The sequence below is a fragment of the Shewanella sp. 10N.286.52.B9 genome, from assembly GCF_002873635.1.
GTDB lineage: Bacteria > Pseudomonadota > Gammaproteobacteria > Enterobacterales > Shewanellaceae > Shewanella.
Genome location: NZ_MCTY01000173.1, coordinates 1 through 51,399, shown reverse-complemented (window position 1 = coordinate 51,399; position 51,399 = coordinate 1). Strand labels below are relative to the sequence as shown.

40 protein-coding genes and 2 tRNA genes are annotated in these 51,399 nt (G+C 40.7%); 22 read left to right on the top strand and 20 right to left on the bottom strand.

Annotated elements, in window-relative coordinates; genetic code table 11:
• Positions 1-602 precede the first annotated feature (602 nt).
• Entirely contained in the window at positions 603-1,289 is a 687-nt protein-coding gene (locus BCU91_RS11845) for a hypothetical protein (protein WP_102439753.1), read from the top strand.
• A 642-nt stretch (positions 1,290-1,931) separates the two neighbouring features.
• On the top strand, positions 1,932-3,152 hold the full coding sequence (locus BCU91_RS11840; RefSeq protein ID WP_241904075.1) for a DcaP family trimeric outer membrane transporter: 1,221 nt from the start codon (positions 1,932-1,934) through the stop codon (positions 3,150-3,152).
• 162 nt (positions 3,153-3,314) lie between these two features.
• Here BCU91_RS11840 and BCU91_RS11835 read toward each other — a convergent pair whose 3' ends face one another.
• From BCU91_RS11835 to rmuC, 5 genes are all read right to left on the bottom strand, one after another.
• Entirely contained in the window at positions 3,315-5,399 is a 2,085-nt protein-coding gene (locus tag BCU91_RS11835; protein WP_102531534.1) for a DUF3488 and transglutaminase-like domain-containing protein, read from the bottom strand.
• On the bottom strand, positions 5,396-6,496 hold the full coding sequence (locus BCU91_RS11830; protein ID WP_102531533.1) for a DUF58 domain-containing protein: 1,101 nt from the start codon (positions 6,494-6,496) through the stop codon (positions 5,396-5,398). Before BCU91_RS11830 ends, BCU91_RS11835 begins: the two co-directional genes overlap by 4 nt.
• 17 nt (positions 6,497-6,513) lie before the next feature.
• Positions 6,514-7,425, bottom strand: coding sequence for a MoxR family ATPase (locus BCU91_RS11825; protein ID WP_102531532.1), 912 nt, complete (start codon positions 7,423-7,425; stop codon positions 6,514-6,516).
• A 299-nt stretch (positions 7,426-7,724) separates the two neighbouring features.
• Positions 7,725-9,659 (bottom strand): transglycosylase SLT domain-containing protein, encoded by a 1,935-nt coding sequence (locus tag BCU91_RS11820; protein WP_102439757.1) that lies wholly within the window; start codon positions 9,657-9,659, stop codon positions 7,725-7,727.
• 206 nt (positions 9,660-9,865) lie between these two features.
• Positions 9,866-11,347 carry a DNA recombination protein RmuC gene (rmuC, locus tag BCU91_RS11815; RefSeq protein ID WP_102439758.1) on the bottom strand — a complete coding sequence of 494 codons (1,482 nt, stop codon included), beginning with the start codon at positions 11,345-11,347 and terminating at the stop codon, positions 9,866-9,868.
• Positions 11,348-11,542: 195 nt separating this feature from the next.
• On the opposite strand from rmuC, the gene msrP reads away from it, so the two are divergent.
• Together msrP and msrQ are read left to right on the top strand one after the other, a co-directional pair.
• Positions 11,543-12,577, top strand: coding sequence for a protein-methionine-sulfoxide reductase catalytic subunit MsrP (gene msrP, locus BCU91_RS11810; RefSeq protein WP_102531531.1), 1,035 nt, complete (start codon positions 11,543-11,545; stop codon positions 12,575-12,577).
• The gene (gene msrQ, locus BCU91_RS11805) at positions 12,577-13,224 is read left to right on the top strand and encodes a protein-methionine-sulfoxide reductase heme-binding subunit MsrQ (protein WP_102519949.1); all 648 of its coding nucleotides are present in this window, start codon (positions 12,577-12,579) and stop codon (positions 13,222-13,224) included. The genes msrP and msrQ overlap by 1 nt, the downstream gene beginning before the upstream one ends.
• A gap of 133 nt (positions 13,225-13,357) precedes the next feature.
• Here msrQ and BCU91_RS11800 read toward each other — a convergent pair whose 3' ends face one another.
• The 4 genes from BCU91_RS11800 to BCU91_RS11785 all read right to left on the bottom strand — a co-directional run bounded on the left by BCU91_RS11800 (position 13,358) and on the right by BCU91_RS11785 (position 16,410).
• Positions 13,358-13,705 (bottom strand): hypothetical protein, encoded by a 348-nt coding sequence (locus BCU91_RS11800; protein WP_102519950.1) that lies wholly within the window; start codon positions 13,703-13,705, stop codon positions 13,358-13,360.
• A gap of 343 nt (positions 13,706-14,048) precedes the next feature.
• A tRNA-Pro gene (locus BCU91_RS11795) sits at positions 14,049-14,125 on the bottom strand.
• A 199-nt stretch (positions 14,126-14,324) separates the two neighbouring features.
• Entirely contained in the window at positions 14,325-16,115 is a 1,791-nt protein-coding gene (locus BCU91_RS11790; RefSeq protein ID WP_102531530.1) for a DUF3413 domain-containing protein, read from the bottom strand.
• A gap of 76 nt (positions 16,116-16,191) precedes the next feature.
• Positions 16,192-16,410, bottom strand: a complete 219-nt coding sequence (locus BCU91_RS11785) for a YejL family protein (protein WP_076536859.1) — start codon at positions 16,408-16,410, stop codon at positions 16,192-16,194.
• Positions 16,411-16,675: 265 nt separating this feature from the next.
• On the opposite strand from BCU91_RS11785, the gene yejK reads away from it, so the two are divergent.
• Positions 16,676-17,704, top strand: a complete 1,029-nt coding sequence (gene yejK, locus BCU91_RS11780; RefSeq protein WP_102439763.1) for a nucleoid-associated protein YejK — start codon at positions 16,676-16,678, stop codon at positions 17,702-17,704.
• 200 nt (positions 17,705-17,904) lie between these two features.
• Positions 17,905-18,852 carry a magnesium/cobalt transporter CorA gene (gene corA / locus BCU91_RS11775; protein WP_102439764.1) on the top strand — a complete coding sequence of 316 codons (948 nt, stop codon included), beginning with the start codon at positions 17,905-17,907 and terminating at the stop codon, positions 18,850-18,852.
• 101 nt (positions 18,853-18,953) lie between these two features.
• Here corA and BCU91_RS11770 read toward each other — a convergent pair whose 3' ends face one another.
• Positions 18,954-20,216, bottom strand: a complete 1,263-nt coding sequence (locus BCU91_RS11770) for a DUF3391 domain-containing protein (protein WP_102439765.1) — start codon at positions 20,214-20,216, stop codon at positions 18,954-18,956.
• 123 nt (positions 20,217-20,339) lie between these two features.
• Here BCU91_RS11770 and BCU91_RS11765 point away from each other — a divergent pair, with 123 nt between their 5' ends.
• Positions 20,340-21,038, top strand: coding sequence for a 2OG-Fe(II) oxygenase (locus BCU91_RS11765; protein ID WP_102531529.1), 699 nt, complete (start codon positions 20,340-20,342; stop codon positions 21,036-21,038).
• A 3-nt stretch (positions 21,039-21,041) separates the two neighbouring features.
• On the opposite strand, the gene BCU91_RS11760 is transcribed toward BCU91_RS11765, so the two are convergent.
• From BCU91_RS11760 to BCU91_RS11745, 4 genes are all read right to left on the bottom strand, one after another.
• Positions 21,042-22,394: an ATP-binding protein gene (locus tag BCU91_RS11760; protein WP_102476124.1), complete on the bottom strand. Its 1,353-nt coding sequence runs from the start codon at positions 22,392-22,394 to the stop codon at positions 21,042-21,044.
• The gene (locus BCU91_RS11755; RefSeq protein WP_102531528.1) at positions 22,385-23,059 is read right to left on the bottom strand and encodes a response regulator; all 675 of its coding nucleotides are present in this window, start codon (positions 23,057-23,059) and stop codon (positions 22,385-22,387) included. The genes BCU91_RS11760 and BCU91_RS11755 overlap by 10 nt, the downstream gene beginning before the upstream one ends.
• A gap of 94 nt (positions 23,060-23,153) precedes the next feature.
• The gene (locus BCU91_RS11750; protein WP_102439769.1) at positions 23,154-23,828 is read right to left on the bottom strand and encodes a LysE family transporter; all 675 of its coding nucleotides are present in this window, start codon (positions 23,826-23,828) and stop codon (positions 23,154-23,156) included.
• A gap of 96 nt (positions 23,829-23,924) precedes the next feature.
• Complete coding sequence (locus tag BCU91_RS11745) at positions 23,925-25,235, bottom strand: dicarboxylate/amino acid:cation symporter (RefSeq protein WP_102439770.1); 1,311 nt, start codon at positions 25,233-25,235, stop codon at positions 23,925-23,927.
• A 222-nt stretch (positions 25,236-25,457) separates the two neighbouring features.
• Between BCU91_RS11745 and BCU91_RS11740 the strand changes: the two genes are divergently transcribed.
• Positions 25,458-29,120: an invasin gene (locus BCU91_RS11740; RefSeq protein ID WP_102531527.1), complete on the top strand. Its 3,663-nt coding sequence runs from the start codon at positions 25,458-25,460 to the stop codon at positions 29,118-29,120.
• Between the two features lie 123 nt (positions 29,121-29,243).
• On the opposite strand, the gene astB is transcribed toward BCU91_RS11740, so the two are convergent.
• Positions 29,244-30,578, bottom strand: a complete 1,335-nt coding sequence (gene astB, locus BCU91_RS11735; RefSeq protein ID WP_102531526.1) for an N-succinylarginine dihydrolase — start codon at positions 30,576-30,578, stop codon at positions 29,244-29,246.
• A 346-nt stretch (positions 30,579-30,924) separates the two neighbouring features.
• Here astB and topA point away from each other — a divergent pair, with 346 nt between their 5' ends.
• Complete coding sequence (topA, locus tag BCU91_RS11730) at positions 30,925-33,618, top strand: type I DNA topoisomerase (protein ID WP_102531525.1); 2,694 nt, start codon at positions 30,925-30,927, stop codon at positions 33,616-33,618.
• 209 nt (positions 33,619-33,827) lie between these two features.
• Here topA and BCU91_RS11725 read toward each other — a convergent pair whose 3' ends face one another.
• Positions 33,828-34,613, bottom strand: coding sequence for a hypothetical protein (locus tag BCU91_RS11725; RefSeq protein ID WP_102476128.1), 786 nt, complete (start codon positions 34,611-34,613; stop codon positions 33,828-33,830).
• Positions 34,614-34,899: 286 nt separating this feature from the next.
• Here BCU91_RS11725 and cysB point away from each other — a divergent pair, with 286 nt between their 5' ends.
• Positions 34,900-35,874, top strand: coding sequence for an HTH-type transcriptional regulator CysB (cysB, locus tag BCU91_RS11720; RefSeq protein WP_102440502.1), 975 nt, complete (start codon positions 34,900-34,902; stop codon positions 35,872-35,874).
• Positions 35,875-35,968: 94 nt separating this feature from the next.
• On the opposite strand, the gene purN is transcribed toward cysB, so the two are convergent.
• Positions 35,969-36,613, bottom strand: coding sequence for a phosphoribosylglycinamide formyltransferase (gene purN / locus BCU91_RS11715; protein WP_102440496.1), 645 nt, complete (start codon positions 36,611-36,613; stop codon positions 35,969-35,971).
• A complete protein-coding gene (gene purM, locus BCU91_RS11710) occupies positions 36,614-37,651 on the bottom strand; it encodes a phosphoribosylformylglycinamidine cyclo-ligase (RefSeq protein ID WP_102440497.1) in 1,038 nt (345 codons plus the stop codon).
• Between the two features lie 241 nt (positions 37,652-37,892).
• On the opposite strand from purM, the gene upp reads away from it, so the two are divergent.
• On the top strand, positions 37,893-38,519 hold the full coding sequence (gene upp / locus BCU91_RS11705) for a uracil phosphoribosyltransferase (protein ID WP_076536836.1): 627 nt from the start codon (positions 37,893-37,895) through the stop codon (positions 38,517-38,519).
• Between the two features lie 76 nt (positions 38,520-38,595).
• Here the strand turns inward: upp and BCU91_RS11700 are convergent, their stop codons facing one another.
• Positions 38,596-39,915 (bottom strand): Na+/H+ antiporter NhaC family protein, encoded by a 1,320-nt coding sequence (locus tag BCU91_RS11700; protein WP_102476130.1) that lies wholly within the window; start codon positions 39,913-39,915, stop codon positions 38,596-38,598.
• A gap of 409 nt (positions 39,916-40,324) precedes the next feature.
• Here BCU91_RS11700 and BCU91_RS11695 point away from each other — a divergent pair, with 409 nt between their 5' ends.
• The gene (locus BCU91_RS11695; protein ID WP_102440499.1) at positions 40,325-40,930 is read left to right on the top strand and encodes a peroxiredoxin C; all 606 of its coding nucleotides are present in this window, start codon (positions 40,325-40,327) and stop codon (positions 40,928-40,930) included.
• Positions 40,931-41,053: 123 nt separating this feature from the next.
• Here the strand turns inward: BCU91_RS11695 and rnt are convergent, their stop codons facing one another.
• A complete protein-coding gene (rnt, locus tag BCU91_RS11690; protein WP_102440500.1) occupies positions 41,054-41,761 on the bottom strand; it encodes a ribonuclease T in 708 nt (235 codons plus the stop codon).
• Between the two features lie 139 nt (positions 41,762-41,900).
• Between rnt and BCU91_RS11685 the strand changes: the two genes are divergently transcribed.
• From BCU91_RS11685 to BCU91_RS11640, 10 genes are all read left to right on the top strand, one after another.
• On the top strand, positions 41,901-42,770 hold the full coding sequence (locus BCU91_RS11685; RefSeq protein ID WP_102440501.1) for an OmpA family protein: 870 nt from the start codon (positions 41,901-41,903) through the stop codon (positions 42,768-42,770).
• Between the two features lie 637 nt (positions 42,771-43,407).
• Entirely contained in the window at positions 43,408-45,582 is a 2,175-nt protein-coding gene (locus BCU91_RS11680; protein ID WP_102531524.1) for a prolyl oligopeptidase family serine peptidase, read from the top strand.
• Positions 45,583-45,861: 279 nt separating this feature from the next.
• Complete coding sequence (gene ybgC, locus BCU91_RS11675; RefSeq protein ID WP_102440503.1) at positions 45,862-46,263, top strand: tol-pal system-associated acyl-CoA thioesterase; 402 nt, start codon at positions 45,862-45,864, stop codon at positions 46,261-46,263.
• Positions 46,253-46,942: a protein TolQ gene (gene tolQ / locus BCU91_RS11670; protein WP_076536823.1), complete on the top strand. Its 690-nt coding sequence runs from the start codon at positions 46,253-46,255 to the stop codon at positions 46,940-46,942. The genes ybgC and tolQ overlap by 11 nt, the downstream gene beginning before the upstream one ends.
• Positions 46,933-47,367, top strand: a complete 435-nt coding sequence (gene tolR / locus BCU91_RS11665) for a protein TolR (protein WP_102436497.1) — start codon at positions 46,933-46,935, stop codon at positions 47,365-47,367. Before tolQ ends, tolR begins: the two co-directional genes overlap by 10 nt.
• Positions 47,368-47,371: 4 nt before the next feature.
• Entirely contained in the window at positions 47,372-48,304 is a 933-nt protein-coding gene (tolA, locus tag BCU91_RS11660; protein ID WP_102436501.1) for a cell envelope integrity protein TolA, read from the top strand.
• A 9-nt stretch (positions 48,305-48,313) separates the two neighbouring features.
• Complete coding sequence (tolB, locus tag BCU91_RS11655) at positions 48,314-49,642, top strand: Tol-Pal system beta propeller repeat protein TolB (RefSeq protein ID WP_102476132.1); 1,329 nt, start codon at positions 48,314-48,316, stop codon at positions 49,640-49,642.
• Positions 49,643-49,660: 18 nt separating this feature from the next.
• Positions 49,661-50,209: a peptidoglycan-associated lipoprotein Pal gene (gene pal, locus BCU91_RS11650; protein ID WP_102436493.1), complete on the top strand. Its 549-nt coding sequence runs from the start codon at positions 49,661-49,663 to the stop codon at positions 50,207-50,209.
• Positions 50,210-50,273: 64 nt separating this feature from the next.
• A complete protein-coding gene (ybgF, locus tag BCU91_RS11645) occupies positions 50,274-50,999 on the top strand; it encodes a tol-pal system protein YbgF (protein WP_102436491.1) in 726 nt (241 codons plus the stop codon).
• 300 nt (positions 51,000-51,299) lie between these two features.
• Positions 51,300-51,375, top strand: a tRNA-Lys gene (locus BCU91_RS11640).
• Positions 51,376-51,399 lie beyond the last annotated feature (24 nt).

The window sequence follows — 51,399 nt, the reverse complement described above, 5'->3', positions numbered from 1 at the left end:
TTGCCTGCATTAACAGATTACTGTGAGCATTTAGACCTAAAACGACGACAGGGGGCAGCTAACTGTCAGCGCTGGTTGTGCGCTTAATACACCATTTCATAATTTCAAATAAAAGCATTTCCCACTTGATAGATATCAAGCTTTTTTGCTGTGTTGAATTTAGTTTATGAGTTATTATTGGTGATTAATGGTGAATATTCAGTCCTTTGGCCATCAGTAAATGAATTTTGGTGTTGGCAACTCACGAAGGCGTTATGTTATAAATTTAGAGTAATGGGTGGCTTTATATTTTTGTCATAAATTTAGAGTAATGGGTGGCTTTATATTTTTGTCAAACTCTGTATTGGCCCAAAATGAATTAGGTTTTTTAGTGTGGGTGATCAAAGTAAGAATAAGTAAAGAAAACCCAACAACTTTCAAAACAAATGTCAAAATCCGCACAAAAAGCTATTACGTCATCGACACATAAAACCATATAACTTAACGAATATCTAGTTGATAATTGGAGGTGACAGTAAGGTAAACCATAATTATTTCATTGATATAGAATTATCATATAATGCTTTGAGGATAAATTTTTCAAATTAAAAATAGAGATTAATATGCCTTTTAAGCAGTATCATATTCACAATATTAGTATGTTTTTTCGTGCATGTATTACAGCTCAAACTAACACTTCAATAACGCCTTCAATCGCACAAAGAAAATCAACTGAGACTCTAGCTGTTAATTCATTACTGGCTTTATACCTTGGACTATTTACGTTATTTATGTGGTTCGAGCAATTCAGAATGCCTTATATTCACATGGAAAACTTAGAATTTTATTGGGAATTATTAAAATTAGGTCCTTTTTCTGATGCAGAAATGAACTATAGAGCAGTTGCTAAGCGTGAAATTGCTGACCTTTATATCTTGCAGTGGGCCCTCTTTGTATTAATACCTTTGTTCGCTTTAATCATTTTTGTCATTGCTCGGTCTAAACTTAAACAAATGCCAATGCATGAAGCTTCTCAAGGCGGAAAACTGCCCACATTCGGCAGAGTATTGGCATTATTTATTGAAGGTAAAGCGCAGTTTATAATGTTATTTGTGATTGGTTATAGTTTTTTTGCCACGTCAGCGTTTTCCCAATGGATGATAGATGCTGCCAAGGGCCATGCGGACTTCAACATTTATAGCTTGTTTTTTCCGTTAGCATCGTTACTGCTTGTCTGGCAGTTCATTCGACCTTTTGCCACTTACTATGTAATTACAATTAACAAAAACCGTAATCATGGCCTATCGTGATTAAACAGTCCTTATCCCCAAATCGTTGTCCAGCTCGCAAATTTCAAAGCTCGTGCGGGGTTAGGCCTCGGTATTCAACCTTCTTTGAAAATAATTTTTCAAAGAAGGTTGTAGTTCATTAATTAGCTCACCCACTCTAGCTTTATGTTATAACTTCAAAATAATGGATGGCTATATATTATTCAGCTCTTAAGCTCTATAAGATGCAATTAAAAAACAAATCAACCCAACTAATTCATCTTAACCTTCCTAAAATACCGCTTAACCAATCGTTGGTGAAACATAAGGTGTTTCATCGGCAAAGGTTGGTATAACAGCGTAATAAAATGCTCTCTAAATGCCTGAAAGTTATCAGCCAATCCCCAGTAGATTTACTTCTTTATTTAATAAGCGTTAGTCCACATTCTGGCATTAATGTCAAAATGCTACCGTTGTCACTTTAAATACAATTATGGAACCAAGATTTAACTTATTGGTTACAGCTTGGTTGTTTTTTCCAAACCCTATTGCAATCCTCGTTTTGGAATTCATTCCAGTTCTATGATCACATCATTGATTACACATAGTTTCTCTGTGAGGCACCTTCTTTAAAGCTTAATTATTAGAGAAGGTTTTTTTAACAATAAAAATAATGGTGATGTGATGAAAAAACGTTTATTTCGAAACAATAAAAACTCGGCAAATAGTCAATTTAATCATACCAAAATAGGATTGAATTTAATTGGCGTATTGATTGGGAGTGCGCTTTCTGTGACTGGTGCAAACGCGGCAGTTATTGAAAATACCGATGTACAATTTGGTGGTTACATTAAAGTCGACACCATGTTCAGTGATTATAGCCATGGTGCACCAGATTCAGGGTCTATTTCTAGGCAGTTTTATGTGCCTGGGACAATATATGGCGTAGAGGGTAACGGAAATCAGGTGGTCGATTTTCAGGCGAGAGAAACACGATTTAACTTTAAAACGATTACTGATATTGATGACCATAAGTTAACCGGCTTTATCGAACTGGATTTTATGACTCATGCTGACGGTAACGAACGAGTGTCCAACAGTTATTCGCCACGTATTCGTCATGCATTTGTGAGTTTTGATAATTGGACTGTTGGTCAATCATGGACCACTTTTCAAAATCCAGCCGCTTTACCTGAGAACCTCGATTTTGTTGGCGCTGCAGAAGGCACCCCATTTGTACGCCAAACTCAAATACGCTATACCAATGGCGGCTTTCAATTATCTGTAGAAAACCCTGAAACCACCTTAAATGGTTACCAAAGCCCTAGCCGAATTCTGAGCGGTAGTGGCATGGTACCTGATGTTGTTGCACGCTATAACTTCAAAACAGAGGCTGGTGCTAAATTGTCTGTTGCTGGTATTGCAAGGCAACTCAATATTGAAACTCGCATTAGCGATACTCAATTTGATGCAACGGCTTTGGGTTACGGCGTTAGTTTTAGCGGTATTTTACCCGTAGGTGCAGATGATATTAAATTTACTGCGACTTATGGTGAAGGTCTTGGCCGATATATGGCGCTCAATTATGTCAATGCGGGAGTTATCGATGCCGATGGCGATATTGAGGCGATTACCTCTTATGGTGGTTTTATTGCTTATCGCCATTGGTGGAATGACCAATGGCGTACTAGTGTGACAGCGTCAGCGTTTAGCGCGGATAATGATGTCAGCTTGATGGGCGAAAATGTTAATAAAGACTCATATTCTGGCTATGTGAATTTACTTTATTCACCAGTGAAACCATTAACTGTGGGTGTTGAATATATGTACGCTAAAAACAGTAAAGAAAACGGTATTGAAGGCGAACTTAATCGGGTGATGTTTTCTGCTAAATACGTGCTTTAGTTTACTTATAATTAGTGAGAATAGATATATAGCGAGAACAGAGACATAGCATGAGCCTGACAGCAGTCAGGCTCGATTTTAAGTACGTTTACAGGCCGATAGTAAGTGCTAGCCTTGTTATATACTATGCTAAAAATAATCAAATGGCCTTTGATTACCACATTAATTCATTAAATTCCTTTTCAGCTTACTAAAATAGCGTTTAAACAACCTTTGGTGCAAAACAACTTGTTTAGCGCTCAAAGGTTGATATTGCAAGGCTATAAAGTGTTCAGTCATTTTGTCAAAATTAGCCACCAGTTGTGGTTGCTGCTCACTAAATGCTTGCTGAATAAACTGGGCATAAGCTTGTGGTGGCATCGCATCACGTTGAAATCCTTTATTCGCAAGCTTTGCGCAAATAAGGTTATAGCGTTTGATGCAAGGATCTTGTTTGGGCTGCAGTTTAAACACGCCAGCAAAATAGACAATGATAAGGGCAATGATGATAAAGCAGATGATCATCATAATAGCCACTTTACTGCTGCTGACATTGCCAAGGAGTTTGGCTAATACTTGTTGCTGGCGTTGCTCATCAAAACCCAGTACCCACACACTCCAGTAAAAATCGATGCTCGCCAGTTGCAGGCGAATATTGTTTAACCACGGAATATTTTTGACCTGTAAACTGGTAAATAGGCTGTCTTGTAAGTAACTGTCTTGGCCTGTAAACGTGGCATCAAAGCCGTCTAATACTCGCTCTGGGGCAATCATGGCGGTGGGGTCAAACCTTACCCAGCCTTGGCCTTCAAGCCAAACTTCAGTCCATGCATGGGCCATGTATTGATAGATGCTGTAATAACCGGCTTTGGGGTTATATTCGCCGCCTTGGTAACCGGTGACCATTCTGGCAGGTATGCCACTTGAACGGGCGAGAAATACTAGCGCTGAAGCGTAGTGGGAGCAAAAGCCTGCTTGGTTAGTAAATAAAAAGTCATCTACTTGCTGTTGGCCAAGCTTTGGCGGGCTTAAGGTGTAGTAAAAAGCCTGCTCAGCAAAGTAACCCATCATGGCATTGATGCGGGCTGCTGGCTGTGGGTAATCCTTAGCAAATTGGGCTGCCAACTGGCGAGTTTGTGGATTGCTATTATTAGGAATGGCCAAATTTATCTTGCTGATGTCTGGCGCGAGTTTGGCATAAAGAGCGCTACTTGGATAAGAGCTCACTTGGTAACTTAAGCGTTGATCAATGTTGCGCAGTGAGAATAGCCTAAAGTCGGATAACTCGACAATGTGCTCAGATTGACTAAAAGCCTGATCTAAACCAAACAACCATTTTTGATAGGTCGGCTCGGTGATCACTTGATAAATTAATGGCGCAGTAAGACCTGCTGAATTGGGCTTAGCGCGCTTAGGTTTATTGCCATAGGCGCTACGTTGTTCATTTTTACGATAAGGCGACTGACTCCAGCGTTGACCATCGTAGTTTTCCATGACCAGTGTGCGCCAGTACAGTTGCTCATTGCTAATGAGTTGCTGCTTATCGGTGTTATTGAGTTCATTTTCAAAACCGACTCTAAATGCCAAATTCGGCGAGCGGGTTAACTTACTAATATCCCCTAATGCAATTTCATCTGACAGGCCGGTAGTAGCATTTTTCATGCTGGGGGCTAACCACAATGGTGGCAGCCTTGGAAACACCACAAAAAGCAGTATGGCTAAGGGTAGGCTTTGGGCAAATAATTTCACCCCGAAGCGAAAGTTTACCTTGCGACTTGAATGCTGATAAATGCTGATCAGCACACAGGTATTAATGATGGCGACAAAGCTCAGTTGTAGAGTGTCGAGTATGGATTGGCGATCTAATAACGCAAAGCCTATTAAGAAAAAGCCCACCAAAACCACGACTTTAACATCGCGCACTTGGCGCATTTCGATGTATTTAAGGGCATAGCCTAGCAGGAGCAAATTGACTAATGCGTTAAGTAAACCAATTTCCTGTGACACTAAAGCCAAGGTGACAGCGGCGCCAATGGCTAGCCCTGTGACTAATACTTTAGGCGGCGCCGCTACCTTGCCAAGGTAAATTCCCACACGCCACACAAAGCAAATGGCGCAAATGCCGATGCTCCATAAGGTGGCATGCTGGTATAACGGTGATAGCACCAATACATTGGTAATTAATAACCAAAATAGGGTATTACGACCAATGTTCTCATTAAATGGATCATTTAACTGATGTTTTAACGCCTCTGAGCCTTGGGTCATTTTCTGTTCCCCACTGGGTGTTTATCAGTAAATGCTGACGTTGACTCAGGTGTAACTCTTGGTTCTGTTGTAATTGCTGGCTTAGCTACTGAACCATAAAGCGCAATCATTTGCTGACATTGTTTTCTGTGTGACTCGCCACTGTCTTGTTCGATAATTTGTTGGTTTAATGCCAAGCCAAAAACTTGCTGCGATTGAGATAAGGCGTTGACTTGCCACGCCAGCTTACTGAGTTTTTGTTCAAGACTATCACCGAGGGTGTCGTCTAAACTTAGCCACACCGGTTTGCCTTCAGGTTGGGCAAATTCTTTTGTTAGCATTCCGCGCCCTTGTGCCCATTGCTTCCACGCCACTTGTTTAAGTGACTCACCTTCAACAAAGGTTTTAAGGCCTTTATAGTCATCAACCCCAGGTTGTAATTTACCGTGTTCAAATTCGGTTTGATTGTCATTATCTAAACTGGTTAACGATACATGGGTGGCCAGCGGCGTGGCATAAATAATATGCTGGATATTTAAATCGACATAGGACCAAGTGTTAAATAACCCCAGTGGGAAACTGGATGAGACGCGAATTCTACCGGGGTTAACTAGACCTCTGGATTGCGCAGAGCTGCTGACGCTGGTGTCCACGCCTTCAGCGACATCGGTAATGCGGCTATGGCGCTCATTAGGTAGATTCAAGCAAATTTGCTGGTGGCTGGTTTGGCTGTTGTCTTTGTTGATTTTACTGGATAATACAATCGGAAAGGCCAAGTTTTGGTTGGCATAAGTCTCAGGCGGGGTTAATGCTGTTAAGGTTAAACCTGCAAGATTTTTATAGCTGTAAATAATGCAACTATGGAACACACTGGCCAGCAATAAACTTAAGCCGATCACCAAATTGTTTTGATAGTTGGTGCCAAATAAATACAGCACCACTATCAGCACAAACCAAGCGACGCCAAAGCCACTGGGTAAAATAAAAATACTTTTATGGCTTAAGGTAATTTGTTTGTTCGCCGGTATTCGCTTATCTAGCCACTTTGACCAGCGCTGCTTAATCGCGGCGGGGATCAAGCGTGAATACCATTTTTTTGCTGCCTTGGAATTATTCATCTGCAATTAATTTCTGCTTAGCTTATTGGGTTAACGCGTGCGAGAATTTGATCTGACAGCGCTTGCCCCTGCAGTTGGCTATTGGTTCTTATGCGGTGCTCTGCTATGCAATGAAATACGGCCTGAATATCTTCTGGTACCACATAATTACGATGATTTAATAGCGCCCAGGCTTTAGCTGCGTCTAGCAGTGCAATACTGGCCCGAGGCGATAGCCCATTGCCATCGATTTGCTGACGAGAGTATTGGGCAAGATTGATCAAATACTTAAGCACAGCATCAGAGGCACTGACTTTTTGTACTTGTTGTTGCAAGCTCATTAGCTCGGTTGGGCTTAAGCATTGTGTGAGCGGCGGGGCATCACTGCGCTGATGTAGTCCTTTTAGCATGGCTAACTCAGCATGTTCATCTGGGTAGCCAATAGAAATGCGCATCATAAAGCGGTCAAGTTGCGATTCAGGCAGCGGGAACGTCCCTGATTGCTCAATGGGGTTTTGGGTAGCGATAACAAAAAAAGGCTGTGGCAATGTGTGTGTTTCACCATCAATGGTGATTTGTCTTTCTGCCATGGCTTCAAGTAAGGCACTTTGGGTTTTAGGGCTGGCGCGGTTGATTTCATCGGCTAATAACATTTGATTAAAAATCGGTCCTGGGTGAAATTCAAACACTTGATTTTGTTGCTGGTAAATGGATACCCCTAGAATATCAGCGGGTAACATGTCACTGGTAAATTGAATACGTTGATAGCTCATGCCCAGTGAGGTGGCTAAGGCCTGAGAAAGACTGGTTTTACCCATGCCAGGTAAATCTTCAATCAGTAAATGACCTTTAGCGAGAATGCAGGCTAGCGCCAGTTTGATTTGCTCAGGCTTACCTAATAATACCGTTTCTAATTGGCTTAACAGCGATTGTAGTTTTGTTGCTGACACTAAACACTCCGTTAGTTAACAAAAAGGGCCTAATTAAGCTATTTTGCTAACAAGTACATCGAATGACTTACGTTAACCTGCCAAAGATAATAAAGGAAGATATTCAGTGATAAAAAATGATAGCTAAACTCTGTGATGAGTTTAACTATCGTGGCAGTGAGTTATCGGTTTCGAACACTACTCACGACAGCCTTAGTAAGTCTTAAGCGGCGTTAAAGTGGCTAAGCTATTAAGCTAAGGCTAATGGCTATTGGTTAATGACAAAGTGACCAATAAACACATTGCCGCCGTCAAATCTATCAGTAAGCAAACTTGCGTTCGGCTTCGCTGAACATAGGGGCATCGCGACCCTCTTGTTGCTGATAGATCATTCTATAGCTCAGTACGGCTTGCACATATTCCCGGGTTTCCTTAAAGGGAATGGTTTCGATAAAGCTCATGACATCCAGTTTTCCGTCAGACTCTTTTAACCAACGGGTGACCCTGTGGGGGCCGGCATTATAGGCTGCTGTGGCGAGCACGCGATTTTGATCAAACTGTTTGAGCAATTGGCCGTAATAAGCGCTACCAAGTTGAACATTATAATTTACCTTATATAGGTCATTTTTATTGTTAAATTTGAGCTTATTTTTTCGGGCGGTTTCTTTTGCTGTTGCGGGCATGAGTTGCATTAATCCGCGCGCACCCACACCCGAGGTGGCATAAGGGTAAAACGCACTTTCGCGGCGGGCGATTGCGCGTATTTCATCTATCTCAACCTGATATTTTTTACTGGCTTGTTCAAATTCGTTTTGGGCGGCGTTAGGAAAGCGCAATTGCAAACTATTCCATTGTCTGGCTTGTATGCTGGCTTCGACGCTATAATCAAACCAGCCATTTTTAAGGGCGAGTAGGCCATATTCAGCCTTCATCGCGGTATCATGGCGGCGCAGCAAATGAACCCATTCACTGCGAGCATCGCGGGTTTTATCGATGGCAATCAATTCGATAATTCTGGCAAGCCCTGGGTCATCATGAAGTTTTTTGGCAAGCAGTGGCGATGACTGTAACTTGTCATTATTTAACGCCAGCGGGGCCTTTATGGATTGGGCGGCGTAAAAACCATAAAAATTACGTGCTTGGCTAAGTTGCTTCGTTATCTTGTCTGCTTGGGTTTTATCTGTGGTTTTATTTATGCGTGCGCTCCAATACTGCCAGCGAGAGTCATCAATGACATCATCACTGAGTAAGGTTAGATAGTGTTTGATTGCTTTTGTATCTTGCGCTGCGATTGCCCAGCGCAAACGAATTTGAAATAAGTCATCAGAGTCTAAAATCGGTAAGCTTGCATCAATGTGTTCCAGTAAATCAGCTTCTTTTCTGATTAATGCTCGGCGGACAATATAACGATTAAGTTGTTGGCCTTTGATGGCATTAAAACGGTTAGCTTTATCATATTTCTTATATAATTTTACCGCTTGTTTTAAGTCTTTTCTGGCAAGTTTTCTGAGCCCAACATTAACAATATCCGCCACAATGGGCGTTTTAGAAGAAAACTTTTTGGTATTACGTAGGCTGTTGGGATCGCGATAAACTGAAATTAGTAAATCGGCCTCAGCTTTATTTTTGGTGATTTTTCTGGATAGGTATTGGGTTAAGCCATATTGGTTTTCATTAAAACTAAGTAACATTCTTGACCAAATTAATGCTTGGGTTCTTTTACCGGCCTTGGTCCATTGACTAAATAACACATCACAAGCCTTGGGGCGTGAGCGACCATAAAGCCACAGTTTTTCAGCGCCGTCATAAGCGATGTTGTTATTGCCTTGAGATAATTGAGCGCGGTAATAGTAACACTGCAAGGTGACATCATTAGGGGCGTTAGGTGAGATGGCTAAAAAGTTTTGCCACTGCTTTTTCTCGCCAGCATTTTTCAAATAGCGATAACGTAAGCCGTTATAAAGCGGAGTGGTATTAAACTGCTCGATGGCTTTATGGGCCTGAGTTCCACTCATTTTTATAATGTCGGCTACTTGCTCATGGTAATCAAGGTAGACAGTTAATGGGTAATCACCCAACTGCTTACGTAGCTTTTGGTATTGGTTGAGCTGTTGTTTATCTAGCGCTTTGCGGGCATCAAGATACAATTGTTGCTGGGGGCTTAAACTTGATTCTTCAGCATGGGCGAGATTAACGCTAGCTGACAGCCACAATAACCCTTGAAAAAATACAAAACTAACCAATATGTTGCGCATAATAATGAGAATCTCCGCCTCAGTATGACATCTTTTGCGAACCAAACTGTTTGAATCTAATTAATAAATAGTATCTATTAAGCTGCATTATCAATATTAGCCAAGTGTCTATTTTTGCTTAAGGTGTTGCCACCTCAAGCCAAAGAATAGTGCAATTAGCTATAATTGCTCATAAAAATTGCTCATAAAAACTGAATTAAAACCGCTTATGACTCTTTAGAGTCATCTAAGGCTTTATTTATTAATTGAGGATCAAGGTTTTTACTGGTTTCAACGCCCAACTTTTGCATAACATGGGCTTGCCTTATTAAATTACCTTTACCTTGGGACAGTTTATTCATTGCTTGCTGGTAGGCTTTATCGGCAGTGTCTAAAGCGCGGCCAAGTTTATCCATGTCGTCAACATAGCTGCATAATTTATCGTAAATTTTACCTGCTTGGGCTGCGATACTTTGGGCATTTTGGTTTTGGTACTCATAGCGCCAAATATTGTTAATGGTGCGCAGTGCTACTAATAAGTTGGTTGGACTGACTAACATAATATTATGATCGAGGGCGAAGTTCACTAAGCTAGGATCTGACTCCAGAGCCAGTAAAAATGCAGGTTCTATTGGAATAAACATTAATACATAGTCGAGACTTTTTAGGCCGTGTAGCTTGTGATAGTCCTTATGGCTTAGGCCTTTAATGTGTTGACGAATAGATAAAGCCAGCTCTTTTATCGCTTGTTGCTGTACTAGCTCGTCTTCACTATTAAAGAAGCGCTCGTAGGCAATTAATGACATTTTGGCATCAATCACCACATCTTTTTGTTCAGGAAGGTGAACGATGACATCAGGTTTAAAGCGCTTACCTTGATCGTCTTTTAAATCTTGCTGAGTATGGTATTCATGGCCTTCACGTAGACCACTTTCTTGTAGGACCCGCTCAAGGATGACTTCACCCCAATTACCTTGCTGCTTGTTATCGCCTTTGAGCGCCTTAGTAAGATTGACTGCATCTTGACTCATTCGCAAATTAAGTTCTTTGAGTGCATCAAGTTGATGTTTAAGGGCGCTGCGTTCAGTTTGCTCCTGGCTATAGGATTCTCTAACTTGTTGTCTAAAGCCTTCTAGCTGCTGTTTTAATGGCCCAAGCACGCCATCCATTTGGCTGACATTTTGCTTTTTAAAGTTTTCTGACTTCTCCTCGAAAATACGATTCGCCAGATTTTCAAATTGCAGTTTTAGTCTTTCTTCGGCTGATTCTAGTAAGGCGATTTTGTCATTTAAAGCGGTTTTTTCGATATTAGCCTGCGCTTGAATGCTTTGTTGAATCGCATTAGATTTAGACAGTGCTAGCTGGGTTTCCATGAATTTACGCTGGCCATCGTTTAACTGTTGTTCTAGTAATGGCACTCTTTCGGCAAAGGCTTCCATTTTAGCTAATTGACCAATCAATGACTCGAGCTTATTTTGAGTGAGCATTAGCGCATCTTGTTTGTCATCAATTTGCTCTGTAAGTGATTGCTGTTTAATTTCAAATTCAGCAGTTAATTGGCTCATTTCTTCAGCAATGCGTTGTCTGTGTTGCTCCCAGCGCTGACGGGTTAATCGCTGATTAAGTAGTGCGCCAATTAGAAGAGATAAAAAAGCGACGGCGGCTAAAACGATAATTTCGGGGATAGTTAAACTTGTAGGAAATGTCATGCAAAAAACCTGCAAAAAATGATGCTTAAGATTCTCATGCAGGGCAGTACACTGCAAGGCTCAAAAGGACTAATTAATACTTAAGCGCTTAATTATTAAACTCAAAACATCAAAATAGTAAACTTTTTGAAATTTTAACGCGTATTAGACTGTCTACTATTTATATCAAATGATAATAATTGAATGAGGTGACCTATGGTGTCAAAGAAAGGTTTTTTCAAAGGCATTGCCAACCCACCATCATGGGCATTAAAAGAAAATCAAGTCACTCCAGAAACGGTGTTTCGGGATCGACGCAATATCGTTAAAGCCTTGGGGCTAGGCTCGCTCGGGGCTAGCTTGCCGGGGCAAGTGCAGGCGGGTTTGTTCGATTTATTTGGTAGCGACGATAAACCTACGTTTGCGGTGCAAGGTATTGATTATACAAAGCCTAGCCGCTTTCAAATCAATGATAAATTAACCCCAGAAGATAAAATTACCCGTCACAATAATTTCTATGAATTTGGCACTAATAAACAAGACCCGTTTGAAAATGCGCAATCATTTCAAGTTAATCCTTGGGAGCTTAAAATTGAAGGCTTAGTGGATAAACCGTTAACCTTGAATTTGCATGATTTGACCACTAAGTTCGGACTTGAGGAAAGAACTTATCGTTTAAGATGTGTAGAAGCGTGGTCAATGGTGGTGCCTTGGGTCGGGTTTTCACTGGCTGAATTATTGAAAATGGCAGGGGTGTCTAACAAAGCGACTCATGTGGCCTTTGAGACCTTGTTTGATCCAGACCAAATGCCTGGACAACGAAACCGTTTAATGGGCGGAGGGATACATTACCCTTATGTAGAAGGGGTAACCATTGCTGAAGCCATGAATGAATTGCCATTTCTTGCCGTAGGCTTATATGGTAAAACCTTGCCGCCGCAAAATGGTGCGCCAGTGAGGTTAGTTTTACCTTGGAAGTATGGCTTTAAGAGTATTAAATCCATCGTTAAAATCCGCGTTACCGATAAACAGCCACCTACCAGTTGGAATCAATTAGCGCCAAGCGAATATGGTTTTTATGCCAATGTGAATCCGCAGGTTGATCATCCTCGTTGGTCGCAGGCCTCTGAGCGCAGTATTGGTGAAGGAGGCTTGTTTTCAGCCAAACGAATTCCAACACAAATGTTTAATGGTTATGGTGAGTCTGTGGCTGGTTTATATAACAATCTCGATTTGAGGAAGTATTATTAATGCGCTTAACCCCGGGTGGTTTATTGTGGTTAAAAGGGCTTTTACACCTGAGTTTTATCTTACCGGTTGTTTACTTAATTATGCTGGTATTGACCGATAATGCTGGTGGCGATCCGGTGCAATATATTATTCATTTTACCGGTATGGGCGCGATAAATGCTTTGGTGGTGACTTTAATGATCTCACCATTGGCTAAGCTGACTAAACAAGGCTTGTTATTGCAAACAAGGCGGCTGGTTGGCTTATATGTATTTGCCTATGCTTGTTTACATATTAGCGCCTTTATCAGTTTAGACTTGCTGTTTGCGTGGGGCTTTTTAGTTGAAGAAGTCATTAAACGGCCTTACATTTTAGTCGGGTTTAGCGGCTTTATTATTGCACTATTGCTAGCGGTGACGTCTTTTAAAGCATTAAGGCGCAATATGGGCAGGCGCTGGCAATCATTACATAATTGGATTTATGTGTTAGCGATATTGGCGCCGATTCATTTTTATTGGTCAGTTAAATCAGAGATTATTGAACCGAGTATTTATATTGCTGTGATAGCGTGTTTGTTATGGCTAAGAAGACGCCAAATTAGTCACTGGTTGATGCCGAAATCAAAATTGAGGGCGAAAGTTAATACGAATGCTAAAAGCCAAACCTGAATATTTAAGGTTTTTGAGTAGTTGAATTTTGAACGCTTAAGCTTAAAGGCTATAAGCTTGAAGATTTAACTGATGACAAAAAAATACCGACAAAGTGTCGGTATTTTTATGGCTAGCATTTATTGAAAAGCAATTATCTGAATAAACAGTCTTTATTTTTAGCTTGTTTACCTAAGCCATTCACCGAGTAACTGGCAAACAGACTAAATAGCATGACACCGCACATAATGGCAGCTAGTCGCAGCCAAGGTTGCTCCATGGCTATTCGTAGATCAATATATTGAACAGTGCTTACGCCCCATACCCCGATAGTGCCTAATACCAAGCCGATTTGGATTATTCGGTTTAAAAAGTTGTTTTTAAAAGCCAAAAGTAATGGCATAACCGCACAAGTGATTACTAATGGCATTTGGCCGTAACGCAAAAAATGTGCGCCAAGTAACATGTACGCTAAGGTAATTAATAGTACGCGCCACCACATAGGGATTCTCCGAAAAACTGACAATTGCTTAATGATCTTCTTAAGCAAGGGTGTTGAAAGATGACGCAATATAACCGATTTGCTAATGCAAATTTCTAATCTCTATCACATATTCAATAGAGAATAGTTCTTTAGGTGACAAAGCTTGCTGAAAGCGCTGAAAGTGAGATTTAAGGATTAAATCTAGGCTTGGGATTATGTGGTGATATTGTCATTGTATGGCAAGCACAGATGAAGTTATTAAGGTAATTTAAGCCTCTGAGCTTAATAATGAGTATTGATTTTATGTGTTATTTAGGCAAACGAGAAACTTAAAGAAGGGGTAACGCTAAAGCAGAAGAATTGGTCGGGATAACAGGATTTGAACCTGTGATCTCTTGTCCCCCAGACAAGCGCCTTACCGGACTAGGCCATATCCCGAACGTCATTCTTTAGCTAGATTACCTAGAAGGTATTTGCGCCGCAACAATAAAATGCAAAATTGAATTTAAATGATTAATAAACAGGCATTTGCTTTGTGGCTTTTACATCTTTAGTTATCTTTTGCTTGGAAAATAGGCAATATTTTCTGACGATTAAACCGAGATTGAGTTAAATAGCATCAACCACGGTTCAATGGTTATTTATTGTAAAGCCTTCGACCTTCGCGCATGACCTGAATTAGCTCAGGAGCACTGAGTTTTCGCTTAAGACGTTTTTTGTAGTCGATATCATAAATTCGATATTTTCCATGTCTGCCTAGAACCGTAATCTCATCTTGTTGGTATATTGCAAAGGTGCTGCTATCACCGATATAGACCCAGCTCTTCTCACTGGGTTGTAATAGGTTGTATCCAGAGCTGTAATCGGTGATCGGGTTATTACAATGCAGTGCTTGCCCCATGATTGTCGGTACTACGCCATAGTGGCTAGTACGATAATTTACGGTATCAGAGGTTGTTTTAGGCCAATGCATGACAAAGGGCACTTTGACATTAGCAGGTGAAAGATCCTGATTAACTTCACGAGGATTACTACTGAAAATTTGCCCATGGGTACCGGTGACAATGACTAAGGTTTGATCATCAAGGTTAGTAAGCAGTTGTTGTATTTGCTGATCGATAAAGAATAGCGACTGCCTGTATTGGTTATATAGCACTTTTTCAGCAGGTTTTAAGCTTAGATGGGGCTTAACAGTTTCAATGCCTAAAAAGCCAATTGGGGTGTCATAGTGCTTAGTGGCAGATAAGTTTACCAATGAAAACCACGGTGAGGCTTGCTGAGCTTGCCATTGAATAAATAGCTCAGTATTTTTGATGTCGGTTTGCGCGCTGCCAATATCGCTATGGCTTAGGTGCATATCCATACCGTCAAAAATGGCATGATTGGCTAATTCGTCGGCATTGTCTTGGGGCATAAATACCGCTTGATGATAGCCTTGTTCTGACAATACTTGGGTTAATACTGGCGCAGTATGCTCGAACGCTTTTTTATCACTATAGCTCCCTTGTAAGCCATAAAGTAAGGCAAACATACCGGTATTAAATTGGTTGCCACCACTAAAGTGTTCAGTGAATTGCTTATTTTGCAGCTGATACTGGCTGAAAAACGGCATTGTTGCCGAGTTCACCATATCAGCTCTTAAACCGTCAACCGAGACGATTAGGATATTTTGTTGTTTTTGCGCTTTGCATTGCAGCGCAGCTATTGGGTAATTCAGTTGTTTTGATTTTGTTTGATAGGTCTTATCTGGCGCAGTGGAGCCTTCAATACCATGACTTTCCATAAATGAACGTGCCGTTGCCGGATAAGACAATGGCATGGTGTCATCAAAACGGGTAATTTGAGTGACATCATTAGCATCTGCCCAAATATGGATAACATGACTACTGACAAAACAAATACCGATAAAGGCTATGACTTTATTACCTAACTGCTTTTTCTCTATTTTTTCAATTCGTTTCCACAGAAAATTCGCGGCTGTGAGCTCAATTAAAATAATGCCGATAGGAGTAGCAATATAAGAGGTGTTACCTAATAGGGCATTGAGATCTGACCAGGCTAAGTCAAAAGCGAATGGACTTAAGTGAATACCATAATCATCAAATATTACGGTGTCATAAAGTAAAATACATAAGCCGAGGGTTGCGATTAAGGCAGCATAACCCCGTAGGATTTTTGAATAAGGTAGTAATAATGTGGCAGGAAAAAGAAAAACGACGTAAACAATAAAAGCCAAAAAGCTAAAATGACCAATACTGCTAATGGCTAAGTAACCCCAACCTATGAGGGTTTCAGGGTAACCCACACTACTGAGGTATCGCGTTCCCACAATAATGGCTAACAAGCCATTAAAGAAGGCAAACCAGTGGCCCCAGTTAACAAGACGTGACACTTTGTCACGGGTCATTTGTTTTTTGCGCTCAACCATGCGGTATCGTTTTCCTAATTCGTATTAATCAAAAATAACAGGATAATTGATTAATTTAAATGCCTTTTAATGATACTTAACTGGTTTTTACAGATTGAGCCAAGGCTTTAGCGAATTGCTCTGCTACTGCTTGACGAGATTCACTGGGTACCTTGTTTTCCAATAAGTGAGAAACGCAGTTACCTAGCACCATCAAGCTTAAATCTGTAGGCGCTTGATGCTTATTCAGCACTGCTAATAGCTCAGAAATTAATGCTTCAACTTGGGTGTTGGTGTATTTAGATTGGATAGCCATATTCGAAATCGTTCAAAAAGTAATGAATTAGCACGTGATTATATCGGATTTAAAGCTGATACGCTGCAAGTTTCTGTTGCTGGGTGTTAGTGATTATGGGGTTTATAGCTGGTGTTTTCTAAAGCGGACAGAACATCAGTTTAACCCTTGGATCTCAGGAGATGCATTTGACGTAATTTGACGGTTTTATTTTTAGATTTTTGAACACGGTCTGTTATGATATCTACCGCTATTTCGCTTCCATCACAAAGATCAGTTAGGGCTTATGAGCATTAATATCGAACAAGCAATTATCCATGAAATTTCTCAAGATAGTCAGGGGCAACTAAGTTGTCGTTTAAGACCTCAGCCACTATTAAATAGCAGCGCCGTAGAAGCGATGTTAGAAGAATTACACCAAACCTATACCGGTAAAGCGGGTAAAGGTTTTGGCTTTTTTGGAACCCACGGCGAAGATGGCGAAGCAAACCCCGCTTTTTCTGATGCATTAAGTGAATACCGCAGTGGTGAATTAGGCTTTGTTGAGTTTAGCAGTGCTGCCAGTAAGCTTTTACAAGAAGAACTCGCTAAATATGATTTTAGCCAAGGCGGTTTTTTATTAATGTCTTGCTATACCAACATGACTAGCGATTATTTGTTTGTCGCCTTGCTTAATGCCAAGCCTTCAATGACGGTACTTGATGATATGGAGTTGTCGCAAAATAATCATCTTGATTTAACTAATGTCCAACTTGCCGCCAGAATTGATTTAACCGAATGGCAAGCAGACAAAGCTTCACGTAAATATATTTCATTTGTCAGAGGCCGCGCGGGCCGAAAAGTGGCAGACTTCTTCCTTGATTTTATGGGCTGTGTTGAAGGGGTAAATACGAAAGCGCAAAATAAAACCCTTATGCATGCAGTTGAAGATTTCGTAGCTAGCAGCGAATTAACCAAAGATGAACGTCAACAGTGCCGCGACAAGGTATTCGAGTATTGTTCAGAAAGAGCTGATGAAGGCGCTGATATTGAAGTCAAAGATTTAGCGGATGAACTTGCCGACTCTGGTATGGATTCGTTTTATGACTTTGCCTGCGGTGGATCTTATGAACTTGATGAAGAGTTTCCAGCAGATAAGGCCAGTTTACGTACCTTGAAGAAGTTTTCAGGTACCGGTGGCGGGGTAACATTAAGTTTTGATGGCGGCCATTTAGGTGAGCGAGTTATCTATGATCCTATTTCGGACACGATTTTGATTAAAGGCGTGCCTGCAAATTTAAAAGATCAATTAGACCGTCGCCTAAAAGGTGAATAAAGCAACGATTTACAATTAAAGTGTCCAAATGGGCACTTTTTTTTGCACTTAATTTAAAGATTTAACGATTTCAGCACATTATTTAGGGGATTTGGCTATTTTTACATTTTTATCATGGCAATGTGTGTTCTTTTTAGTACACTAGCCAGCAAACTTAACCTATTGTCAGTGGACGAGAAATCGACCACATTGGGGGATACATGATTACTGCCTATGTTTATGAAAATCGCAAGTTAACTGTTCACGAATTAAATGTTCGAGACAGTATTCCCGATCGAACATTGTGGTTAGATATGTTTAAACCCAATGATGATGAAAGGGAATGGCTAAGTCGGTTTTCGGTAGAAGAAGTACCCGAAGAAGAAGACATCAATGAGATTGAAGCATCAGCTCGTTTTTTCCAAAGTAAAGATGGCTTACACATCAATTCATTATTCCCCCAACGTGTAGGATCAGACGTTAGAGGCATTAACGTTTCTTTCAATTTACGTAAGGATTTTTTGCTGACGATACGTGAAGAGGATATCGGTTTAATTCGCTTGCTGCGTAACTACTTGCGCTTAGGCCGCTTAGATGTCAGCTCTCCTCAGGGGTTAATGCTGGAACTTTTCACCCTTAAAGTCGATTACCTGTCTGATTTAATTGAAGATGTATATTCAGTGCTTGAAAGTGTCGGCGAGCAAGTGTTCGAAGACCAAGAATTAGATGATGTGTTTAAACTCATTACCTTACAAGAAGATTCAAATGGTAAAATTCGCTTAAGTTTGCTCGATACTCAGCGGTCTTTACGTTATATCCAACGTTATTATCGCGAACATTTATCTGAAGAAAATATTAAAGATTTGCGTGAAATGCTATCTGATATTGAGTCATTGATGCCCCACAGCCAATTTATTTTTGATAAGTTAAACTTTTTGCTGGATGCGGCGATGGGCTTTAGTGGTATACAACAGACTAAAATTATTAAGATATTTTCGGTTGCAGCAGTAGTGTTTTTACCGCCAACGGTTATTGCCAGTAGTTATGGAATGAACTTTACCAATATGCCTGAACTAGATTGGCGTTTTGGTTATCCCATGGCCATAGGAATGATGCTCGCGAGCGCCGCAGGTACGTATTTCTTCTTTAAACGTAAAGGCTGGCTATAGCGCTTTTATAAAGCTGATGACTTTAAAGCCATTAACGCAACCGTTAATGGCTTTTTTTGTTGGGTCGATGCTGATGTTAAAACGCAAACTTAGCTATTCGATTATGCATTGCCAATGGCATAACTTATGTTTTCTCTTGGGCTTAGGTACTTGAAGATTTTTTCGGGTAATGCAGAAGCTGGCAAACAGCGCACAATGCTGATGTCTTCTTTTTCTAAATCAATAATTGGTGCTTGCTCTTTTGGTACGATAGGGTCGTAGAGCATAATTTGCGGAAATAATATCTTGTTTAAATTTACTGACATTACCATGCCAAATTGACCACTTGAAAGCTCGATGAGGCTGCCCGGTGGATAAACACCGATAGTTTTGATGAGCTTACCAACGTACTCAGGGTTAAGTTTACTTTTATAATTTTTGTAAAGTAGCCCCAAAGAAGCATAAGGGGTTTTAGGTTTTGATAACTTAGTACCGTTACACAAGTTATCGTACTCATTAATAACACTTATTAGTTGCGAGTATTTGTCTAACTGATCGCCTTTTAGGCCTTTGGGGTAGCCAGAGCCGTCAAGGTACTCATGATGATTAGTAATCATGGGTTTAGCCTGTTCAGGAAAGCTGTCAGCTAATTTTAAAAAGTTGAGGCTCATCAAAGAATGCTGTTTTAATAAGTTCTTTTCCGGCGTCGTTAGCGGCAATTGTTTGCTCAAAATATTACTGGGGATTTTTAGTTTCCCCAGATCATGAAATAACGCACCAAGGCCTATAAGTTCAATTTCATCACGAGGCCAGTTTAAGTTTTTAGCCAGCATCATACACATTGTCGACACATTGAGTGAATGATGGAAAATGACATCATTGGGCTTTGCATCAGTCATTAAATGCAGCACCAAATCATCAGAACTCAATAGCATATTGGTCATGTCTGTGATCATTTCTTTTGCATCACTGACCGAATTTAAAGGGCGACTGCCAAGCTTTGATACGCTTGAGCGCATCATGGCGATAGAACGCTCAAATTGCTGTTCGGTTTTTTTCAAATTGCGGCGTAACTTTTTTTGGGCATCGATTTGAATCTGTTTGTATGATTCCATTTTAGCTTTAATCTGTTTTAGCTCCTCAGGATCAACCACTGTACTAGCGTTTTTATTCGCTGAGGGTTTTAAGTCAATTAACCCTAAATCACTGCGCTCGGCGTCATAATAAATATCGTTAATATTGAGGCTTTTAAGTAATTCAATTTGTGACTGGGATTTTAGTTTGAAATTACTAAATAAAAATGGGTGATCTTTCCATGAAATAGGTAGCCGAATGAAATGACCTACCTGAAGCTGATTAATTGAAATTTTTATGTTTTTGTTCATAGATTAAAAGAGTATCACCTGATTTATTGTTTTATTTATAGCGGTTATGTGGATGCACTTTGCAGTGCAAAACATTCCGTGGCAGCATAATATCATTACAATATTAAAAAGTGCCTATAGATTATGGATTTTATTGACGTTATCCCCAATGCTATTAGTGATGATTTGTGCGACAGGTTACGAAATGCTTTTGATAATCACTCTGGAGTGACTGAAGGAAAGACAGGACAGGGTGTCGATAGGAATAAAAAACGCAGTTTAGATTTAACCTTAGACTTGCACAATAACTTAACCCAGCTTAAAAATGAGTTATTACAGTTAACATTAACCCATGCGGCAAACTATTTCAGCCAGTACCCTATGGCACTCATGGGTGCGGTATCTGTCACCATCGCCAATGATAAAGGTGAAGCTGTTACGCTAAATCCTGATAACTTTTCTGACCTAGGGGCGAATAAAGCCAAAGCGATAACGCAATATTTATACCGCAGTGGTACGGTTAATGTGCAAAAATATCAGCAAAGTTTAGGTGGTTACCCTCATTGGCATTCAGAACACTTTCCGCAGTCTGGTTCCCATGAAGCCTTGCATAGGGTATTACTTTATATGTATTACCTTAATGATGTTGAGCAAGGCGGTGAAACTGAGTTTTATTATCAAAATAAAGTCATTAAGCCTACAAAAGGTACTATGGTGATTGCCCCCGCAGGCTTTACCCACACCCATAGGGGCAATATCCCTATCAGTGATGATAAATATATTGCCACCTCATGGATAATGTTCAATCGCGCTGAGCAACTTTATACCGCGCAAGCGAAGTGATGCTCATTGATTGGGGATCTTAATAGTGAATTTTGCCCCTTGTAACTGACTTTCTGTAATTGATAAGGTGCCGTGATAACTGCTGACAATTTCATGACACACTGCAAGTCCAATGCCTTGACCGGGGGATTGGGTGTCAGCGCGCACACCACGCTGAATGATGCGCGTTTTGAGTGCATCTTCAACGCCAGGGCCATCATCCTCTACGATTAACACAGTGCTGCCATCGTCATCAATAAAGGCTGTAACCTTGACCTGACTGATACACAATCTAAAGGCATTTTCCATTAAATTACCGCACAGTTCCATCAAATCACCTTTATTGACTGGAAAGCTAATATCAGAATTAATATCACTACTAAACTGCACTGACTTTTCATGATAAATCTTGAATAACATTTGTGATAACTGCTCAACCATGGGTAACACGGGCGTTTGCTCCTGTATTAGTCCTTGTCGGCCCACTAAGGCTCTTTTGAGTTGATATTTTACGAGTTGATCCATTTGTCCTACTTGCTGCATGATTTTTTCGCTCGCATCAGCCTTACTTAACTGCTGGTCGTCAGTAATGGCGTGAACCGCAGCTAAGCGGGTTTTTAGACTGTGGGCTAAATCATTCATGGCATTTTGATAGCGAGTTTGCTGTTCGCTAGATTGGACTAATAATTGATTTAACGCTTGAGTAACGCCTTTTAATTCTTGTGGGTAATCACTTGATAGTGTTTGTTTTTTTCCCTTAGTGATTGCTTGTAGTTCTTGTTTAAGGGTTATCATTGGATGCATGCCCCAATAGGCTGCACTGATCAGTAGTATGAAGGCTAAACCTAGTACAACGGCCAGTCGCAGATAAGTTAACCGTTTAAAGCGTTTGAAGTCTCTTTCAACGGTTTTTGCATCTTTGAGCACTATCATGTTGTATTGCTGTTGATTCAATTCAACCGGTAATTGATAGGCAAAATAAGACTTATTATTTGCCGTGGTCAGATAATAGGGCGGGGATGTATCGGCAATGGTTTTAAATCGGCTACAAATGTCATTGATGCCGTTTTCTTTTGCCAGTGTAGAGGTCCAAATTTGGCGATAATTATCCCCACAACTGGCCATAATATAGCGTTTCTGCCTATTATTTTCTTGCAGCCAATTGTTATTTTTCGGAATTAAGTCGTGCTCTCTTAATTCGGCTGCAATTTGAGGCATTTCAGCGATTAGTTGCGAAGTTTCGACATTGTAGCTATTTTGGGCGTGTAAAATGGTCAATGACCAAGCTAGGGCAAAACCAACAAGTGCAATAATCGCTAAGGATGTGATTAACATCCTCGTGAGCAGACGCTTTTTGGGTTTAAATCTTAGCTGCATGGTAAGTTAAATTTATATCCTTGACCGCGTATTGTTGCGATGGGGTTTTCAATAGTGCCTTTAGTCAATTTTTTTCTGATACGGCTTACCATTACCTCGATAGTATTAGGGTCACCTTCTTTATCACCATAAATCACATCAAGTAAGCGTTGCTTGGCAACGACTTCATGGCAATGACGCATTAAATATTCCAAAATTAAATATTCAAAGGCGGTGACTTCCATTGGCTCATCATTTAATGAGACTTGTTTAGCGGCTAAATCAAGCTGCAGAGCACCTGAGCTGATGGTCGATTTAACAAAGCCTGCACTACGGCGCACAAGAGCGTCGAGGCGAGCGACTAACTCTTCTTTTTGAAATGGTTTTACCAGGTAGTCATCTGCACCGGCATTAAGGCCTTCTACTTTATCTTGCCAGTTAACTCTCGCGGTTAAGATGAGAATAGGAGCTTTGACGCCTGCATTTCGAATTTCAGAAATCAATGTCATGCCATCTTTATCGGGCAGGCCAAGGTCAACGATGGCAATATCAATAGGGTAGTTAGTTGCTTGATAAAAGCCTTCTTTAGCCGTCAAAGCCACTTGGACTTGATTGCCTAATTCAGATAACTGCACATTTAGATGGTGCGATAAAATCGGATCGTCTTCGATTACCAAAATTCTCATAGGAAATACTCTTACATTGTTAATCGTTAGATATTATCAGCCTAATACTTAACTGTAGCTGACACAGAGGCATTTTATTTTGAATTGTTAACCTCTAGTTCAACAGGTGCGTGGATATTAATGACATTGCAATGGTAATAGCGACGCCAAGGAAAATAATACCGGTAATGATATTAATTATATTATTGCCTTTAGCCATTTTGTGTTGAATGTTGGGGTTGGTTAATATGATGGCGAGAAAGCAAAACCAAATGATAGATAAGCCAAATAATAAGCTAGCTGACGCAAATTTCGTTTCTATAGTGACCTGTGGTGTCACCAGTACGGTAAAAATGGTGATAAAGAATATTAACGCTTTAGGGTTAAGCAAATTAGTATAAAGGCCAATTTGAAAGCCTTTTAAAGCAGACATAGTGCCTTGGTGAGGGAGACGGCCATTGATTTCAGTTTCATCAGATGATGCTTGAGTTTGTGTATATGCCCGATATGAGGCCGCTAAAGCGCCATAACCCATCCATGCCAAGTAACTCACCCCAATAATTTGCACCACTATGTAAGCCATTGCAGATTGCTGGATCATGATGCTTATCCCTAAAAGTGATAGCAAACTGTGCACCAATATCGCGGCACTTATTCCTACCGCGCACATGATTGCAGTGCTGCGAGTTTGTTGTGTGGCTGTTTTTACAATAATAGCGAAATCAGGCCCTGGGCTAATTAATGCTAAAGAGTGAATAACGGCAAGGGTTGAAAGCAGGGTAAAATCCATTTTAATCTCATGAGTTAAGCATCTGATTAGTTAGGTTATAACACAAATAAAAAAGGCGCCATAATATGGCGCCTAAATATTTAATGCTAATGTATTTTACGCTTTGACGTTTTTAACTTGATCTTCAAAGCTCGCACTTACTTTACCCGCTTGTGAATCATTGAATACAGCTTCATTGAACTCACCTTCAGATTTGGCAATGACGATAGTTGCGACTGAGTCACCCGTTACGTTAACCGCGGTACGGATCATATCAAGTAGACGATCAACACCGATAATCAATGCAATACCTTCTACAGGAAGGCCGACTTGGTTGAGCACCATGGCGAGCATGATTAAGCCAACGCCAGGAACGCCAGCAGTACCAATGGATGCCAATGTCGCAGTAACAACCACTGTTACATAATCCATTAGGCTCAGTTCAATACCAAATACTTGGGCAATAAATACCGTTGCCACACCTTGCATAATAGCGGTGCCATCCATATTGATGGTAGCGCCTAGGGGTAAGGTGAATGAAGCGACTTTATTATCAGCACCTAAACGGTGTTCACACGTCTCGATGGTAACAGGTAAGGTTGCATTTGAACTTGCAGTACTGAAAGCAAATAATTGCACATCACGGATTTTACGTAAGAACATTAATGGGCTTAAACCTGAGAATGCCTTGAGTAACGTAGGGTAAACAACCAGTGCTTGCAGAAGTAATACAAAAATTACTAAGAAGAAGTATTGAACTACGCTACCGAATGTTTCTAAACCTAGGGTCAAGCTTAGTTTTGCCATCAGCGCAAATACACCATAAGGCGCAAGTTGCATGATTAAAGTAACCACGCGCATGATGACTTCATTTAAATCATTGAATAATGCCGATACACGTGCGCCGCGCTCGCCAATGTGTGAAATTGCAAAACCAAAGATGACTGCAAAAATAATGATTTGCAGCATGTTGCCTTGGCTCATGGCTTCAATTGGGTTTGTTGGTACGATATTAATCACGACTTCAGCAAGGCTAGGGGCATCTTTAGCGCTGAACTCCATCGCAGAGGTTGCCAGTGATGCGTTACCAGGGTGAACGAGAATGGCCATTGAAATTGCGACCGTTAAAGCAATCGCGGTGGTGAACATGTAAAACGCAATGGTTTTACCACCAAGTCGGCCTAATTTGGACGGGTCACTCAATGAACAGGTACCACAAACCAGTGATACGAACACTAGCGGAACCACTAACATTTTTAAACTTGAAATGAAGATGGTTCCAACAACGTGCAAGATACCTTCAGTAATATAATCTTTTACGAATAAACTATCGGGGAACACATTTCTTAGAATTAATCCAAGAATAATACCCGCTGCCATACCTATTAGTATTTTGCTTGTTAAACCAAGCTTACTTTTATTAATCAAAACTACATCCTTCCCATCATTTTTATAAGTATATTTTTTACATTTTTAAGCCTATCAGGAAACGAAATCTTATGAAACGGGGTAAAAGTTAAAGTTTTTGAGGATAAATGTGGAAAAAAACAGTAGAGTAAAGAGAAAGTTGCAATATTTTTGTTTGATATCGCTTACTAAGTAACTATTATAATTCATAAGTACGAGTTTAATGTAACAGGGAGACTGACAATGAGGTCAGCACAAAGACTATTTTTAGCGCTTTTAAGTTCAATATTTCTATTTGCTTGTAGTGGTGGTGGAAGCATTTCCGATGATGGTAATGGAGGGACGGATCCTGTTCCTGTCACAATTGATGTAAATCTAACGTCTACGGCCAATACCATTTCCAAAGCAGAACCTGCGACTTTAACTGCAACAGTTAAGGATTCAGAAGGAAATGCTATAGAAACACTGGTCACATTTAGTTTAAATAATGATACTTACGGAACTTTTACACCTTTAACTGGTGAAGTGACGACTAATTCTGATGGTGTTGCTACGATTCAATTAAATACTGCCCAAATAGCAACGGGCGCGACTGTTACAGCTACAACTTCAACGGGTGAAAGTGCAACTTTAAATGTCACTATGGTTGGTGATGGCGCTGAAGCTGGCGGAAATTTAGTTACCGCAGTACTTGTAGATGACTCTGGAGCTACTATCAGTCAAATTAGTGCTGCTGTTTCAGGTGTTGTAAAGGTCACTTACACGGACTCCGATGGTAATGGATTAGAGAGCAAGGTGGTTTCATTCACCTCTGATTATGGCGTGTTTACTCCCACATCAGGTACAGCTTTAACTGATTCTTCTGGTGTAGCAAGCATTGCTATATCTGCAGGGTCAATTGCTGGTTCTTCTGAGATATTAATAATAGTTGAAGAAAATGAAACAGTTATTGGGTTTACAACATTAGGCGATGAAGTAGAAATTAAGCCTATTGACTCTTACACTCTAGAAATTGTTGTTAACGATACTCTTGGTAATGAAAATAGAGATATTTCTCAGTCAAAACCTGGCGTAGTCGTTGCGACTTTACTTAAAGATAACTTACCGGCGGCTTTTGAAACAATTACCTTTACTTTAGAGGGGGAAGGAGTATTAAACCCTACGACTGGTACCGCGCTAACTGATAACAATGGTGAAGCTATTATTGCTCTTAATACTGGTAACTCTGCAGGAGCTGGAACTGTTACTGCTCAATTTAATTTAGACAGTGATTCTATCTCAGAAGACTTCAATGTAAATGTAGCTGGTGATGCTCCAGGTGGAGATGGTGAAGCTAATGAGTTAAGGATTAGTTTGCAGGACGCTCAATCAGGGGCTATCACAACTAATGTTTCCCAGTCTAATCCAGGTAAAGTAGTTGTAAACCTAGTTGATAAAGATGGCTTACCTTTAACGGGTAAAGTGATTACATTCAGCAGTACTTTAGGTAGTTTTCTACCCACTAACGGCACAGCTTTAACGGACTCTTCAACAGGTGAAGCATTTATCACATTAACAGCTGGCACCATTGAAGGTGCTGGTGAAGTGACCGCAACTTACGGTGATACCTCTGCTGTTGTTGGTTTTGTGACTGCTGGTGATGATATTGACCCAGTAGAAGCTAGCCCTGCAATAGCGTTCGAATTATATGATTGTAATGATGCGACTACATGGGATAAAAACCTTAAGAATTTTGAAGTTTGTACTGTTACTGACAATATAACTAACGACAGACCAGGTATCCTAGGCGCTACAATCACCCGCTCGGGCAGCACCCAGGTTTTAGAGCAAGTTTTAGTAACAGCTGGTACAACAATTGGTGCAATCAGTCCTAATTCTGGCACTGCTATTACTAACAGTGATGGTAAAGCTATACTAGATTTATATTCAAATGGTGATGTGGGCGCAGGTGAAGTGTCACTTAAAGTACAAGATGTGACAGCCACAAAAGCATTTGAAATAGGCCGTGTTGATATTAGTCTCGAAATTGAGACTGCGGCTGGCTCAGATGTTATTCCTGCTGGTGGTTCGACTATCGTTACTGTTACGGTCTTCAATCCCGATGGATCGTTATCTACAGGTCAACCATTTTCATTAGAGTTCACTTCAGAATGCGTTGCAGCAGGTAAAGCTGTTATTGATACTCCTGTGGTGACTAATGGTGGTAAGGGTTATGCTACTTATCGGTCAACGGGGTGTGAAGGTGATGACACAATTACCGTTTCTGCTATCACTGGTGGTAGTGCTGTTACAGCTTCTACAGCTATAAGTATTGACACTATTACTGTCGGCGCAATTGAATATGTGTCAGCGACACCGACGCAACTTGCTTTACGTGGCACTGGTGGTATTTCACAAGTTGGTTCTAGAAGTGAAACCTCTGTAGTGTCATTTAGGGTTATTAATGAAATAGGACAAGCGGCAGCGTCAGAGCGTGTTTGTTTTGAGCTGAGTACTGAATTAGGTGGCATGACATTAAGCCCTTCTCCTTTAGCTCAAGACTATGATGTATGTAGCAATATGCCTAAAGCAGGTGATGCTGAGTATCCTAGTGATATAACGTCACCTAATAAATATGCAGTCGCTTATACTGATGCTAATGGTGATGTTCAGGTTACTGTGCATTCTGGAGATGTACCAACAGCAGTTAAAGTATTTGCTTTATGGGATGGCAGTACCGAGTCAGGTCATAATGCGATAGTTTCAAATATTTCAGATCAATTAGTCATTTCAACAGGTCTTGCCGATAATAATAGTTTCTCACTATCTGCAACTGTATTAAATGTTGAAGGTTGGGAGCATGATAACGAGAAATCTACGGTAAACATTCTAGCAGCTGATCATTTCAATAACCTTGTTCCTGCTGGCACAGTGATTAATTTCAGAACGGAAGGCGGTGCAATTGATGCGACTTGTGAAACAGGCTTGCAAGATGGTACTGATAAGCCAAATGGTGGCTGTAGTTTAGATTGGCGCAGCCAAGACCCAAGACCATTTTCAGGTACCACGGTTATTTGTCCAAATGGTGGGTTCAATGGTATTACAACGCCACCTTGTACAGGTACAACTGTGGCAGGTTTTGCTGATGGCAGTAACTCGGTTATTGCAGAGCCAAGACCTGGGCGTTCAACTATCCTGGCTTATGCAATTGGTGAAGAAAGTTTTGTTGATTTAAATGGTAATGGATTATTTGATGCAGGTGAGCCATTTACTGATTTAACTGAGGCATTTATTGACCATAACAATGATGGCTTCTATCGCGATCAAAACTCAGCTGGCAATACTCCAGCAGGTGCGATTAATGAGGAATTTATTGATTATAATACCAACAGTTCATTTGACGTTGCTGATGGTTTTTATACTGGCTTATTATGCGCGGCAGGTTCAGAGGCAGCATGTACCGATACTGGTAGTGGTAATTTTAAAGCACAGTTAAACGTGTTTAGAAATATGACAGTTGTTATGTCGGGTTCAACTCCATACGGGCGTTTTGTCGATATTGATGATGCTGGCAATATTACTGATGTTGCAGAAATTGATATTAGAACAGTACTTGATGGTAATGTACCGCCAAACGATATAGGTTTATCGACTAAAACTGTATATCTATTCTTGTCTGATTTAAATAATAATACATTGGCAAGTGGAACCACGATTACGGCAACAACTGAAAACGGTGAATTATCATCTGCTACCAGTTCTTACACGATTGGCAATAACACCTCAATGAGACCATTGTTATTTGCCTTTACTGTGGGCCGTGAGAGTAGCGCTAACCAGAAAACCGATGGTAACTTAACTATCACGGTGCAAACTTTATATGGTGACCCTGTAACGTATACAGTTAACGTTAAAGATAATGGTTAATTGATTAGTATAAACTTTAACAAAAACCGCTCATAGAGCGGTTTTTTTATCTTTGAAAGTGGTTATAACCTCAATAAAAAAGCGCCTAATCAGGCGCTTTTTTATTGTTCTTAAGTTTATGACTTATTTCTGAAATTGATAAACACTGCCAAGTTTTAATATTTGAGTCAGCTCATCTAAGGCTGTTCGTGACTCAATAATTAGCTGAGGGTCTGCTAAGTCGGCTACGACTAGACTGTCACGGTAATGCTTGTCTACCCATAGATTTAAGCGGCTAAATAAAGCGTCATTCATTAAGGTATTTTGATTAACTGCTGAAACTTCCAGTTCGCTCATTGCGACACGTAAACGCAAACAAGCTGGGCCGCCACCATTTTGCATACTTTGTTTTACATCAAAGTATTTAACGTGTTTTATTGGCGTTCCTAACGTGAGCAATTCATTTAAATAAGCATGGACTGCCGGGTTTTCTTGGCAATTTGTTGGGGCGATTATCGCCATTTCACCGTTTGGCAAGGTGATAATTTGCGTGTTAAACAAATAGCTTTTAACGGCGTCATTGATGGACACTTGCGAGGTGGCAACTTTGATAAAGTGCACTTCTGTATTCATCTTATGGCGAATTTCTTCGAATTTTGCATCAGTATTTAAAAATGCTTGTTCATGATAGAACAACACATTTTGGTTACCGACAGAAATAACATCATTATGGAAAACCCCCTGGTCAATCACATCAGGGTTTTGCTGTATGAAAACACAGCTTTCGTCATCGATTTGATGTAACCGCGCTACCGCTTGCGATGCCTCTAATGTTTGCCTTGCTGGATATTTAGTCGGTTTAACTGCATTTGGGTTAGTCGCTTCTTGACCGTAGACAAATAACTCAACCCCAGCATGACCATAATCACCACACAAACGGGTGTGATTAGCTGCGCCTTCATCGCCAAAGCTTGCATGTTCTGGTAAATGTTGATGATGTTTAAAAAAACGTTCGTCTTTAAATGTGGCCTTTAAAATATTCGCCGTAGTTATCGGTTCTATACTACGGTGTAACTTATCTACCAAATTTGCTGGCGTAAAATGAACCTTGCCATCTCGACTGTCTGCACTGGGTGACACAGTTGCAGCATTAGCGGTCCACATAGATGAAGCACTACAGCAGGCATTGAGTAATGCAGGAGCTTGCTTGGCGGCTTGTGTTAACACTTCAGCGTCAGAGCCAGCAAAACCCATACGGCGTAGCGAATAAAGGTCTGGACGCTCTTGAGGGGCTAATACACCTTGAATCATGCCAAGATCTGCGAGTGACTTTGCTTTTTGAAGCCCTTGCTTAGCGGCAGCCTTAGGGTTTGATGCTTGGGCCGCGTTACTGTATGAAGCAACGTTACCAAAAGATAGCCCTGCATAGTTGTGCGTTGGCCCGACTAGACCATCGAAGTTCGCTTCAAAGTGCTTCATTTATTTTCCTTAATAGTCATTCTTATTGTTATTTAAATAGGTTTTTTACGATTTAATTTTGTGAAATTACCGTCAGTATACTGATGATATAAGGGTTAACAAGCGGTGACTCGGGTCGCAAATATTGAAAAAGTGACTAAACATGCACAAGTTTTACTTGCTAGACCCTAAATAATGAAATATTACTTTTTATTAACGCAATATTATTTTTTCTCCTTTTTTATAATTGATTAAAAAATGGCTCGCTGGACACATATTAGAGGTATTTACTTGAAACATTCGTCTCAACACTCTATATATGGAACCAATTTATATCTGTTAGAGACTTTTTGGCGCAAATTAAACTATGGGTAAATCACTAGTTATTGTCGAATCGCCGGCCAAAGCCAAGACTATTAATAAGTACCTTGGTAAAGAATTCATCGTTAAATCGAGTGTAGGTCACATCCGTGATTTGCCTACATCATCATCGCCAGACAGCACGGTTGCGACTAAAACGCCGGCTGAAGTTAGAAAAATGGCGCCTGAAGAAAAAGCTAAATACAAACTCGCGCGGGATAAACGTGCTTTAGTTGCCCGTATGGGGATTAACCCAGAAAAAGGCTGGGCGGCTAAGTATCAAATCCTACCAGGTAAAGAAAAAGTCGTTAAAGAGCTGCAAGCATTAGCTGAAACTGCTGACCACATCTATCTCGCAACCGATTTGGATAGAGAGGGTGAGGCAATTGCATGGCATTTGCAGGAAATTATTGGTGGTGAGGAATCTCGTTATCAGCGTGTTGTGTTCAACGAAATTACCAAAACAGCCATTCAAGATGCATTTAGCAAACCATCTGTACTTGATACCAACATGGTTAACGCACAACAAGCGCGTCGCTTTTTAGACCGAGTTGTGGGTTTCATGGTGTCGCCATTACTTTGGAAAAAAGTAGCTCGCGGTTTATCTGCAGGCCGTGTTCAATCGGTAGCAGTTAGACTGGTAGTTGAGCGTGAAGGTGAGATTAAGGCATTCGTCCCTGAAGAATTTTGGGATGTGCATGCTGATTTAGCAACTTCGCAAGCTCAAAAGCTAAAAATGCAAGTGGCAAAATATCAGTCGGCGGCCTTTAGTCCAATTAATGAAGCTCAAGCTCAAGTAGCGTTAGATGCGTTAAAAGATTCAAAGTTTGTGGTTACCGGTCGTGATGATAAAGCGACATCAAGTAAACCATCAGCGCCTTATATCACCTCAACATTACAACAAGCAGCGAGTACTCGTCTTGGTTTTGGTGTTAAAAAGACCATGATGATGGCGCAGCGTCTTTATGAAGCAGGGCATATTACCTATATGCGTACCGACTCGACTAATTTAAGTCAAGAAGCGGTAGATGGTGTACGGGAAATGATCGCTTCTGAGTACGGCAACGACTATTTACCAGAAAACCCAATTCGATATGGTAGTAAAGAGGGCGCTCAAGAGGCGCATGAGGCTATCAGACCGTCTAACGTTAAAATCCTATCAGCTACAATGACTGACATGGAAAGAGACGCTCAGCGCCTTTATGAGCTTATTTGGCGCCAATTCGTTGCATGTCAAATGAATCCAGCTAAATATGATGCGACTCGTTTGACTGTGACTGCAGGTGATTACGAACTTAAAGCTAGTGGTCGTACACTGCGCTTTGACGGTTGGACTAAAGTGCAACCGCCAATGGGTAAGAAGAACGAAGAAGACAAGACTTTGCCAGTGGTTAATAAAGGCGATGTGTTAGATCTAAATGAATTGTTACCTAAACAACATTTTACTAAGCCGCCTGCACGTTTTAGTGAAGCGTCATTAGTTAAAGAGCTTGAAAAGCGCGGTATCGGTCGTCCATCAACCTATGCAACGATTATTTCAACTATTCAAGACCGCGGTTATGTAAAAGTAGAAAACCGTCGATTCTTCGCTGAAAAGATGGGTGAAATTGTTAGTGACCGTTTAGTTGAAAGCTTCAGTGACATTATGAACTTTGACTTTACAGCTAGCATGGAGCAAACCCTTGATGATGTCGCTCAAGGTAAACTTGAGTGGAAAAAAGTCCTTGATGGTTTCTATGGCGATTTAACTAAGCAACTTAAACATGCAGAGTTAGATCCGGAAGAAGGCGGCATGCGTCTAAATGAGATGGTGCTGGCTGAAGACATTAAGTGTCCAACCTGTGGTCGCCCAATGGGTATTCGTACCGGCACCACCGGTGTGTTCTTAGGCTGTTCTGGTTATGCTTTACCGCCAAAAGAGCGCTGTAAAACCACCATGAACTTAACACCAGGTGAAGAAGCTGTCAGCGACAATGAAGATGCTGAAACTGATGCACTGCGTGCTAAACATCGTTGTGGTAAATGTGGCACCGCAATGGACAGTTATCTCATCGATGAAGAACGTAAATTACATGTTTGTGGTAATAACCCAACCTGTGAAGGTTACGAAATCGAAGCTGGTCAATTTAAGATTAAAGGTTATGAAGGACCAATCATTGAATGCGATAAGTGCGGCAATGATATGGAACTTAAAAATGGCCGCTTTGGTAAATACTTTGGTTGTACCAACACCGAATGTAAAAATACCCGCAAGTTACTAAAAAGCGGCGAAGCGGCGCCACCTAAAGAAGATCCTATCTTCTTACCTGATTTGAAATGTACTAAGTCTGATGCACATTTTGTATTGCGTGACGGCGCGGCAGGTATTTTCCTTGCAGCAAGTACGTTCCCTAAATCTCGTGAAACACGAGCGCCTTTGGTTGAAGAACTGGTTCATTATCGTGAGCAACTTTGGCCAAAATATCAGTACCTTGCCGATGCGCCAGTTACCGATGATGATGGTAATAAAGCCGCAGTTAAATTTAGTCGTAAAACCAAAGAGCAATATGTTGCTACTGAAGTTGACGGAAAAGCCACTGGTTGGTCATCAAAATTCATTGGTGGCAAATGGGTGAGCGAATCAACTAAGAAAAAGCCAGCTAAGAAAGCGGCGGCCAAAAAGCCAGCAGCGAAAAAAACAGTAAAGAAAAAGGAAGATTAATCTTCTTTCTCTAACAAATTAGCGATTGAAAAAATGGGACCATAGGGTCCCATTTTTATTGCTCAATTTTCATGTTTTTTAATCATCTAAATAAATAGCTATAGGATAATTAGCATTGCTGTTTTGATTATTGGGGGGCGATTATATTTCACTCAATAAAAAAACCTCCGAAGAGGCTTTAAAATCTGTAAATTAAATAAGTTAACCCGTTACCACTTCTTTTTAGGTTGAAACAACATATCAATATCATCACCTTCATTTTTATTCGGTTTTACTGCATCTGGGATCACTTGTTTTTGCTGTGAGTTAATCTCACTGAGTAACTCCTTTGCTTCGTCAACTTTGCGGGAAATAAATGGGTCATCCGGGGTTTTCGCTTTAATCGCTTGCAGTGTCGCTAGCGCCTTCGACACCATTTGCTTAGAAGAGCCAAATTGTTTTAGCGAATTAGACGCTCTTGCTCTTGAAAGCATGGATTCAACATTGATGCGTAACTGGTAACTGTCGATACGACTTTCTGCTTCAGCAAACACCTGCGGCTCTATTTTACCTTTATTATTTTCTGCCCGAACAATGGCTTTTAATTTTTTAAGCATTTGTACTAATTCTAGAATTTGCTTGTCATTGTCAGGTAAACGAAAGTTTTCTATGGCTAAGGCTTGCATTGCATTGTTATTTAAATTGGTTATTTGCGCTTGAATATCAATTTGTCTGCGTTGGTAATCCGCCTGCTGAGGCTGATTTACTAAATAGGAAACCGACACCTGTAGGGCTTCATTGATGCGTTTATATAACACCAAAATAATACTGCTAGGAAAAGAAGCTAAGCCGGTGCTGGAAAGTACTGACTCAGTTTCATCTATGATGGCTCGCTGACGTTTTAATTCCATTCGGCGTTCGGCTTCAGCACGCTCTTTTTGTTGTTGTATCAGACTGATACCAATGATGAGGAGAAAAAGTGCACCTATAAGGATCAGTACCAAAGTAAAGGTCATGTGGTTTCCATTCAATAATAAAATTGGACAGTGGCTTAACTGCCACTTTTATAAATATCTAAGCTGGTATTCTAGCTTATGAAAAAGTGTGTGTCGTAAAAAAGTCTTACATTGTGACGAAAAATTGTGGAAATAGTGACACAGTGGTCAAGATTAGCATTACAGAGCAATAACATGCAAAACTCTCAATGTTGTTATTACTGTTTGCATTAATATTTTAGATGTTCTATAACATTTAGCTATAAGGTTAAAATAATATGTGATTGGCAAGGGTGAAGGTCGTAACATGAAATTACAGCAACTAAGATATATTGCCGAAGTGGTAAAACATAATTTAAATGTCTCGGCTACCGCTGAAGACCTTTATACTTCTCAGCCGGGGATCAGCAAACAAGTACGGATGCTAGAAGATGAGTTAGGGATCCAAATCTTTGGTCGCAGTGGTAAACATCTTACACATGTGACCCCAGCAGGCCAAATGGTCATTGATATTTCTAATGACATTTTGGGTAAAGTTGAAAGCATTAAAAAAGTATCAGAAGAATATACCCAGCCTAACCAAGGCGAGCTGAATATCGCAACTACAGATACTCAGGCCCGTTACGCTTTACCGCAAGTGATTAAGCCTTTTATTAAGCGCTATCCGAAAGTTAACTTACATATGCACCAAGGTACGCCATCGCAAATTAGTGAACAAGCTGCTCGCGGTGATGCCGACTTTGCCATTGCAACTGAAGCTATGCATCTGTATTCAGACTTAATTATGTTGCCTTGTTACCATTGGAACCGTTCTGTGGTGGTGACCAAAGATCATCCGTTGGCCAATCGTAAAACATTAACCATTGAAGATTTAGCTGAATTTCCGTTAGTGACTTATGTGTTTGGCTTTGATAAAGCCTCAGAAATAGAAAAATCATTTAATAAAGCCGAACTTGAGCCCAGAGTGGTATTTAGTGCTACGAGCGCTGACGTGCTAAAAACCTATGTCAGATTAGGCCTAGGTGTGGGTGTTATTGCTTCTATGGCCATTGACCCAATTATTGATAAAGACTTGGTTGCCATTGACGCAAGTCATTTATTTGCCCACAGCACCACTAAAATAGGCTTTAGACGTGGCAGCTTTTTAAGAAGTTACATGTATGACTTTATGTATAACTTCGCCCCGCATCTCACCCGTGATGTGGTAGAAAAAGCGGTTGCGTTACGTGATCAGCAATTGATTGATGAAATGTTTGCAGGCATGACGTTACCTGTTCGCTAGTTTTGAACTTGAAGGGGGCATAAGCTGTGTTCAAACAAAAAAATCTCGCGAATGCGAGATTTTTTATTTGAAGCTGATAGCAAGTTAACGTGATTTAGTCTGGTGCGTAACCATGCACGCCAATCGCTTTATCATCTAAATAGGCGATGTTATCCACCATTTTTAAACGCTGTAAGCTGAACCACTTAACGACCAGTGGGTAAATAGCATGCTCTTGTTCATGTACACGTGCTGCAAGCGTATCAACATCATCTTCTTCATAAACCGGTACTTTAGCCTGCAAAATCACAGGCCCAGCGTCAAGCTGCGGAATAACAAAGTGCACACTGGCGCCATGTTCAGCATCTTTGGCATCTATGGCTCTTTGATGGGTATTTAATCCAGTGTATTTAGGCAATAAAGAAGGATGGATGTTGATCATCTTTCCCAGATATTGGCTAACAAATTCATCAGATAAAATCCGCATAAAGCCAGCAAGTACAATTAAGTCAGGTTGATATTTCTCGATGGCTTGCTTCAGGCGTTGATCATATTGGACTCGAGTTTCATCTTTGCGTGCAATAACGCAGCTAGTATCAATTTCACTCTGATGCGCACGGATTAATCCATAGGCATCAGGCTTGTTACTAATTACGCCGACTACCTCAGCACTGACATTGTCATCGCAACCATCAATAATGGCTTGTAAATTACTACCATTACCAGAGATGAGTACTAGAACACGACAGCAATCAGTCATCTAGTTAATCTCCACTTGCTCTTCGTCACCTTGGCGAGTAGCAATTTCACCGATTAACCAAGCGTTTTCACCTTCAGCTTGTAGCAAGGTTAATGCGGCATCAACTTGCTCTGCTGGTAAGGCGATTATCATGCCTACACCGCAGTTAAAGGTGCGGTACATTTCAAATTGTTCAATGTTGCCGTTTTCCATTAACCAATCGAAAACCACAGGCCACTGCCAAGAATCACCTTTGACAACTGCTTTGCAATCGTTTGGCAGTACACGAGGAATATTTTCCCAGAAGCCACCGCCAGTGATATGAGCCATGGCATGCACTTCTGTTTGTTCAAGCAGCTTTAAAAGCGGCTTAACATAAATTCTTGTTGGTTCTAACAGATGATCGATTAGCGGCTTACCGGCTAAATCTTGCTTAGGATCCGCTTTGCTTACTTCAAGTACTTTACGAATTAAAGAATAACCATTTGAATGAGGACCAGTAGAACCTAGTGCAATTAACGCATCGCCAGATTTTACTTTAGTACCATCGATAAGGTTTTCTTTTTCAGCAACACCTACACAAAAGCCTGCTAAGTCGTAATCTTCACCTTCGTACATGCCTGGCATCTCAGCGGTTTCGCCGCCAATTAAGGCACAACCAGACTGAAAACAGCCTTCTGCAATGCCATTAACAACTGAAGTTGCTGTTTCGACATCAAGCTTGCCTGTTGCGTAGTAATCAAGGAAGAATAAAGGCTCTGCACCAGATACGATTAGGTCATTAACACACATAGCAACTAAATCAACACCGACAGTGTCATGCTTTTTGTAATCAATGGCTAAACGCAGTTTTGTACCAACACCGTCAGTACCAGAAACTAATACAGGGTGTTTATATTTAGTTGGTAGCTCGCATAGCGCGCCAAAACCACCTAAATTGCCCATAACTTCAGGACGATGAGTGCGTTTTACTGCAGTTTTAATGTTATCTACTAATGCATTACCAGCATCGATATCAACGCCAGCGTCTTTGTAACTAAGTGGTGTAGGAGTAGTCACGGAGGATCCTCTAGGGTACATCGTTTTATGGGATTTTATGCGGCGATATTCTAACAGCTTGTGATCGTCGTCGAAAGCCATCATTTGGATTTATGCGCCCATGAAAACAGTTTTCTGTAATAGTTTTATTGTTTTAGCGTGAGATTGTTTGCAAATATGAAACTTTATGTTTTCTAATGAGGATAAATAAACTAAGATTTGAAGAATTTGCGAAAAATATCTCATCAATAGGAGTGCAAAAATGAAAGTCGTTGAAGTTAAACACCCGCTAATCCGCCATAAAGTGGGTTTAATGCGTGAAGCTGATATTAGTACTAAAAGATTTCGTGAGCTTGCTACTGAAGTCGGTAGTTTATTAACTTATGAAGCCACTTCTGATTTTGAAACTGAAAAAGTAACCATCCCTGGCTGGAACGGCCCTGTTGAAATTGAGCAAATAAAAGGTAAAAAGGTGACAGTGGTACCTATTCTGCGTGCTGGTCTTGGCATGATGGATGGTGTCTTAGAGCATATGCCTAGCGCTAAAATTTCAGTTGTGGGTATTTACCGTGATGAAGAAACACTTGAGCCAGTGCCATATTTTGACAAGTTAGTCAGTAATGTTGATGAGCGTGTTGCCATTGTGGTTGACCCAATGCTTGCTACTGGTGGCTCAATGATTGCGACTATCGATTTACTAAAAAGCCGTGGCTGTGTGTCTATTAAAGCATTAGTGCTTGTGGCGGCCCCTGAAGGTATTAAAGCACTAGAAGCTGCCCATCCTGATATTGAATTATACACTGCCGCTATTGATGACTGCCTAAATGAGCAAGGTTATATTTTACCTGGTTTAGGTGATGCTGGTGATAAGATATTTGGTACTAAGTAACTAACATCTGTTACTAACATTGTTAAGCAATAAAAAGGGAGCCAATTGGCTCCCTTTTTATTGCTTATTTTATTAACTACAAAACCATCGCAGCAATCCAACCAAATGCGATTAACGGAATGTTGTAATGAATAAAGGTTGGGATAACACTGTCACGAATATGATCGTGCTGGCCATCAGCATTCAAGCCTGCTGTTGGGCCTAAGGTTGAGTCCGATGCAGGAGAGCCCGCATCACCTAATGCAGCGGCTGTGCCCACCAAGGCGATTGTAGCCGCCACTGAAAAGCCAAATGTCATTGCTAATGGAACATAAATCGTAGCAATAATTGGGATGGTAGAGAAAGAAGAGCCAATCCCCATGGTAATTAATAAGCCGACAACAAGCATCAATAGTGCGGCAAGCGCTTTATTATCGCCAATGATGTCGCCTAATGAAGTCACTAGGGTGCTGACTTCACCTGTTGATTTTACCACAGCAGCAAAACCTGCAGCTGCAATCATGATGAAGCCGATATTGGCCATCATTAGCACGCCTTGGTTAAACATATCTTGCCTCACATCCGCTTTGATAATGCCTGAGAAGCGGAAAATGAGAAAGCCCGTCAAGGCGCCAAAAATCATTGAATCAGTTTGTAGCTGCACCACTAAGGTTGCAAAAATGGCGAACAAAGAAATAACGATAGTTTTTTTGTTGATACTCACTGTTTTTTCAGTGGACTCGACATCTTTAATTTCATACTGACGTGGTTTACGGTAAGTGATAAATACCGCTATTAATAAGCCAGTGATCATTCCAAGAGCGGGTAGCATCATTGCCATTGGAATTTGCTCTTTAACAGCGCCAAGGCCGTTATTGTTTAAATTAGCTAACAAGATGTCATTTAAGAAAATACCACCAAAACCAATGGGTAAAATCATGTAGGTGGTTACTAAGCCAAAAGTGATGATACAAGCCACTAAGCGGCGATCAATGTTGAGCTTACTTAATACATGTAATAGTGGCGGAATTAAAATGGGAATAAAGGCGATATGAATAGGCAAAATATTTTGCGAGCTAATGGCCATGATTAATATTGACGCTAAGATCAACCAACGAACCACTAAGGTATTGGTGCTGTTTGGTTCTTTTCCCACTTTTTTAATGATGTTGTGGGAAATGAGCGTGGTTAAACCTGAGTGTGATAGCGCAGCAGCAAAGGCACCTAAAAGTGCATAACTTAACGCAATTTGCGCTCCGCCACCGAGACCATTATTAAAAGCTGTGATGGTTTGATGTATATCTAATCCACCAAATAGGCCAGCCGCGAGGGCACTAATGGTGAGCGCGATGACAACATTCACACGCATAAGACTTAATGCGAGCATTAAGGTGACAGCAATTACGACGGCATTCATATTAATTAATTCTTATTGAGTTGTGTTTTAGATAATTATTCTGAGCTTATTCTTATCTGTATAGGTATACATGTCCAGTTTATCTCTAACGAGTTTAAATGTTTTGCCTGCTTGTGATTGGGGTTTATGATTCTTGTAACAAGGCTTGTGAGGATGTTATTTTTATTCTTCATGTCACAGAATCTTTTTAATATGGAGCATTTATCAGCAGCTGAAATATTTTTCAGCATAAAGGGCTTATCTCTTTTATCAATAACGGGTAAGGTATAGCTCAAATATGAGAACAATATATCTATTTAGGTATGCATTAATGCGAGCTATCTCGCATATTGCTGCAGTTCGGGTATAATGCCATCCAGATTAACAGGCATTGTTTTAAATTTTTTCAATCCATAGATGGAGATATAAAATGAGCGTATTAGTAGGCCGTCCGGCCCCAGATTTTACTGCCGCTGCGGTTCTTGGTACTGGTGAAATCGTTGATAGCTTCAACCTAGCGACTGCTATTAAAGGTAAGCAAGCTGTTGTTTTCTTTTACCCACTTGATTTCACTTTCGTGTGTCCTTCTGAGTTGATCGCATTTGATCACCGTATTGAAGAATTCACTAAACGCGGTGTTGAAGTTATTGGTGTTTCAATTGACTCTCAGTTCTCACACAACGCTTGGAGAAATACTTCAGTAGATAAAGGCGGTATTGGTGAAGTTAACTACACGTTAGTTGCTGACGTTAAACACGAAATCTGTAAAGCTTACGATGTTGAGCATCCAGAAGCTGGTGTTGCTTTCCGTGCGTCTTTCTTAATCGACAAAGAAGGTCAAGTACGCCATCAAGTTGTTAACGATCTACCACTAGGTCGTAACGTTGATGAAATGCTACGTATGATCGATGCATTACAATTCCACGAAGAGCACGGTGAAGTTTGTCCTGCTGGTTGGGAAAAAGGCGACAAGGGTATGACTGCAACCACTGAAGGTGTTGCTTCTTACTTAAAAGATAATTCTGACCAGCTTTAAGTTATTAGCTAGTTAGATCTAAAAAAGCTGCCAATGGCAGCTTTTTTGTTATTGGGACTTAATTAGTCCACAGTTTCTCTTTTTTAAAGCTGTTATATTTTTGCAAACAGCTAACATGCATGACTACTGAGCTGTAGGTGTTATCGCAGTCACAGCACTGGTATCAAGCTCTGCAGAAGAATCTTCAGTGTCTTCTGCAACTGGCATAGGCCAGCCACCTAACGCTTTCCATCGATTGACGATATAGCAAAAAAGTTCAGCAGTACGTTCAGTATCATATAAGGCGGAATGCGCTTCTTTATTATCAAAATCAATGCCGGCCATTTTACAGGCTTTGGCTAATACCGTATGACCAATAGCAAGACCTGCAAGAGTTGCGGTGTCAAAGGTCGCAAAAGGGTGGAATGGCGACCGTTTTAAATCATTTCGCTCAATGGCTTTATTTACAAAGCCAATATCAAATGCTGCATTATGGGCAACGATAATACAGCGATGACAGTCAGCAGCTTTTTGCGCTTTTTTAACCATCTTGAATATTTCTAGAAATGCTTGTTTTTCGTCAATAGCACCACGTAATGGATTGGTTGGATCAATCCCATTAAATGCTAAGGCTTCTGGTTCAAGATTGGCACCTTCAAAAGGCTCGATATGAAAGTGAATGGTTTTATCCAATTCGATTACGCCATCATCATTCATTTTAAGGGTGGTGACAGCTATTTCTAGCAACGCATCAGTTGCAGCATTAAATCCCGCAGTCTCGACATCGATAACTACAGGGAAGTAACCTCTAAAGCGGTGTTTGAATTTGTTTGCGTCGCAGATATCGCTCATTAAAAACCTCATTCTTCATTCTGGCGGCTATTATGCTAAAACTGCGCCTCGGTGTCATGTTTGATCGGCGAATAATTCTGCTAAAGGAAAATTAAATACTGCCGATAAAAAATATGTGATCAGCAATCGGGATGTTTTTATGTGGCGTAAATTACTTTTAGTAAGCAGTTTTTGTTTTGTATCTTCAGCACAAGCTGATTTACAACAATATGTTGCGTCTCTTGATGACTCTATGTGGCGCCTAAGCGAAAATAGCCCGATAGAGTGTCGGCTTGAACATGACATCCCTGCATACGGCAAAGCTATTTTCACTAGTCGTGCTGGTAAAGACTTAAATTTGAACTTTAGTCTTGATATGTGGAATAAACCCGATCAAATCACCGAGGCGCAACTGATAAGTAAAGCGCCCCAATGGCGCCCAGGCGTTAATGCAAAAGAGATCACCACCTTAACTTACCATAAGCAGTTTAACGGTGAAGTGCCACGTAAAGCAGCTTGGTCGATGCTGACTGAATTAAGTAAAGGCATGCAGCCGACTTTTTATTATGCTGATTGGTATAACCGCACTGATAAAGTCGCGGTAGGGTTATCAGCAGCTAATTTTGGTGGTGAATATCGTCAATTCCGTTCTTGTTTGGCTACGCTATTACCTTATAGTTTTGACGATATCGCATTTACTGTACTTAACTATGAAGCAGGCGGCACCGCATTAACCCGTTTCTCTAAGCTTCAATTAAACCGAGTGCAGGAATACTTATCTTATGACTCTGATGTTGAGCTAGTGTTTGTTGACGCTTATACCGATAGTTATGGTGGGCGTTCGGTTAACCAAAGGGTATCGGATAGACGGGCCGATTCTGTGGCTGATTTATTAGTTGCCAGTGGCATTGAGCAAAGCAGAATCCATAAAACCGGTCACGGTGAAAGACGCCATGTTGCATCGAATCAACTCTCTGAAGAAAGAGATCGTAACCGTCGAGTAGTGATTAAAATTTCTAAAACGATTTAACCTACAGATGATAAATTTTCTAATTGGCTTAGTCGGGTGATTAGGCCTTTTTTGTCTCTACTATTTCTGTATTATTCTCGAAAAATAGGCAAAAAAATACCCGCTTAAAGTAAGCGGGCAAACAATTTGTATTCACAAATTCAAGGAAGGAAGTCAAGCATAAGAACCAGGGATAAGTTGAGGTATTGGGATACATCAACTAGAAGTTCTTGGTTTTCTATAACTCAGTAAGCTATGTCAACTTAATAAGCTATGTCCTGAAAACAAGGCGTATATTAGAGACTTTGCTCTAAGCTGACAAACTAGAAAAATTTCGACTTCGCATTAAAAAAACTAATGTGACTTTAGGTTGAACTTTAGCGTTTAAGCACCCATTTATGAAGTAATAGCGCTATAAGTAAATGAATAATCATCTGGCGTGCATATTTAGTCGAAAGTGTGCGGTATTGGATGATAATCAATTGTTAAGTTATTCAATTAAAGTACCTGGCTAATTATTTTTATTCGAAATTATCTTGTGATAAGCCTATGAAATAGTCTTGTAATCCCTAAATAAATACAGATTTTCGCAATAATTATATTTTGAGGTATATTACTTTCAGGCATGAAGCCACAATGCAAAAGAAGGTTGCTTAAAATGATAATAAAAATGCCCTTATTACAGGGTTCACTACTCTCCATTGTCCTTGGAACTGCACTTACTGCTTGTCAACACGCACCAGACTCTACGGTAGAACAAGTCACAAGTACCACTAAATATTCTTATCCAAATACAGTCGAACAAGATTTGATTGAAACACTACACGGTGTGAGTGTTGCCGATCCTTTCAGACATTTAGAGCAAAATACACCAGAAACTGAACAGTGGGTTAAACAACAACAAGATTTTGGTAGCCAGTATTTAAATAACATTAACAACAAGCAAGCTGTGGTTGATCGCATTACAGCGTTATGGAATTTTGAGAAAGTGTCAGCGCCATTTGAAAATGGCTCAAATACTTTTTTCTATCAAAATGACGGGTTGCAGTCACAGTCTGTGTTGTATGTAACTGATAAAGCAGGCAATACCAAAGAATTACTTAACCCCAATACACTTTCTGAAAACGGTACCGTTGCGCTATCTGGTGTTTCGGTCAGTAATGACGGTAAAACACTGGCCTACGGCGTTTCAAAATCTGGATCTGACTGGCAGCAGTGGCAGTTCATTGATATTGCCTCAGGCGCAGCGCTGGCCGATAAACTGCAGTGGATTAAGTTTTCAACCGCCACGTGGGACGCCAATAACCAAGGTGTTTATTATTCTCGCTATGATGCACCAGCCGGTGGCGATGCACTTGCTGATGTCAATTTTAATCAAAAAGTGTATTACCACAAAATTGGTACCCAGCAAGCTGAAGATATACTTATTTATGAGCGCCCACAAAACAAAGATTGGGGCTTTGGGGCTGAAATAACCGAAAAGGGCGACTACTTATTATTAACTGTCTCTCAAGGCACTGATAGCCGCAATCGGTTCTTCTATAAGTCACTGCAATCTGCTGGTGCTGAAGTGGTTGAGTTAATCACCGATTTAGAAGCTCAATATGTTTTCCTTGGTAATGATGAAGAGCATTTCTATTTTAAGACAGATTTAGATGCGCCAAATGGAAAAGTTATTGAGATAAATATTAATCGTCCAGAAAAAGCCCATTGGCAAACCATTATCCCTGAGTCTAGCGATCCCATTAACGATATTGCGATTGTCCATGATCATTTTGTAGTGAGTTACCTACATGATGTATTAGGTAAAGTATCGATATACGGTTTAAATGGCACCAAAAGGCAAGATGTTGCGCTTCCAGGTAAAGGCCGTGTTTTAGGACCATACGGAAAACGCAGTAAAGATTATTTCTATTTTGCCTTCAATAGCTATGTGCAACCGCAAACGATTTATAAATTTGATTTTAGAAGCGGTGAAACCAGTTTATATAATCAGCCTAAAGTTTCGTTTAATCCCGATGACTACGTTTCTGAGCAAGTGTTTTATACCAGTAAAGATGGCACCCGTATTCCAATGATGGTGTCTTATAAAAAAGGGGTAACCCTTAATGGCAACAACCCAACACTGCTCTATGCCTATGGTGGCTTTTCGATTTCGATGACACCACGTTTTAGCCCTGCAAATATTGCTTGGCTCGATATGGGCGGAATATATGCCGTTCCCAATATCCGCGGCGGGGCAGAATATGGCGAAAGTTGGCATCAAGCAGGCATGTTCGATAAAAAGCAGAATGTGTTTGATGACTATTATGCTGCTGCGGAATACCTGATTGATAATGGTTACACCAACAAATCAAAGTTAGGCGCTTATGGTCGCAGTAATGGTGGTTTATTGATGGGCGCGGTATTAACACAGCGACCTGATTTATTTGCCGCAGTACTGCCAGCGGTCGGTGTGCTAGATATGCTACGTTTTCAGAAGTTCACCATAGGTTGGGCCTGGGTCAGTGAATATGGCAGCGCGGATGTGGCTGAGCAATTCCCTGCATTATTAGCTTACTCTCCGTATCATAATGTCAAACCTGGGGATTATCCTGCCACTATGGTGATGACAGCAGATCATGATGACCGCGTTGTGCCACTGCATAGCTTTAAATTTGCAGCTATGATGCAAAAACATCAACAAGCAAACAAGCCGGTGATTATGCGTATTGAGTCCAATGCTGGTCATGGCTCTGGTAAACCTACTGCCATGAAAATTGATGAAGCTGCAGATATATACAGTTTCTTGTGGCACAGTTTTGGTTTAGCCATTCCTGCCAAAATTCATTAGTGATAATTTATGTTGAGATTACTATCTTGAAAGGCCTAGATTTACAGCCTATTCGTGATGTTAATCTCAATTTTTATGTTACCTAAATGTAACTGCAAAAGGCGCTAACATTAAACTTTATTCATTTGCCGCTAATATCTCTGCAAAAGCCATATTTTAATGCCAAATTAAGTCTTAAACCCTAAAATAATCCCCGTTTTGCTAGGTCGCTTTGTTCACAAGCGTGGTGGTACTCGGTATAGTAAGCCATCTTTTATTACGCAAAATTCACAATCGCTAATTATGTTTACATGGCCAATTTCTATTTATTATGAAGACACCGATGCTGGTGGTGTTGTTTATCATTCGAATTATTTAAACTTTTTCGAACGTGCTCGCACAGAGTGGTTAAAAGCTATGGGAATAAAGCAAACTGAATTGTTAGCTAATGACATTGCTTTTGTGGTGAAACATGCTGAGCTAGACTTTAAAGTTGCAGCAAGATTCGAGCAGAACTTAATTGTTGAATCTGAGCTGACAGAATTAAAAAAAGCTTCGCTGATATTTAAACAGCGATTGCTAGATGATAATGGTGTTAGCTATTGTGAAGCCACTATTGTTGTCGCTTGTATTGCTTTATCTCGAATGAGACCTAGGGCTATTCCATCCAATATTGTGCAGGAGTTTAATCGTGCAAGCTGAAATTTCTTTTATCGGTCTTTTTTTAGAGGCAAGTCTTCTCGTTAAGTTAGTGATGCTAACCTTATTATGTTTATCTATTGCCTCGTGGGCGGTAATCATTCAGCGCCGTAAATTGCTCAATTCAGCCCGCGCTAAATCAATAAAATTTGAAGATACTTTTTGGTCTGGTGTGGATTTGAATAAACTTTACAAAGAGTTGTCAATTCGTGGTGAATCATTGACAGGCCTTGAAGCATTATTTGTCGCAGGCTTTAAAGAGTACTCTCGTTTGAGTTCAGCAAACAGTAAGTCTCCTGAAGCTGTTATGGACGGCACATCAAGGGCTATGCGAGTCAGTTTATCCCGTGAAGTTGAAAAGCTTGATACTCATTTACCTTTATTAGCCACAATCGGTTCAACCAGCCCTTATATCGGCCTGTTCGGTACAGTATGGGGCATTATGAATTCATTTATTGCATTGGGCACAGTAGAAAATGCCACTTTAACTATGGTAGCGCCGGGTATTGCTGAAGCTTTGATCGCGACAGCTATGGGGTTATTTGCTGCTATTCCAGCTGTTATTGCCTATAACCGTTTCTCGACACAAGTAGAAAAACTTGAAATGGCCCACGTTAACTTTATGGAAGAATTTTCTAACATATTACAACGCCAAGCCTACAGCGAGAAGGAATCGGTGTAATGTATCAACGCAAGCGCCGCCGTCCAGTTGCCGAAATTAATGTTGTACCCTATATCGACGTAATGTTGGTGCTGCTTATTATTTTTATGGTGACAGCGCCAATTGTTTCACAAGGCGTAAAGGTGGAACTACCTCAAGGTAAAGCTGAACCATTATCGGCAGAAAGCAAACCGCCTATCGTTGCCTCAATTGATGAGTTTGGTGAATACTTTCTGAATGTGGGCAGCGGATCAAATAACGATCCACTATCATTGGATGAAATTTCAGTGCAAGTGGGTGCAATGATCCAGCTTGAGCCAGAAAGACCTGTAGTTGTAAAAGCCGATCGTCGCATAGCATATGAAAACGTGATTCAACTCATGGTCAGCTTACAAGGTGCGGGTGTGCCTGCGGTGGGCTTAATGACTGATTCGCCTGAGGAGTAGTTTGGTGGCTGTTAAATCTGAATTAACTTTACCCGTTGTTATTTCTGCCGGCATTCATATTGGGGTAATCGTGGTGCTTGCTTTAGGCATTAGTTTTGAAGATAAACCTAAACATTTACCACAAACTCAATCTGAACCCATCGTTCAGGCCGTTGTGGTTGATCAGCAGCGTATTAATGACCATGCTGAAAAACTTAAACAACAACGAAGCGATGCCGAGCGAAAAGAAAAACAACGTCAAGCTGAAATCGATAGGCAAGCGCGCAAAGCTAGAGAAGAAGTGCGAAAAGAACAAGAACGTATTAAGCAGCTTGAAATTCAACGTAAGCAAAAAGAGCAAGAAACCATAAAAGCCAATAATGCCGCTAAGGCTGCGCAGCAAAAAGAAGCTGCAGAAAAAGCCAAAGCAGAAAAGGCCGCTGAACTTCGTAAACAGCAAGAAGCGCAGCGTATAGCTGCAGAGAAAAAAGCTGAAGAAAAGCGCCAGCGTGAAGAAGCTGCAGCTGCTAAAAAGCGTGAAGAAGACAGAAAACGTAAAGAAGAAGCTGAACGTAAACGTAAAGCCGAAGAGGCTGAGCGTGCTCGCCAGGAAAAAGAAATGGCAGATGCAATGGCTGCTGAGCAAGTTGCCTTATCTGCAACCCGTAATAAACAGGTTGTATCTGAGGTAAACAAGTATACCGCGATGATTAAATCAACTATCCAACGTAATTTGGTTGTTGATGAGTCAATGCGTGGTAAAAGTTGCCGCGTGTTAATTCGATTAGCGCCAGATGGCTTTGTTACCGCGAGTCAAACATTAAGTGGCGATCAAGTTGTTTGTCGTGCAGCGAAAGCTGCGATAAATAAAGCAGGGCGGTTACCGGTTTCTTCTGAAGCTGATGTGTATAACAAAATGAAAGAAATTAATTTAACCGTATCACCGGAATTTAATTAAAGGGGTCACATGAAGATTTTGGCAAAATGGTTAACACTATTTGTAGTTCTTGTAAGTAGCAGTGCGAATGCCGCATTAGATATCGTTATTACTGAAGGTGTTGATGCTGCAAGACCTATCGCGGTTATGCCGTTTGTATGGCAAGGTACAGGGCCAGCACCTGAGCGTATCAGTGATGTGGTGACCAGTGACTTAGCTCGCAGTGGCACATTTAGTCCGCTTGATGCGCGCAGTTTACCGCAAGCAAATATCAGCACTGTGAAAGAATTTACCTCTCAAGTGTGGAATTCAACGGCATCTGAAGCGTTATTAGTGGGCTCAATTAAGCCTTATGGCAATAATCAATATTTGGTGAGTTTTGATCTGATTGATTTAGTCAAAGCCCAGCTACAAACTGATAAAGGCCCAATGAAAAACAGTGAACTACTGCTTGAGAGCCGTGAAACTGTTATCAGTGAAGCACAGTTTAGACAATATGGTCACCGCATTAGTGACATTGTTTATGAAAAACTAACCGGTATTCGTGGGGCGTTTTTAAGTCGAGTCGCTTATGTTGTCGTTAAACAAGGTGAAAAATCTCCTTACCATTTGATGATTGCCGACTATGATGGTTATAACGAGCAAATGTTACTTCGCTCGCCAGAGCCTTTAATGTCACCAAGTTGGTCACCAGATGGCAGACGTTTAGCTTATGTGAGCTTTGAAAACCGTAAAGCGGAAATCTTTGTGCAAGATATTTATACCCAAGAGCGTACTAAAGTCAGTTCTCATCAGGGTATTAATGGCGCACCGAGTTTCTCACCAGATGGTAAAAAGCTTGCTGTGACACTATCTAAGGATGGTCAGCCTGAAATTTACGTAATCGATATTGCCAGTAAAGCGATAAAGCGCATTACTAATCATTATGCTATCGATACTGAAGCATCGTGGATGCCAGATGGAGAGTCACTTATTTTTACCTCTGAGCGCGGCGGAAAACCGCAAATTTACCAAGTGAAACTCAGCACAGGTAAAATTTCACGTATGACCTTTGAAGGCGAGTGGAACTTAGGTGGCACGATCACTCCAGATGGTCGCAGTATGATTTTTGTAAACCGTACTAACGGAAAATACAATATTGCACGAATGGACTTGCAAACCCGTTTTATGCAAGTGCTGACATCAACGACCCTTGACGAGTCGCCAAGTATTGCACCAAATGGCACCATGGTTATTTATGGTACTACACACCAAGGCAAGCAAGTGCTCGCTGCGGTGTCTATGGATGGACGATTTAAAGCAAGATTACCCGCAGGTCAAGGTGAAGTTAAATCACCAGCCTGGTCACCATTTTTATAATATTAATAAGGATTTCCAATGAATCTGAATAAGTTGTTTAAAGCTATGTTAGTTGTTGTACCTGTTATGGCATTAGGTGCATGTAGCACAACTTCAGAATCTGAAACCGATGCAAGTGGTTCTACAAGTGGCTCAACCACAACTACTGGCGGTGAATACGGTTCTGGTGGTGTTGAAACAGGAGGCGTTGCACCAATCTTAACGCCTGAAGAGCAACAACGCGTAGAGCAAGAAGAATTACGCGCTCAAAATATCATTTATTTTGATTTTGACCGCAGTGAAGTACAAAGCGAAAACGCTGCCATTATTCAAGCTCATGGCAATTACTTAGTTGAGCATCCAAATGTTCGTGTATTAATTGAAGGTCATGCTGATGAGCGTGGTACACCTGAATACAATATTGCTTTAGGTGAAAGACGCGCTAAAGCTATTGCGAAATACCTTCAAAGTATGGGTGTACAACCAAGTCAAATGAGTGTTGTTAGTTATGGTGAAGAAAAGCCATTAGATTTCTCTCGAAGCGAGAGTGGTTTTGCTAAAAACCGTCGTGGTGTTTTAGTTTACTAATCATCGCGGTTGAACTTTCGTAATAGGAAGGCCAGCACTTGTTGGCCAGTTTAGGAGTTTATTGATGAAACATGCTGTTTTATTTGCTGCAATGTTTTTTGCTGCTGGTGCCACTGCTGCGCCAGCGCCGGTGCAAGATCTTGCTGGTGGTTCAAATGACGATCGTATATCTCGTCTCGAGCGTATCATTAAAGCAAAACAACAAACGGAATTTGAAGCGCAGCAGCGTTTAGATACTTTGCAACGTGAAGTGTTAGATTTGCGAGGCATTACTGAGCAGCAAGACTATCAAATTAGTCAAATGTTACAGCGTCAACGTCAGTTGTATGAAGAAATTGCTAATTTATCAGCTAGTGCCGCGGCGACTACGGTTACCGTTGCTGAAAATAATGCCGCTTCAGCAGGCCCATCTAGCTTAGGTGAAACTGCAAGTTACGAGCAAGCGGTGAATTTAGTGCTTAAAGAGCGTAAGTACGATGAGGCTATTCCTGCTTTTAGTGATTTTATTAAGCAATACCCTGATTCCACTTATGCAGCAAATGCAAATTATTGGTTAGGGCAACTGTTGTTTAATAAAGGTACCTTTACTGAAGCGAAGCAAGCTTTTGATGCAGTGGTCACTAAATATCCTAATTCTAATAAGCGTGGTGATAGTTTAGTTAAGTTAGGCATGATTGCTGAAAAAGAAGGTGATAAAGCTACCGCAACTGCTTTTTACAATCGAGTGCTTAAAGAATACACAAATAGTGCATCGGCACGTTTAGCACAGCAACAATTGTCTGCGTTGTAACCCTAATTTAACCTAAAAACAGCCTCTTAGTTTGTTTTTAGTGCAAACGGCAAAAAAACGCTAAATTGCGCTTGCATGAGCAAATGAAAAAGGTATTATAGGCGCCCTCAGAACGGAGCGACGTTCTGGGGTCATTTGAATGAGTTAGATTAACTATTTTGATGGCAGATTGATTGAATACTATTTATAGGCTTCAATTATTCTGAAAGCTTTAAGATGGGGCGTTAGCTCAGTTGCTTGTTCAAAACAGACAGTTGGCTTTTGTTCCAATCAAGACTTTAGTGTTGATAAAACCAAGATGGGTCGTTAGCTCAGTTGGTAGAGCAGTTGGCTTTTAACCAATTGGTCGAAGGTTCGAATCCTTCACGACCCACCACTTCTCTGAAAGTGAGATTGCCTG

What these genes read in the sequence shown, in the direction of transcription:
- BCU91_RS11845 (WP_102439753.1), top strand. Translation starts at nt 603, where the DNA reads ATGCCTTTTAAGCAGTATCATATTCACAATATTAGTATGTTTTTTCGT.
- BCU91_RS11840 (WP_241904075.1), top strand. Translation starts at nt 1,932, where the DNA reads ATGAAAAAACGTTTATTTCGAAACAATAAAAACTCGGCAAATAGTCAA.
- BCU91_RS11835 (WP_102531534.1), bottom strand. Translation starts at nt 5,399, where the DNA reads ATGACCCAAGGCTCAGAGGCGTTAAAACATCAGTTAAATGATCCATTT.
- BCU91_RS11830 (WP_102531533.1), bottom strand. Translation starts at nt 6,496, where the DNA reads ATGAATAATTCCAAGGCAGCAAAAAAATGGTATTCACGCTTGATCCCC.
- BCU91_RS11820 (WP_102439757.1), bottom strand. Translation starts at nt 9,659, where the DNA reads ATGCGCAACATATTGGTTAGTTTTGTATTTTTTCAAGGGTTATTGTGG.
- rmuC (WP_102439758.1), bottom strand. Translation starts at nt 11,347, where the DNA reads ATGACATTTCCTACAAGTTTAACTATCCCCGAAATTATCGTTTTAGCC.
- msrP (WP_102531531.1), top strand. Translation starts at nt 11,543, where the DNA reads ATGGTGTCAAAGAAAGGTTTTTTCAAAGGCATTGCCAACCCACCATCA.
- msrQ (WP_102519949.1), top strand. Translation starts at nt 12,577, where the DNA reads ATGCGCTTAACCCCGGGTGGTTTATTGTGGTTAAAAGGGCTTTTACAC.
- BCU91_RS11800 (WP_102519950.1), bottom strand. Translation starts at nt 13,705, where the DNA reads ATGTGGTGGCGCGTACTATTAATTACCTTAGCGTACATGTTACTTGGC.
- BCU91_RS11790 (WP_102531530.1), bottom strand. Translation starts at nt 16,115, where the DNA reads ATGGTTGAGCGCAAAAAACAAATGACCCGTGACAAAGTGTCACGTCTT.
- BCU91_RS11785 (WP_076536859.1), bottom strand. Translation starts at nt 16,410, where the DNA reads ATGGCTATCCAATCTAAATACACCAACACCCAAGTTGAAGCATTAATT.
- yejK (WP_102439763.1), top strand. Translation starts at nt 16,676, where the DNA reads ATGAGCATTAATATCGAACAAGCAATTATCCATGAAATTTCTCAAGAT.
- corA (WP_102439764.1), top strand. Translation starts at nt 17,905, where the DNA reads ATGATTACTGCCTATGTTTATGAAAATCGCAAGTTAACTGTTCACGAA.
- BCU91_RS11770 (WP_102439765.1), bottom strand. Translation starts at nt 20,216, where the DNA reads ATGAACAAAAACATAAAAATTTCAATTAATCAGCTTCAGGTAGGTCAT.
- BCU91_RS11765 (WP_102531529.1), top strand. Translation starts at nt 20,340, where the DNA reads ATGGATTTTATTGACGTTATCCCCAATGCTATTAGTGATGATTTGTGC.
- BCU91_RS11760 (WP_102476124.1), bottom strand. Translation starts at nt 22,394, where the DNA reads ATGCAGCTAAGATTTAAACCCAAAAAGCGTCTGCTCACGAGGATGTTA.
- BCU91_RS11755 (WP_102531528.1), bottom strand. Translation starts at nt 23,059, where the DNA reads ATGAGAATTTTGGTAATCGAAGACGATCCGATTTTATCGCACCATCTA.
- BCU91_RS11750 (WP_102439769.1), bottom strand. Translation starts at nt 23,828, where the DNA reads ATGGATTTTACCCTGCTTTCAACCCTTGCCGTTATTCACTCTTTAGCA.
- BCU91_RS11740 (WP_102531527.1), top strand. Translation starts at nt 25,458, where the DNA reads ATGAGGTCAGCACAAAGACTATTTTTAGCGCTTTTAAGTTCAATATTT.
- astB (WP_102531526.1), bottom strand. Translation starts at nt 30,578, where the DNA reads ATGAAGCACTTTGAAGCGAACTTCGATGGTCTAGTCGGGCCAACGCAC.
- topA (WP_102531525.1), top strand. Translation starts at nt 30,925, where the DNA reads ATGGGTAAATCACTAGTTATTGTCGAATCGCCGGCCAAAGCCAAGACT.
- BCU91_RS11725 (WP_102476128.1), bottom strand. Translation starts at nt 34,613, where the DNA reads ATGACCTTTACTTTGGTACTGATCCTTATAGGTGCACTTTTTCTCCTC.
- cysB (WP_102440502.1), top strand. Translation starts at nt 34,900, where the DNA reads ATGAAATTACAGCAACTAAGATATATTGCCGAAGTGGTAAAACATAAT.
- purN (WP_102440496.1), bottom strand. Translation starts at nt 36,613, where the DNA reads ATGACTGATTGCTGTCGTGTTCTAGTACTCATCTCTGGTAATGGTAGT.
- upp (WP_076536836.1), top strand. Translation starts at nt 37,893, where the DNA reads ATGAAAGTCGTTGAAGTTAAACACCCGCTAATCCGCCATAAAGTGGGT.
- BCU91_RS11700 (WP_102476130.1), bottom strand. Translation starts at nt 39,915, where the DNA reads ATGAATGCCGTCGTAATTGCTGTCACCTTAATGCTCGCATTAAGTCTT.
- BCU91_RS11695 (WP_102440499.1), top strand. Translation starts at nt 40,325, where the DNA reads ATGAGCGTATTAGTAGGCCGTCCGGCCCCAGATTTTACTGCCGCTGCG.
- rnt (WP_102440500.1), bottom strand. Translation starts at nt 41,761, where the DNA reads ATGAGCGATATCTGCGACGCAAACAAATTCAAACACCGCTTTAGAGGT.
- BCU91_RS11685 (WP_102440501.1), top strand. Translation starts at nt 41,901, where the DNA reads ATGTGGCGTAAATTACTTTTAGTAAGCAGTTTTTGTTTTGTATCTTCA.
- BCU91_RS11680 (WP_102531524.1), top strand. Translation starts at nt 43,408, where the DNA reads ATGATAATAAAAATGCCCTTATTACAGGGTTCACTACTCTCCATTGTC.
- tolB (WP_102476132.1), top strand. Translation starts at nt 48,314, where the DNA reads ATGAAGATTTTGGCAAAATGGTTAACACTATTTGTAGTTCTTGTAAGT.
- pal (WP_102436493.1), top strand. Translation starts at nt 49,661, where the DNA reads ATGAATCTGAATAAGTTGTTTAAAGCTATGTTAGTTGTTGTACCTGTT.
- ybgF (WP_102436491.1), top strand. Translation starts at nt 50,274, where the DNA reads ATGAAACATGCTGTTTTATTTGCTGCAATGTTTTTTGCTGCTGGTGCC.